The following is a 48,464-nucleotide window of genomic DNA, read 5'->3' on the forward strand; positions in this document are numbered from 1 at the left end:
CCTCTGTTATTCACCGGAGCGCAGGCTTTCGGCGTTCTGGACCTGACTTTTGTTGAGGGCGTAGCGAGGGCGAGCGTCTTCCCCGGCGCTTTTCACCGGTTCAGGATCGATGGGCTTTTCAAGGTTGACGGACGGGGCTCAGGCTTTGGGCGGCATTGCCGCGCTGGTTATGTCGGCGCTGGGCGGAAGCCGGTCGCGATAGCTTTGAAGACGCCGGCATCGGGGCATGCCGACGCGAAGGCGAGACGGATGCGCGAAGCGGTTTCGATGACGCGGGCAGCCACCTTGATGAGCCGCAGACGCAATGTCGTGAACTCAGCGGTGGCGAGCACGGTTGCCTTGGGGATGGCCTGCTGGATGCGCCACAGCAGCCAGTAAGCGGCGGTGTGGAGGATGAGGCGCATCTGGTTGGCGTTTGCCGAGCGGCACGAGGTGCGATCGCTGGCGAGTTGGGATTTGTGGCGCTTGATCAAGTTCTCGGCCTGGCCGCGCGCGCAGTAGAGCGTATCGTAGATGTGCTCGGCCGAACCCTGGGCCAGAGAGGTGACGACGTAGCGGATGTCCATACCCAGGATACTGGCCTCGATCCGGGCGACGACGCGGCGCTTGCAGTTCCAGCTCTTGGCGCCGTAGCGGGTCTCGGCATAGGCGCGCAGCACCGGATACTGGGTCTTGGCCCGCTTGACCGCGCAGGCATCGGCGGCAGCGACGATTTCGGGATCAGCACGCAGCGCAGCGTTAGTGGGCAGGCCGAACACGTAATCGACCCCGGCTGCTTCGCAAAAGCCCATGACTTCGGGGCGGCCATAGTGCCCGTCGCCGCGGATGGTGATGTGCGTTTCGGGCCAGTGCCGGCGGATGTGCCGGATCAGGCGCCGGATGTGGCCGGCCACTTCGGCGCCTGAGGGTGTCTTGCCGGTGCGCAGCAGCATGGCCACCGGCCGGCCAGTGGCGGTATCGTAAACATGGATCGGCAGGAAACAGCGCTCTCCATGATGACCATTCCAGAACGAGAGCTGCTGATAGCCGTGCACGACATCGCAGGTGTCATCGATATCCAGCGTTACCGCTGCCGGCGGGGCTGGATAACTGCCGCAGTAGATGTCGACCATTACCGCCAGCATCTTCGCCAGCTCACGCGTGGTCGGCGCATTCTCCCAGCGGCTCATGGTCGGTTGGCTGGCCAGTCCTGCGCCTGATCCTGGCAACTTGCCCAGCGCCAGGCGGAACCCCGGATCATCACGCAGAGCATCGAGATCGTCGGCATCCTCATAACCGCAGGCGATAGCGAAAACGCGGGCGCGCAGAATGTCATCGAGGCGATGGATCACCCGCGTCGGGTCCCGCGGATCGGCGATGCAAGCCGCAAGCCGTCGGCAGATCCCTATCATGCGCTCGGCCTGGGCCAGCAGCAGCACGCCGCCGTCAGAGGTCAGCCGCCCACCGTCGAACGCGGCGGTGAGCTTTTTGCCGCCAACCGCTGGAAACGAAAATCCCGGTGCGCTATCGTTGCTCTTGGCGGGTGTGGTCCGTGGCATAAATTGCCTCGCTGCAGGACTGGTCTAGACACCCATTTTCCTACCGCAAAGCAATCGCTTAAGCCACTCCCGCCAACCCGCTAAAAGCCGCCCGGTGAATATGATGGGTTAAAATCCTTGGTCTATCAAGTATTTTCACAGACAAAACGCGCAAAGAGTGGAGAGGGAGAGAGGGAGTGGACCGAGAAGATCGGCCAAAGCCCTTCAACCTACCGTTGGTGCCTTCCGGCATCTGCAACATGGAGGTAACTCCCCATGCAACGCTTTGTTCTCTTCATCAGCGAACCCGGCTCAGCGGACATCGTCGATATTCACCCCAGCAAGCCCGCGGCCGAAAGTGCGCTGGTCGACTATGTTCGAGCCCGCACGGCTATCAATGGCCAGGATGCCCATCCTGACGACGATCAGGCAGTGGCCTCCTATTTCGCGGACAGCGAGGCCATATACGCCATCGCGCGTGTCATGCCGCTGGCACAACCGGGTAACGACCAATGACCATCGTTGCGCGACGCCCCTCGCAAAAGCTGATCGACATCGTCGGCACCCTGCGCGGCACCTGGCATGGAAACCGGGCGATGTGCCGTTGCCCGTGCCATGAGGACCACGAACCGAGCCTGTCCCTCCGGCAAGGTGATCGCGGCATTCTCGTAACCTGCTTTGCAGGTTGCGATTCCATCGACGTCCTGCGCGAACTCGATCGCATCGCCATCACGCGCCATTACGAGCCGCCGCCAGGCAATGTCCGAGCCGGCACCGCGAACATCGAGCGGCTCTGGTCGCAGGCGCAATCCGTGCCGGGTACGCTCGGCGAACGCTATCTCGGCTCGCGCTTTCTCCTGCCTGTTCCCGGTGACGTGCGCTTTCACCCGCGTTGCCCCCATGGCGCGAAGCCCAACACCGTCTTCAAGCCCGCCTTGCTGGTGGCGGTGCGCGAAGGCCAGCGCCTTGTCGCCCTGCAGCGGATCTTCCTCGATCCTGAAACCGCGCGCTACACCGCCAAGGCGACCATCGGTTCGCTCGGCATGGGCGCATGGCGCGGCGGCGGTATCGGTCCAACCATCGGCCTTGCCGAAGGCTTCGAGACCGCTCGTGCCTGGAGCCGCATCAACAATCTTCCATGCTGGGCCACGCTTGGCTCTCGCCGGTTCGGCCTGGTGGCGATCCCCGACAGCGTCACCGAAGTCATCCTTGCGGGCGATTACGACACGGCGGGACGCCGGGCCGTGAACCGGGCATCCCACCGCTACGCCAGCGATAACCGCGTGATCCGCGTCGATTTTCCCAAGGGCTACAAGGATTGGGCCGAGGTGCTCGAAGCCCTCGAGGCGCGGAAGAGAGGAGGGGGAGGGGAAGGGTGATCTGCCGTTCGGCAGAGAGCCCAAGGAGACCCCCATGCGCGACCTTCTCGATCTCACGCACGTCAATGATGCGCCGGCAGCGCGCACGATCGCCACCCTTCTCGCCACCGATGCCGCAATCACCCGCCGCCAATTGAACGATGCCATGGTGCAGGCGTTCGGCGGCAGCGATGCCGACGGGCGCTGGACGCAGCGCGACAGCTTCGAGATGCTCGAGCACGCCCTTGCCCTTCACCTTGCCGGTGATGGGCATCGCATCAACACCCTGGCGGACATCGCCACCTCCTGCGCACTTATGCAGCGCCTGCCGACCCAGACCGTGCGCAGCGAGGAACAGATCGAGCTGCAGCAGTTCTCGACTCCCGCCGACATTGCGGCATTGGCCATGCTGTTCGCCGCAATCGGCGCCGAGGACGTGGTACTCGAACCGAGCGCCGGCAACGGCCTCCTGATCGCCCAGGCCCCACGCGGCCGCGCGCTCCAGCTTAACGAAATCGACCCGCGCCGCCGCGAACGGCTCACTCACATCTTCCCCGATGCCACGATCACAGGCCATGATGGCGCTGCGCTGGTCGCGCTTCACGCGGATCTCCCGCGCCCGAGCGTCGTCCTCATGAACCCGCCATTCTCGCGCAGTATCGGCCGTGGCGCTGATGACCTGGCCGCGCTGCGCCATCTTCAGGCCGCGATCAAGCGGGTCAGCCCTGGCGGCCGCGTCGTCGCCATCATGCCCGACTGGTTCGCACCCTGCCCGCGCCTGCGCACCGCTTATGAGACGATCATGGCCGGCTGCACCGTGCGCGCCTCGCTGCGGCTCGAACACTGCTACCGCAAACACGGCACCGACATTGCCGTTCGCCTCTACGTGATCGACAAGATCGCTGGCGACCTCACGCCTGCGGTTATCGAGCACGCGGCCGTCCTCGACTTCCTCGATGCCATCGACATCCCCGCCCGCATCAAGCTGGAACCCACCTCCAATCTTCCGGTTCGCCCTGCGCCTGCGAAGCCGACTTCGCTGTTCGGCGCCGCGCGCAAGACCAAGGTGGCCGCACCGCGCCCCTATCACGCGCCCAAGGCGAATGCCGTCCTGCCCGTCGGCTATAGCAAGCTGGAAGAACCGGCACCGCTGGCCGAACAGGTCGGTGTCTACCTGCCGTACCGGCCAAGCCGCATCGTCTTCGATGCAGCGGGCGAACACCCGACAGCGCTGGTTGAATCAGTCGCCATGGGCTCGATCCCAGCGCCGATCCCGAAGCACATCCCCCATCTGCCCGAACGCACCGTCAGCGAGCGGCTCCTGTCCTCCTCCCAGCTCGAAACCGTCGTCTATGCGGGCCATGCCTGGAACCAGACGCTTCCCGGCACCTTCAAGCCCGCCAAGGAAGGCGTTGGCCTCGACATCGACCCTGAAGGTCGTAAGTACCGCAAGGGCTTCTTCCTTGGCGACGGCACTGGCGCTGGCAAGGGCCGCCAGATCGCTGCCTGCATCCTCGACAACAAGCTGCAGGGCCGCCGCCGCCACATCTTCGTCACCAAGAACGAGCCACTGCTCGAGGACATCCGCCGCGACGTCACCGCACTTGGCGGCCTTTCGGCCGACGTGCAGCCGCTCTCGAACTGGAAGGTCGGCCAGCCCATCACGATGGACGAAGGCACCCTGTTCGTTACATATCCGGGGCTGCGTTCGGGCCGCTCGGATGCAACCCGCCTTCAGCAGATCCTCGATTGGGCAGGGCCCGACTTCGATGGCGTGATCGCTTTCGACGAGGCCCACGAAATGGGCGGTGTCGCGGGCGGCGAAGGCGCGCTGGGCAAAACGGAAGGCTCCCAGCAGGGCATCTGCGGCGTCCTCCTTCAGAACCACCTTCCCGATGCCCGCGTGCTCTATGCGTCCGCCACTGGCGCCTCTGACGTCAACAACCTGGCCTACGCCGTGCGCCTTGGCCTTTGGGGGCCGGAAACCTCCTTCCCTGACCGGGAATCCTTCATCTCCAACATCCGTCAGGGGGGGATCGCGGCGATGGAACTGGTGGCCCGCGACCTCAAGGCCCTCGGCCTCTACACGGCGCGAGCGCTCAGTTTCGCGGGCGTCGAATACGAAGTGCTTCGCCATGAGCTGACGCCTGCCCAAATCGAGATCTACGATACCTATTGCCGCGCCTGGCAGGTCATCAACACGAATCTTGCCGCCGCGCTCGAGGCAACGAATGTGGTCGACAGCCTTGAGGGCAAGACGCTCAACTCCGGCGCGAAGGCGGCAGCACGCTCGCGTCTGGAAGGCACACGCCAGCGCTTCTTCGGTCAGGTGCTGCTTTCGATGAAGCTCCCCACCGTGATTGCGGCGATCGAGGGGCACCTGAAGCAGGAGCATTCGGTGGTCGTGCAGCTGGTGACGACGGCCGAGGCCATCCTCGACAGGCGCCTGTCCGAGATGACGGCCGAGGAGCGGGCAGAGCCGCAGATCGAGTTGTCGCCCACCGACCAGATCGTAGATTACCTCAAGCGTGCCTTCCCGACGCACCAGATGGAGGTGTTCAAGGACGACACCGGCGCCCTGCATTCGAGGCCCATGCGCGATGAGGCCGGCAACCCGGTCCACAACCCCGAAGCCATGACCGCGCGCGACAACCTGATCGAGCATTTATGCGCGCTTCCGCCGATCAAGTCTGGCCTCGACGCGCTGATCGAGCATTTCGGGCCGGATCGCATCGCCGAAGTCACCGGGCGCTCCAAGCGCCTCATCACCGGTCCGGACGGCCGCCAGAAACTCGAGACACGCACGCCCCGTACCAGTCAGGCCGAGGCCAGCGCCTTCATGAATGACCAGAAGAAGGTGCTCGTCTTCTCCGATGCCGGCGGAACGGGCCGCTCCTACCATGCCAGCCTTGATGCGGTGAACCAGGACCGGCGCGCCCATTTCCTGCTCGAACCGGGTTGGCGTGCTGACCGGGCGATTCAGGGGCTCGGCCGCACGCACCGCACCCATCAGGCATCGACCCCGCTGTTCCGTCCCGTCACCACCGACTGCAAGGGCGAGCTGCGCTTTACCTCGACGATCGCTCGCCGCCTCGACAGCCTTGGCGCCCTCACGCGCGGCCAGCGCCAGACCGGAGGGCAGGGCCTGTTCGATCCGGCAGACAACCTCGAAAGCGATTACGCTCGCGACGCCCTCGTTACGTGGTTCCACCTTCTCTATCACGGCAAGCTCAAGAGCACGAACATGACCGAGTTCGTCGACCTGAGCGGGCTCGAGATTACCGAAGGTGACGGCGTCCTGAAGGAAGACCTGCCGCCAATCCAGCGCTGGCTCAATCGCCTTCTGGCCCTGCCGATCGCGCTGCAGAACAAGATCTTCGAGGAATATCTCACCCTCGTTGAAACTCGCGTGGCCGCCGCGCGCGAGGCCGGCACCCTCGATGTGGGCGTCGAGACGATCACGGCCGACAGCGCCCGCGTCATCAGCGATACGATCCTGCGGACCGATCCCGGCACCGGCGCTACCACCCACCTTCTCACGATCGAGATCGCACGGCGCAAGAATCCGATTTCGCTCGAGCGCATCCTCGATATGGTCCGCTGGCGCGAGAACCCGGCATTCGTCATGAACGCCAAGTCGGGCCGCGTCGCGCTGCGCAGCAAGGCAAACGCTTGGATGGACGATGAGGGCGAGCCGATCCTTCGCATCGAGCTGCAGCGCCCCTGCAGCCGCAAGTCCATGCGCGAGGCGGAGTTGTTCGAGACGGCCTGGGAAGAAATCGACGAAGACACCTTCCGCGCCAAGTGGCAGGCCGAAGTCGAAGAAGCCGCCGAGCAGCTGGACACCGAGACGGTGCGCCTTGCAACCGGCCTCCTGCTGCCGATCTGGTCGGCGCTGCCGTCCGATCACCTCGCGGTCAACCGGATCGTCGACAAGAATGGCAACAGCTGGCTTGGCCGTATCGTCTTCGAGCACAGCATCGTCGACCTGTTCACCAAGCTGGGCCTTGCGAGCAGCGAAGAGATGCCCGTCGAAGCCATCACCAATGCCGTCCTCGCAGGGCGCAGCGTCAACGTGACACGCCCGTTCGCGATGGCGTTCAAGCGCTCGCATGTGAACGGCAACCCGCGTGTCGAGATCGTCGATGCTCCGGCAACGCAGCTTGCATGGCTCAAGTCGCTCGGCGCGTTCACCGAGATCATCCAGTATCGCACCCGCGTCTTCATTCCCGTCGCGCAGGCCGAGGCCATCATCGCCGAAATCCTCAAGCCCTCCTGAACCCTGCACCTGTCCTCCCTGGTCGACCAAGAGCCCCAAAGCAGCCGGGTCGGTCAGGAGAGGGGAGGGGGAAGGGAAGGGATGTCCGTGAATTGGCCGGACGATGAGAAGAAGGTGTTGTTCCCATGATCCAGACCGTCAAGCTGGCAAAGCTGGTCCTCTCCGACATCAACGTGCGCACCCGCGGCGAAGACCTGATCGAACAGTTCGCCGCCGATATTTTCGCGCGCGGCATCCTGCAGAACCTGGTCGTAACTTCCGTAAAGAAGCCGCGCGGCTCCTATGGCGTCATTGCCGGCAGCCGCCGCTTTCGTGCCCTCACGCTGCTTGCCGAGCGCGGCGACATCAACGCGGCCGAGTACGACGTGCCCGTGCTGATCCTGAGCGGCGGCAACGACGAGCTTTCCGAAGCCTCGCTCGCTGAAAACTTCCATCACCTCAATATGTCGCCCGCCGACGAATGCCGCGCCTTCCAGTATTGCCTCGGGCAGGGCGGCGACATCGATGCAATCGCCAAGCGTTTCGGCATCACCCGCCGTTTCGTCGAAGGGCGCCTCCGCCTCGCGAACCTTGCCGAACCGATCTTCGACGCCCTGAAGTCGGGCGAGATGACGCTCGACATGGCCAAGGCATATGCCTCCACCGAAAGCCATGAGCGCCAGCTAATGGTCTGGAGGAGCTACGGCGCCAACAGCTACCATGCCAGCGCCGACACCATCCGCCGTGTGATCGCGAACGAATCCATGAAGTCGAGCGATCCGATCGCGCGCCTCGTCGGCGAGGAAGCCTATGTTGCAGCGGGCGGCGTCGTCGATCGCGACCTGTTCAGCGACAACGGCGATCGCTGGACCAACCCCGAGATCGCCCAGACGCTCGCGGCCGCCAAGATGGAAGCCGAAGCCCAGCGCATCGGTGAAGAACGTGGCCTCGCCTGGATTCGCCCCGTCGCCTCGAACTCGACCTGGGAAGTCGCGCGCGGCCTATTCCACGTCAGCCTGCCGAGCCTTCCGCTGAGCGAAGCACAGCTGACCCGCATCGAAGAAATCGAAGCACTTCTCAGCATCGTGAGCCTCGAAATGGAAAACGAGGAACTCGAGGAAGAAGCCTGGCAGGCCCTCGATGCCGAACACGACGCTCTCAGCGACGAACTGCGCGATGCCGGTCGCCGCGAGAAGATCCTTCCTCCCGAACTCGCCCCGCGTGTCGGGCTGTTCCTGACGCTCTCGCAGGACGGCAGCATGGAACTCGACGACACCTATTACAGCGAGACGCCGCTCAGCGTCACCATGGTCGAACCCGACGAAGACGACGAGGCCACCGCCGAAACGGGTGAAGAGGGCATCGAAGGCGAAACTGCCGGCGATGCTACGCCGCGCGTGCCGACCTTCCGCATCGAGGAAGGCGAGACCGCCACCGTCACCGGCAACACCAAGGATGTGTCTCCCGAAGAGGCCGCACCGGGCGGCAAGGCGCTCAGCCAGGTTCTCCTCGACCAGCTTGCGGTCCAGCGCCGCGACGTTCTTGGCGCTTCCATGATCGCCAATCCGGCGCTCGCGCTCGACTACATGCTGTTCGCCATGGTCGACAAGACCGACGCCTACAAGGAAAGCTGCGGCACCAGCATCCATGCTCCGCATCCCGAAGATCCGGTTCGCTTCGATGCCTATCCGCAGTCGATCGCGCACGACTATCTGTCCGAAGTGCGCGACGGTCTCGACGCTTCCTGGAAGGAGCATAAGAACATCATCGAGCGTTTCGACGCCTTCCGCGCGCTCGGCGACGAGGCCAAGACCGCATGGCTGGCATGGACGGTCGCAAAGTCCTTCAAGTCGAAGGAAACCTACAGCAATCGGCAGAACGCCCTCCAGAACCACCTTGCCGGCCTGCTGGAGGTCGATGTCGCAAAGTGGTGGCGCCCGACTTCTGCTAACTTCTTCGACCGCGTATCGAAGGGCGCGCTGCTCTCGCTCCTCGACGAGGTGGGCGGCCCTGCACTCTCGAGCCGTCATGCGAGCCAGAAGAAGGGCGAAATCTCGACGTCCTGCGAGAAGCTGTTCGCCGGCGACGCGGTGATCGAGGCCGACGTCAAGGAAAGGGCTCTCGCATGGGTGCCCGCAGCGATGCGCTTCACCCCCGCCGAGACGACGACCGATCAAGACGACGACACGCCCGAAGAAACCGGCGAAGCCGAAGATGAACTGGCCAGCCTGATCGACGCAGCCCTTGCCGGGCCCGACGATGGCGATGACGGCGAAGGCGTCTCGATCGACGATGCGGGGACGGCCGAAGGCGACGACGATCAGCAGGTCGATGACGGCTCGCCCGCTGTCTACGGCGACGACGATGCCGTCAGCCAGTGGGCCGAAGCGGCGGAATAACCCGCGTCCCCAACCTGACCGACGAACCGCCGGTGGGCTTTGCGGCTCACCGGCGGCTTTTCTCGCCACACCGGACGAGGGACATACCCATGAAGACGCCCCGCAATTCGCGTGAGATCGCGCGCGAAGTCACCAACGCCATCGTCTCCCGGCTCGAGGCCGGAACCACGCCCTGGACCCGCTCCTGGTCGCTGACCGGGGAGGGCGGCCGTCCGCTGCGTCATGAAGGCACCCCATACAACGGCATCAACTGCCTCTGGCTCTGGACGATTGCCGACGGGCGTGGATACCGCAGTCGCTACTGGATGACCGCCCGCCAGGCCGATGAACTCGGTGCGCGTGTTCGCCGCAAGGCCGATCCCTCCATGTCGATCTATGCCTCCAGCTTCCGCAAGGCCGGGCAACCGGGATTGATGGGCGAGGCCACCGGCCAACTCATCCGCTTCCTGCGCCACTACATCGTCTACAACGCGGACGAGATCGAGGGCCTGCCGGATTACTACTACGCCCGCGACGTGCCGCCGACACCGACCCTGCTTTCGCAGCGCCAGGACGCGATCGATGCCTTCTTCGCGGCAATTCCTGCGCGGGTACGCCATGGCGGCGACGAAGCCTATTACAGCCCGATCGGCGATTACATCCAGCTACCGCGCCCCGGCAGCTTTAAGTCGGGCGACGCTTACGCCTCTACCAGAGGGCATGAAAGCGCCCATTGGAGCGGGAGCAAGGACCGGCTCAACCGGACATTCGGCAAGCGTTTCGGTGACGATGCTTACTGCGTCGAAGAACTTTGCGCCGAACTTACAGCAAGTTATATTTGCGCCGAACTCGGCCTGCCGACCGAACTCCACGACAGTCACGCCAGCTACCTCGCGCATTGGGTCAGGGTACTTCGCGCCGATCACAGCGCCATCTTCACCGCTTCGGCCAAAGCCGAACAAGCCTTCAACTATCTGCGCGCCTTCAGCCTTGCCGAGGCGGCTGCGCCTGCCGGCGATGCCCTGAAGGCAGCGGCATGACCCTACACATCAGGAGACATCACCATGGGCTGGCTCTTCATGAACAGGCACCACATGGGCGGACACGCTACACCCAAGTCCTACCTCGACGCCCAATTCACCTTCACCAATGCGCCGGACGACAAAGGAATCGCGCGCGGCGCTCGCGTCCTTGCATCGTCCTGCCCCGGCAACCGGGTCTGGTACGCAGCGGTGCAATACTCCGAAAACGGCGCACCGACCGACGTGATCGCCATGGTCTGCCTCGTAAAGTGGAACCCGAGGGACAAGGAGGCCATGCACTTCGGGTACAAGGACATGAGCGAAATGATGGGGCCTTGCGAGGCCGAGGCCCCGGAGAACATCCTTCGTCTGCTCACGCCCACCACCAACGAGTATTCACTCGATTGGCGCCGGCGGTGCCTCGCCCGCCTGCAGAAGCGTTCCCGAAAGATCGTCGATGGCATGCGCGTCAAATTCCCGCAGGCGATCACCTTCACCGATGGCTTCACGGGTGACGAGTTCACCGTCGTCAAGCGCGGCGCGACCATTACCTTCCGTCCCGCCGGGAAATTCGGGCACTACCGCATTCGCAATTTCCGTGACCTGGAATGGTCGATTGTCCCGGAAACCAAGGTCCATCGAACGATCTTCGCACCCCGACCCTCTGCAGCGATGCCCCCGCCATGAGCGGGGCATCCAACCTCTCGCCGCTGCGGGCACGCCTCTGCAGACGCGAGAATGCTAACGACCTGTTGCTTGCTTCGACATTACTTCCTACAAGTAGGAAATGTCTGGGGGGACCGATCTGCTGCGCATGACTGGCGAGGCGCTATACGGCGCGCGCTGGCAAACGCCCATTGCCCACGATCTTGGCGTCACGCCGCGGTCGGTGAGGCACTGGTGCGCCATGAAGCACGACTGTCCAGACGATATTGCTGAGCGGCTTCTGCCGCTCGTCGTGAAACGGGGCGAGGCTCTGCGCCAGCTGGCGGAAGCCTTAAAGGTAAACGGGGACGAGTAAGACGCATGCTTCAGACGGTCACAGACGCCTGCCAATTCAAGCAGGAGGCGCTCGACTACGCGCTGTCCAAGCAGGTCGAGGATCTCGGCGATCTCGTTCACAACGACGAGGCCGACGCACGCGAGTTCTTCGAGCGCACCTACGTCACCGACGGCATGACTCAGCTCTTGCGCCAAGGCCTCCAGCGGCTCGCGGGCTTCAACGACCAGGCGGTATTCGAGCTTCGGCAGGCGATGGGCGGCGGCAAGACGCACTCCATGCTCGCCCTCGGCTACCTCGCCGCGCATCCCAAGGTCGCAGGCGCCGTATCAGCGCGAGTGACTGAAGGCTTCACGCCGCAGCCCGCGAAGGTCGTGATCGTGAGCGGCCGCAATATCGACCATGACCGCTTCCTCTGGGGCACCATCGCGGAGCAACTGGGCAAGGGAGACGAGTTCTCGCGCTTCTGGAGCAACGGAGCGCGTGCCCCGAATGAAGACGACTGGGTTAAGCTGATCGGGAATGATCCCGTCCTCATGCTTTTCGACGAGCTGCCGCCCTACCTCGACAACGCCGTCACGGTGACCGTCGGGTCGGGAAACCTCGGGGACGTCACGTCGGCCGCGCTTTCCAATCTCTTCTCTGCCGCAATTAAGCTCCCGCAGCTCTGCATTGTGCTGTCAACCCTCTCGGGCCAATACAAGGCGAGCACCGAACTCTCGCGCATTGTGTCGCAGATCACCAACGAGGCCCGGCGTCAGGCGAAGCCAATCACACCGGTCGAGCTGGGATCCGACGAGATCTATCACATCTTGCGCAAGCGCCTTCTGGCACGCGAGCCTGCACAAGCCGTCATCGAGAGCGTATCCGAGGAGTTCGGCCGCGTCCTGTCCGACGCAGTGAAATCGAAGACGCTCGAGCGCTCGGCCGAGAAGATCGCCGACGAGGTGGCGGCTACCTACCCCTTTCACCCAAGCCTCAAGACGGTCGTCGCGACATTTAAGGACAACGAGGGCTTTCGTCAGACCCGCGGTCTGATGACGATCGCCGCGTTGATGATCAAGTCGGTGCAGAAGCGGAAGACGAACGACGTCTACCTGATCGGTCCCCAGCATCTCGATCTGTCGGATCGAACCATCCGAGACTGGATCAACGGCATCTATGATCTCGACGCTGCGATCAGCGTCGACATCGTGGACACCGGCAGCAGCGACGCTCACGCGGAGCTGATCGACGCTGATGCTGGGAATGATGCGGCCGGGCAGGTCTCCCGCCTCCTCCTGATGTCGTCGCTAGCAGAATCGTCGGATGCGGTGAAAGGCCTCCAGTCCACAGACGTCCTGTCCTTCCTCGTCGCGCCGCTGCGTTCGGAAAGCGACTATGTCGCCGCCATCGAGGCGCTGACCGCGCGCTGCTGGTATCTGCACAAGCGCGACAACGGCGCTTGGTATTTCTCCAAGAACGAGAATCTCACCAAGAAGATCGAGAATCTCGCCAAGAATGCTCCGGCCCATAAGATCGACCAGGATCTGGCGCGCCGCATCGACGACATCTTCACGACGCGGCGCCGCGCCGCGTACGGTCGCGTGCTAGCTCTGCCGAAGGTCGAAGACGTCAACATCCGCGGCGACAGGGCCCTCATCGTCCTGTCGCCGGACGCAAAGATCCCGCCCGAGAAGGCGCAACAGCTCTTCGCCGCGACCGCGGAGCGCAACAACTTCGCGATTGTGAGCGGCGAAGGAATCGACCTGGCGTCCGTGGAGGAGCGCCTTCGCATGGCCTACGCCATCGCCAAGGTTCTCGATCAGGAGGGCCCCGCGAGCCAGAACCGTCCGGATCTCGAAGCGCGACAGGCCGACGCCGAACTAGACGTCTACCAGACCATCGCCTCGACACTGAACAAGATTTGGTATCCGGGCCGCGACAGCTCCGGCGAGCGTCTGCTGGGCGCGACGCTCAAGCTCGACAATTTCCGCCGTGAAGGCTCGGCAGGATACGATGGCGAAACCGCCGTCGAAAACGCACTTTCCGCGACCGGCACCCGCAAGCTGATCCTAGACGTCGAGAAGAATTTCGAGATGCTCGCCGATCGGGCCGAGGCCGAACTCTGGCCGTCCGGGCGCTCCTCCACCACGTGGGCCGACCTCTGCGATCGCGCTATGGCCAACGTGAGGTGGCTTTGGCTTCCTCGCAATGGTCTCGACGAACTCCGACGCATCGCCATCTCGAGGCAGAAATGGCGCGAGAACGGGGCGGGCGGGATCGAGAAGGGGCCGTTCGAGAAGGAGAAGACCAGCGTTGGCGTCACGGAGACGACCTACGACGAGCAGACCGGCACCGCCACGCTCAACGTGCTCCCGCGCAACGCAGGACGTCGTGGACGGATCTACTGGTCCAAGACCGCCGACGTGTCGCCATCGTCCAACAGGCTCGAGGGCACTCGGCTCGACACCAGCGAGATGCGTCTACACTTTGTCGCGATCGATCCGGACGCCGAGCACGAGACCGGGGAGGTGTTCGTGTGGACGAACCGCCTTAACCTCACCCACGATCCACGCCCGGCCGGAACCGGTTACGAAGTCCACCTTTCCGTCGTGCCCTCCGGACAGATCCGCTGGAACACTGACGCTATCGCTCCGCGAGACGGTGCGCTCTACGGCGGCCCTATCCGCCTTGAGGGCGACAAGGACGTCACCATCTATGCCTATGCTGAGGCGGACGGTGTCACGACGACGCGTGAGTTCCGCATTGCGCGGCGCGAGGGCGATGGCGCGAAGATCGACTTGAGCCGTCCCGGACGGGTCCGGCGGCAGATCAACATCAACACGACCGATAAGGTTTTCGCCGCCGTCGCCGCCGCAAAGGAGAGTCGTGCCCGCTTCAGAAATGTCATGGTCACCGTCGGGACCGGTGGGAGGGCCGTCAGCACCCATTTCGGCCCTGACTTCGACGTTAGCGCCGAGACCATCTAGCGTCTGGCGAAGTATGCGCGCCAAGAGCTCGTCGACGACAACGCCGACGTCACAGTGACTTGGCGAGTGTTGGAGGTCGACCGGGCCGCCGACCTCGACGCCATCATGACGGCGGTCGGCGAAAGCCTCAACACCGGTGAAATTGAACAGAGCTGAAGGGCGTGCGCCCGGCGACAGCGTCGGCGCGAGGAAATGACATGGCAACCAGACCGCAGGCCGGATTCGGCGTTCCCGAGAGCGAGATTGACCCTCAGCACTTCATCGTGCGCATCAGCGAGAATGCGCGCGTGAACGTGGCGGTGATCGAAGACTTCGGCATCTCGGGTCCAAAGCTGGATGTCCAGGATAACGCGTATATCGACCAAATCGAGCGCTGCTCTATCCATCCAAGGCGGTGGAGAATGGTCGCGACGCCTCTTAAAAACACGTTCAACGAGCGATTGAAGAGCCGAAAGTATCGTCCAGGTCGGTGGGCCACGGGCGACAACCGCGTCCATCGATTGCTCGGGCGCGAGATGAGCGTACTCCTCTGGGCCGTCGAGCAATGCGACGAATCGCTCGTCCCCGCCGCCATCAACGCCTGGCTGGGATTAAGGCCGGAGGAGCGCTGGTGGCTCTACGCCATGGCGGCGCACAGCTCAGGCAAATCCGGCGACCACGACCGGGGCTGGCGCAAGGCGATCCGCTTTGGCCTCACGGAGGGCGCGCCACTTCCGGATTCCTACCGTTCCAACTTTTTGGATCAATTATGACCGACAACGTCCGGAAGCCGACGCCACTACCGTTCTCGCTGGCCAACGCCCCGACGCTCATCGAGACAATCTGGCCCAGCACACAGATATCCATCGAGGCGGAGCAGGAGCGCGACGCCAAGCAGTCCCAGACGCTAACGCCGCTCGGCGCTTACTGGAAGGGGCGCAAGCCCCTAGTCCTCGTGCGAGCGTGCGTCCTCGGATGTTTGCTTCCCGCCACGGACGACCCGCAAAAAGATCTCGCGATCTTCGACGCCCTCATGGGATTCGATGAGCGCGGTTTCGGTCACCGAGCGAGCGATATGTCCGCTGCGGACATCGCCGAGATCGCCGTGGAAGGCGACGTCAACGCCGACGATCTCGCGGCCGTGTTCGTCAACCGACTCTCCAGCGACGAAGCCGACCTCGAATCCTGGAGGACGGCAGTCGCCGGTCGAAAGATCAGCTGGCGGCGCGAGGTCGACCAGGGCGATCGGCGATCCTTCATCGCCAAAGCCTTGGCCAACATTCCTTACAAGAGGAGGGTCGATCTTTCTTCCCGCGCCGAACACCTTGACGATAGTGCCTTCGCCGACATCTGGCCCAAGGTGAACGATCACCTCGGTACGGCCGCCGGATCGCTGGCCGAGCTCGTCCATCAGCTAGGGATCATGCGCTACGGCGAGATCCCACACGTGGTCGACACCTTCTCCGGCGGGGGATCCATCCCATTCGAGGCGGCGAGGATCGGATGCCGATCCACCGGCCTCGATCTGAATCCGATCGCCTGCATGCTCAGCTGGGGCGGCGGTCATGTCATTGGTGCAGACCGGCAAATGGAGCTCGCCTGGAAGCGAACCCAGGAAACGGTCGCGACGCGCGTGGCGGATCGCATTGCCGATCTCGGCTTCGAGCATGATGGCAAGGGCAATCAGGCCAAAGCCTTCCTCTACTGCTTGGAGACCAGATGCCCGCAGACCGGATGGATGGTTCCAATGCTGCCTACCCTCGTGATCTCAAAGGCCCAGGGGGTTGTGGCAAGGCTCGTGCCTGATACGGCCTCCAGACGCTACGACATCGAAATCCGTTCGGGCGTCGGCGCCGAAGAGATCAAGCATGCCGCTGTCGGCACCATTCAGGGCCCCCATCTCGTCCACGCAGTCGATGGAGAAAGCTATCGCTCCTCGCTGAAGGCGCTTCGCGGCGCGGACGCCGGGAGCGCTTCGAAGCTCCGCCTCTGGGAAAAGGCCGACGTCTCCCCGCGGCCGGACGACCTCTTCCAGGAACGTCTCTACGCCATCCTCTGGATGACGAAGGACACGGTCGGGAAGTCTCGACCGACCACTTTCTTCTCCAGCGTCACGCAGGACGATCTTCGTCGAGAAGCGGAAATCCTCGAACTCGTCCAATCGAAGCTCGCCGATTGGCAGGCGGCCGGTATCGTGCCCGACATGGTGATCGAGACCGGCAAAGAAACCACAAGGCTTCAAAGGGAACGCGGTTGGACCCACTGGCACCATCTTTTCACGCCAAGGCAGTTGCACTTCTTTGCGACCTGTCGTGAATTTGATCAGTCCCCTGTCGGCGCTATCGCACTCGCCCGCGTTCTAGACAGATCGTCCAAGCTTAACCGCTGGAGCAACAACAACGGCTCGACCGGGCAGCCGACCAACGTGTTCAGCAATCAGGCCCTCAACACGATGCTGAACTACGGCTCCTACGGAAGCCGCGACTATCTCCGCCTAATGGAGATGTCCGCCGGGCAGACTCCGCTGCGCGAACCACCGATGATCGTCAATCAGCCGGCGTCGGCGCTGGCGATTCGTCATCATCTCGGCATTACGGATCCGCCCTACGCCGACGCGGTCAACTACCACGAGATAACCGAATTCTTCATCGCCTGGCTGCGTAGTAACCCTCCTGCCCCGTTCGACCAGTGGGTCTGGGATTCCCGCCGCCCGCTAGCCATCAAGGGCGAGGGCGAGGACTTCCGCAGGGAGATGGTCGCTGCCTACAAGGCGCTGGCGGACCACATGCCGGATAATGGTCTTCAAATCGTCATGTTTACCCATCAGTCGGGATCGGTCTGGGCGGACATGGCGCAGATCTTCTGGGGCGCGGGGCTCCAAGTTCGCGCCGCATGGTATATCGCAACCGAGACCTCCACCGAGATTCGTAAGGGTGGCTATGTCCAAGGCACCGTCATCCTCGTCCTTCGCAAGCGTCTCGGCACCGAGAGCGGCTACGAGGACGAAATCGTCCAGGACGTTCGCACCGAGGTCGCCCATCAGATCGACACGATGGTCGGGCTCAACCAGTCTCTGAAGGGGGCCGGTCGCGTCGAAAACATTTTCGAAGACGCCGACATGCAGATGGCAGGCTATGCCGCCGCCCTAAGGGTGCTGACCGGCTACACAAAAATCGACGGTCGCGACATGACCGTCGAGGCCCTGCGGCCTCGCCGCAAGGGCGACGACTCGTTCGTAGACAGGATGATCGAATACGCGGTCGGCGTTGCCAACGAGCACATGGTGCCGGACGGCCTAAGATCGTCTCTCTGGCAACAGATGACGGGAAGCGAGCGCTTCTTTCTTAAGATGGTCGACCTCGAAACCGAGGGCCTCACCAAGCTCGACAACTACCAGAACTTCGCGCGGGCCTTCAGAGTTGCCGATTACACCGAGCTCATGGGATCGATGACCCCGAACGCCGCTCGGCTAAAAAGCGCGGCCGAGTTCGGACCGCGCTCGGGCTTCGATATTCCCAACTTCGGTTCCGGGCTCGTCCGCGCGACGCTCTACGGCCTGTATCAGCTTGAGCGTGAAACGGACCCGGACGTTGTGTTCCAGCAGCTACGCGACATCGTGCCGACCTACTTTAAGCAGCGTCCGGACATGATCGAGATCGCTGACTACATCGGCCGACGGCGTGGCGGAAGTTCGGAGGGACGGCATGCGACCATTCTCGCGAACCTCCTTCGCAATGAGCGCGTATAGATGGGGCCTACCGACACGGCGACAAACGTGACGGCCTTCGCCGATGGCGGTCGGCTGTCCAGATTCTCATCTCGCAAGGGCCGGCTTTCGCACGCCTATCTCGCCGAACGCCTTCGCGTAGCCACTAGCTACGACCGAATTGCCGGCTATTTCCGCTCTTCAATCTTCGAGCTGGTCGGCGAGGAGATCGGTGCGATCGGCAAGGTTCGGATCGTCGCAAACGCGGATCTTGATCCTGAGGACGTCGAAGCTGCCCAGCGGGTGCGCGACGCACTGCTGTTTCAGCGCTTCGTCGAGGGCGACGTCGTCGTCGACGCTGCCATCCACCGCGACCGCTACTTCAGGCTGCACGAGTTGCTCATCTCCGGTCGGGTCGAGATTCGGATCGTGCCTCGAACCGTCGCTCCGTTCCTTCATGGTAAGGCCGGCGTGTTACGCGGCCCTGAGGGGGCGGTTGCGTTCATGGGTTCGATCAACGAGACCCGTGCCGCTTGGGCTCACAACTACGAACTGGTCTGGGAGGACAGCTCAGCTGAGGGCGTTGCCTGGGTCCAGGAGGAGTTCGACGAGCTGTGGGCTCTGGGCAAGCCGCTTCCAGACGCGATAATCAGTGAAGTGGGCCGTCTGGCGCATCGGCGCGAAGTCGAAATAGTGGGCTTCCACGACCGTCCCGAAGAAATTCCAGCGGCGGCGCTTGCAGAGACGCCGATCTACCGGGACGGGGAGTCGCTACAGCCATGGCAGCGCGCCTTCGTCGTCGAGTTCCTTCGTCACCGCGAAACCTATAAGAAGACCCGCATGCTGCTCGCCGACGAAGTCGGCGTCGGTAAGACTCTTTCGCTGGCCGCGTCGGCCCTGATCTCGGTGCTGCTGGGCGATGGACCGGTCCTGATCCTCGTTCCCTCCTCTCTGCTGGAGCAATGGCAGATTGAGTTACTCGATCGCCTGGCGATGCCGGTCGCCCGATGGCACAGCACACGCAAGGTATGGATCGACCCTGCGGGACGAACGATCAAAGGTGCCGGCGTCGCCGATGTGGGCCGATGCCCCTACGCTATTGGCCTCGTCTCGACCGGTCTCATCGTGCACGGCGTAGATCGCCACGGTGAGCCGAAGGCTGGGACCGAGGCCGAGCACCTGTTGCGGCGCAAGTTCGGCCTCGTCATCCTGGACGAGGCGCACAAGGCGCGCGGATCCGAACGCATCGGCTCTGACGATCGCACGCCAAACAACCTCCTCAAGTTCGTAGAGCGCATCGCGACACGGACGAAGCACCTCCTTCTGTCGACGGCGACGCCGATTCAGACGAGCGAGCGGGACCTGTGGGACCTGCTTCTAGCGTTAAACCGCGACGCCGATTTTGTGCTCGGCTCGGCCTTCTCTCAATGGCAGCGTCCGGATCGTGTGCTACCGTATCTGAAGGGCGACACACAGGTAACCAGTCTCCGCGAAGGGTGGCAGCTTCTCACTAACCCGCTTCCGCCGACCGGCGACGACGATCTGCTCGCCGACATCCGCGGCTCGCTCGATCTCGAGGAACGAGACTGGATTACCAATAGGTTCCCGTCGGACATGGGTAACCTGGTTGTCGAGACCAAAGCGGAGATGGAGCTTACGGCCATCCGCGACGGGCTCGGCTACTTCCAGCGCGACAACCCGCTTCTGCGGCACATCGTGCTCCGCAAGCGTCGCGACCTAGAGCGTCTGGGCCTCATCCCGAGCCTGCCCGTCGACGTCCATCCAAGCGCCGACCTGCCCGGACCGGGACACCTATTCAATCCGCTTAGCCTCTACACGTCGGACGCCTTCGCGAGCGCGCTCGAAGCGGTCAACGCCTTCACGAAGGCATATGGACGACGGGACAAGCCAGCAGGCTTCATGAAGACGCTCCTCCTGCAACGGCTCTGCTCGAGCCATGTAGCGGCGATCGCGACCGCCCGGGCTCTTCTCGGCGAGGACGAACTTGACGAGGAGCTCCAAGAGGAGCTCGAGATCAACAGTTTCGACGCCCAAGAAAACGAGAAGCTGCATCTGCGCATCCTCATTGAGGCTCTCACCGGCGCGATCGATCCCAAGCTGAAGGCAGTGGAATACTTCCTTGACGAGCACCGAAGCGGCGATCGCTCATGGCGCGAAATGGGATGCATCGTCTTCAGTCAATATTTCGACACCGCCGCGTGGATGGCCGAAGCGCTCAGCCTCGCCGCGCCGGGCCAAGTGGTCGCACTTTATGCCGGGATGGGGAAGTCTCGCATCATCGTCGATGGCCAGGCTACGACGGCTGAACGCGTCCAGATCAAGCGCCACGTCGCCAATCGTGAGATCAAACTTGTCGTCGCGACCGACGCCGCCTGCGAAGGACTCAACCTCCAAACGCTCGGCACGCTGATCAACGTGGATCTGCCTTGGAATCCCTCGCGGCTCGAACAGCGGATCGGCCGTATCAAGCGCTTCGGCCAGACCCGCCTCCGTGTCGATATGGCGAATCTCACATACGCAGGGACCATCGACGAGAAGGTCTATCGAGTTCTGTCCGACCGGCTTCGGATATCGAGCGATATCCTCGGAACGCTGCCCGAGACGATCGACGCCGACTGGATCGACGACATCGAAACACTCGAAGAGCGACTTCGCGCCTACACGGTCCCACGGAAGCGCTGGGACCCTTTCGAGGCGAGATACGGCGGCGATCTCTCGTCGGAAGACTCGTGGGCGGTCGCCAGCGAAGTGTTGGCACGCTCCGATATCGAGACGCTGCTAAGTGTTGGATGGGGACGATGACGATACCAACCTGATGCTGGAGGCGCCCCCATCAATAGTGATGGAGCAAACCGCTTAGCGGCCAACGACTTCAGCGTCGTGCATGGTCGAACGATCATCGTATGCGGCGTAGCTTCAAAGCTAGCCCTTGTGTCGAAGCTCCATCGGCCTTGACGCTCGCGATGGTTTGATCATAGGGGGCTGCTGGAGCAGTTCGGGCATCATTAGTGCATCGCCAACCCGGCTTCCGGTCAGTTCGATAGCGCGGATCACCAACGAACCGGCGTCCACTCACGGTGGACGTTTCACCACTGACGCCGCTTGCACGGACCATGCTTGCGCCTGCACCATTCCCCCCCCATAGCCTTGACGCCCGTGCTGTCGATCAGCCGATGCAATGGCCCGGAACTGGTCCGGCAGGGGAGCTTGACAAGAAAGGACTTCTGCCTCCCATCCTGATGGCTTAAAACGCCGAAATACGGGCCTCGCGCTTATTGCATTCCGAACACTTAAACTGACTCGTCAGGGCTTCCAATGTCATTCCCGCTGCGACGTGCCGCTCAAGATCGGTTTTGCTCAGGATAGCGGAATGCCAGCAGTTTCTCGACCCACACCTTACAATCATCTCTAGGTCGGCCTGTATCCAACCAGTCAAGGTGTCGGCTGATCTTGAAAGGCGCACCACGTCCGCTTGCCATTGACGGCATTCGTCCCCATTCCAGTCGACTTCCATATAAGCCCGCCAAGCCTTGAACCGATGTTTCCCCCTGTTTACAGTTGGCTCATAGTCTTTTCGTTGATCGGTAATTAGATCAGCTTCATATAGGAATTCGTCATCCTTGCCGTAAGAAGGCTGGAACACGACAGAAATTAAGTAATCAGAGGAGAATTCGTCATCTGCTCTATTAATATATATACCTTGAGTTCCGCTACCGTTCAAATCTCGCGAGAATCTAGTCTTCACGCCTCTGCGCAGGGAGAAGAAATAGCTGTGTTCGTCCATCGCTAAAGCTAATCGTGCAATCTCATTGCGTCTCAGAGGGTTAACCACTTCCGCCGCCATGAATGCCCTCCTCGTACAGAACTTAACCGAGCCTGCTTAGCATTCGCCAAACCTCCCTTGGTTCCTAATTCGGCAATGTAAAAGCTCAACGGGCAAATCGTACATGCAATTACCTTCAGACCTACGAAAACTGCGTCGCCTCGCTCGATTCGCAGATATAGCAGCACTGCTGCTGATGCGATGCCAGGAGCCAATAAGTGTCGAAGACCGATATTCTCGCTGCCGACCATATGGAGCGTTGAACCATCGCCCAGTTCGATCGACTGCGCGAACCCCGTAGCTCGACTGTCATCACCCTGGAACCTGCGTTTTCTCAGATACTATCCGATCCATGGGATAGCAGCCATCCAGCAAGCTCAGGCCCAGATTCGCGCGCTTATTGAAAGCGTTAACCTGGTGCACGACTGAGTGACCGCCAGATGGATCGAGACATGGGCGGCCGACTTCTACTGTAAACACCCGAGGGCCCGAGGCCCCAAAGGGGAGGGGGAAAGGAAAGATCGAGCGCGGGAATGCGCTCGGTCTGACCCGGAGCCCTACCATGACCTACGACGTCCCGTTTCGTCACATGCAGGCGATCGACCCCAGCAGTCTCACCACCATCACCGCAACGCTTCACGCCCTCAACCGGGCCATGGAAGATTGCCGCATTGCAGGCGTTGATCCCGATCACGACCCGGCGATCGCGCTGCTCGCGCGCCACTTCGCGACTGTCACCGCTGACCGCGCCGATGATGACAGTCTGCGCTTCGCCTGCAGCCGCCGCGTCACCGAACTCGAACGCTTCCCCGCGCTTCTCACCCTCGCGGTTCGCGGCGTTGCCCATGACCGGGTTGCCAAGGAGCGCTTCCACGCCGACGGGTGCAAGGCCATGAAGGCGCTCGCGCTGGAAATCGGCCTCGCCCCCGGCAGCTTCACCATCAGCTCCACGCCCAGCGATCCCGCGATCGCAGGATATGTCGCGCTGTCGAGCGATGACATTTCGATCATGCTCAGCGTCGGCCCGCTCCATGAGGGCAACGAGGTACAATACTTCGCGAAGCGCGGTCCTGCAGCCGGTCAGAAACTGCGCTTTGCCCCCATGCGCGATTTCGTCCGGCGTGCCCGCTTTGCCGCCCGCATCCGTCGCGATCTGCACCTCGATGCCATCGTTCCGTCGCCCGCGCCCGTCGAGACCGCGGCGCCGATCAGCCGCGAACCCATCGCCGCTTAGGGAGACATCCCATGCTCACCACCCAACAGGTTGTAGATCAGGTCCGCAGCGATGCCGCACGGATCGAACGCTTCGTGCAGCGCCGGGAGACTTTCCTCGATGCGCTGGACTGGACAATGCTCACTTGTGATCAGGTCCATGATGCTGCCATGCTGGACTTCATGCTGGACTTCATGCTGGAAGATGACCTTGCCGAAGCCCTCCAGCGGGTTTCCATGGCGGAAAGCCTTGCCGCAATGGGCATGCCCCTTGTCCCTACCTTCATCCGCTACAACCCGTTCCCACGCCCCTGGCACGCGGAATGGCTGGCACTGGTGAACTGACCGGAGATCCATCCTCATGAGCCGATACGATTTCGCCGGGAAGGGTGTCGCGAGCAGCGTCGCCATCGGATACGACCGGCCCCTGTCGACATTTTTCGTGCAGGTCATGCAGCCGCATCCCCGCATCGAGGGCGAGGAAGCAACCTACATCTGGAAGGGAAGCGCCCCCGGAGAGCTTCCAACCGCTGCAGACGCAATCGCCGTTGCCTCCGAATATGCCGATCTGCCCAAGGATCTTGGCGCGAAGCTGGAAACCGATCGCCTGAAGACGCTCGGCACCTTCGACGGTCCCGCCCAGCTGGCCGCCAAGCCATTCATCCGGTCATCACCGCCGCCGATCCACACCGAGGCCGAAGCCCGCGAAGCCGGCTATACGCGCGCGGTGGTCGCAGACAGCACGCATCACACGCTCGAATTGCTGATCGAACCCGGCGCCGACCTCGATTCCATCTTCTTCGCTTTCGATCGGGGCGGGAACGAAATGCTCCATATCCATGGCTGGAATTTCACGTTCGAGCCGGAGTGACGTGGCCGCAATCTTGTGATAATGTGAATACACGTATTCAACCGGAGACAATGCCATGGCGACGTCAGTACGCCTCGCCCCTGAAGTAGAGCAGCGCCTCGATCATCTCGCGAGCGCCACCGGGCGCACCAAGGCATATTACTTGCGCGAAATCATCGAGCGCGGCCTTGAGGACATGGAAGACATCTACCTCTCCGACAAGGTGCTCGAGGACATTCGTGCTGGCCGCGAAACCGCAAGTTCCCTTGACGACGTGGAGAAGCGCCTTGGCCTGGCGGATTGAACTGTCAACCAGCGCCGAAAAGTCCCTCTCCAAACTCGATCGCCAGACCGCAAAGCGGATCATAACGTTCCTGCGCGAGCGGGTTGCAGCCGGTGAAGATCCCCGCGCGTCAGGAAAGGCACTGTCCGGGCCCTTGGCAGGGCGCTGGCGCTACCGCGTTGGCGACTACAGGATTGTCTGCGAGATCGAGGATGGCAGGCTTGTCGTGCTTGTGCTGACCGTTGGCCACCGAAGCGCCATTTACCGCTGACCTCCCAGACCATCCATAACCCATAGAGAGAAGGGGGAAGGGGACGGGCGATCCATGGAGGATCGACGGAGGTTCCCTTGTCCTACACCATCGACATTGGCGCAGCGCCCGCCAACGCTCATTGCGCCCAGCTCGGCCAGACTCCTGATTTCGAGCGGGTCAATCGCTTCGAGATCGACGCCTACCGCATCGGCATCATTGCGATCCATGGCCTTCCCCCTGAAGGCTGCAGCCTCACCAGCAAGCCCAATCGCCACGATTTTGGCACCTACCGCACTCTCGTCCTGCATATCGACGACGAGAACGACCCTGCGGTCGCCGCCTATGCCGAGGCCGTAGAAGACGGGCTTGGCTCCTGGATCGAGGCCGCGATCGCATGCCCCGTCGAATATGACGGCAATGTCGCCACCATTCCGAAGCCCGAACTCGACGAGGTGACGATCGGCGCGCTGCTGACCACCCGCCCCGGTGCCAACGGCCGCTTCGCGATCCCTGCGTTCGAGACCATCCACACCAACCTTTCGGCAGCATTTCCCAAACTCGCCGAGGCTGCCCGCGCGCGCCTTGCCAGCGATGCTGCCTGAACGCGCAGGAGATCCATCATGGCGAACAACTACCTCACCAGTTCCTTCATCCTCGAGATGGCGGCCGACGATGCCGAAATGGTCAGGCTGGCGCAACGCGCAAGCGAGATCGTCGAAGACCCTTGCATAAGCGATACCGGGCGCGACCTCGCATACGCCGACCTTGGCCCGCGCTTCGCCGCACTCTTCCCGCCCAAAGACGATGACGATTTCGGGAGCTTTCTCGACCTGTTCGACGATCCCGACTTCCCGACGTTCGACTGCAGCATCGTCATCAGCGAACCCGATGCCGAAGGGCAGTGCCAGGTCAGCTTCAGCGGCAACCAGTTTGGCGTCGATCAGGTGGCGAACCTGATCTTCGCCGCGTGCAAGTCCGCACTCCCTTGCGCCTTCTCGTGGGCACACACCTGCGATGCGTTGCGGCCCGACGAATTTGGTGGCGGCTGCGTCATCATCTCGGATGCCGGAATCGATTTTCACAGCACGACCGGGATTATCGGTCGGGTGCTCGGCACCGGCGCCGGTCCATCCGAGACCCCCAAGCCGGTCTTCGACCCGGCGCTCGTCTCCATCGAGCAGAAGCGCTTCAGCCATACCCAATGGGAAATCCTGGTCTGCTACAACGGTCAGCGCATCGAGCAGTATGGCGACAAGATCGAGCTGGCCGGAAAGGAGTATCGAGGATACCCGCGCGAGGTGTGGATGGCTGTCGCCTATCGCGAAGCGATCGCGCGTGACATGGCCAGCAGGCTTCCCGTCGTCGAGGAAGCCGCGATCACCGCCCATCTGAACACGCACTGATCCCATGCTGCACCAGCATCTGCAGCCTGCCGGCGCCGCGCCGGCAGGATTGCCTTCGCTCGCCCTGCCTGCCGAGATCCGCGCCGCGATCAAGGCCGGGGCCTGGATCGTCTTCAACGTCTCGGGCGGCAAGGATTCCTCTGCCGCCATGTTCGCCGTCTCGATCGTGCTCGATCAGCTCGGCCATCCCCGAAACCGCCGCCTGGTCATCCATGCTGACCTCGGCCGCGCCGAATGGGATAGCACGCCCGCCATGGTCGAACGGCTTGCAACACTTGCGGATTTACCACTCTGCGTCGTGCGCCGCAATGCCGGAGACCTCTTCGACCGCTGGGCGCAGCGCTTCGAGAACGGCAAGCGCCGCTACGAAGCCCTTGAAACCTACAACCTGATCGGGCCGTGGTCTTCGGCCTCGCTGCGCTTCTGTACCTCCGAGGCCAAGGCTCATGTGATCGGCCCGCACCTGGCGCGCACCCTGCGCGGCGAAACGATCATCAACGTGCTCGGCATCCGCCGCGATGAAAGCACCGCACGATCGAAGTCGCCGGAATGGAAAGCCGATACGCGCTACGCCGGTGCCGACAATTCCCATGGCACGCGCATGATGCTCTGGCATCCCATCGTCGAATGGACGACGGCCGAAGTCTTCGCGGCCCATGCCCATCTCGGCATCCCGCTCCACGAAGCCTATACCTGCTACTCCAGTTCGCGGCTTTCCTGCCGTTTCTGCGTCCTGCAGTCGATCGCCGATGCCCGCGCTTCAGCCAGCGCTCCTGCGAACCGCGATGCGCTGATCCACCTATGCGGTCTTGAGGCGCAATCGACCTTCTCGTTTCAGCCTGCACGCTGGCTTGCGGACACGGCTCCCGATCTTCTCCCACGCGACCTGCAGATCCGCATCGCGGCCGCCAAGATCGACGCCCAGCATCGGCGCGAGGCCGAGGGCGCGATGCCCAAGGGCCTGCGCTACGTGAAAGGCTGGCCACCGCGCTTGCCGACCCTGTCCGAGGCCGCGGCCATTGCCAAGGCCCGCGCGCCGATCCTCGCGCGCCACCACCTCGCCAACCGCTTCCCGACAGCCCGCGCCGTGCGGGACCGCTTTGCCGACCTCATCGACCAGCGCCGCAGCGCCTGACCCAACGCGAAAGGATACTGCCATGACTGCTTTCAACGAACATCCCACCATGTCCCAGGCCGAGGCCGTTGCGCTCGGCTTCGCCGGCTTCAACGACGTGCCGCACAAGCCGATCGACGTCCCCGATGGCGAATACACCATCACCGCACGTACCAGCGACGGCCGCCGCGTCACCTTCTGTTTCCTGCCCGATCGCGAGCGCAGCCCTGCCGGGTTCGTTGACATTCAGTACCACGACGTTATCTGGACAGTCTGCGCCGACCGCAAATTTGTAGTAGGGTCGGTGATGGACGCCCACGGTAGGCAGTAATCAGGCTGGCCGTAGCGCTGACCCAAGAGCTGGCGAAGGCCAGCCTTATTACTGCCGGGCCATCGGGTGCATCGGTGTGAAGGTCAGCTTCCGGGTGGGGGGTCCGGGGGGAGGGTTTCGCGCCGGTGTCGACCATCATTGTTTGCGAGCGCCGCGCGGCCAAGGGTCTCGACGCGCATGTGCCACTGATCCTGTGTGGTGACGCGCTCTATGATCGCGATCTGGATCGCTTCTTTCTCGACCTACCGCTGTCGGGGGTCCGTTCGCGTCATTCGCTTCGCGCCTATGCTTATGATGTCGCGGTCTGGCTTCGCTTTCTCGATGCCTGTGGGAAGACGGTGTGGGAAGCAACCCGCGATGATGTATCCGCCTATCATCGTGAGCGACGACTCGATGAGGCTGATCACCGGATCATGGCGGCAAGTTGGAACCGGGCTGTGGCTAGCCTCGATCGCCTTTACCGCTGGGGCGAGGAACATGGTCTGATCGCCGAGGTGCCGTTCAGCCGGCGCGCCGTGTGGCGACCGGCCCAGGGAGGCCGGCGCGGCATGATCGCGGCGCGCAACGACGCCTATGAACGTGTTGCCAAGCGATCGGACGTGCGGTTCGTCACGATGGAAGACTACCGCGTCTTCCGCGAGATCGGCCTGCGCGGCCTTACCTCTGACGGCACGGAGCGCCCCGGTGCTCGCGATCGTAACGGGCTGCGCAACGCGCTGTTTGCTGATCTTCTCGTCACCACCGGCCTGCGCCTCGAAGAGGCGTCGTGCCTGCTCGCTGCCGAGCTTCCTTCGATCGACCGCGACGGCAACCGGGCCCAGCAGCTCTGGCTGCCTCTCCCGCCGCCGCTCACCAAGGGCGACCGAGGACGCAGCGTTCTGGTTCCGCGCCGGCTGCTGCGTCAGATCGCAGCCTATGTCGCCATCGAGCGTGCCTCGGGATTGGCCAAGTTCGCCGCGCGCGACGGTGTCACCAAGTTCGCCCGACCGATCCCTGTCACCCGCGCCGGTCTCGACCGCATGCGCGATGTCTGCACACCGGAGGAACGATGCCGCCTAATCCTGTGCGACGAGGATGGAACGCCCTGCGAGCCAGCGGCGCTATGGCTGACCGAGGTCGGGCAGCCTGTCCGCCCTAACTCGTGGGAGGTGATTTTCACCCGCGCCTGCAAGCGGTGCGCGGAGAATGGCTTCCCGCTGTCGATCAGTCCGCACCAGCTTCGCCACGCCTTCGCCGTCCATATGCTCGCATTGCTGATCCAGCAGCGGCTGCGCGAAGCGGCATTGCCAGCGGGACCAATGGAGAGCTATCGGCTGATTTTGGGCGATCCGCTGCAACAGGTACAACGCCTGCTCGGCCACGCGAGCCTCACCACCACCTATATCTACCTCGACCATATAGCGACCCGCGCCGATACGGTGGATGCTGCCGTCGAGGAGTTGCTCGCGCTGCTGCCGGGACAGCAGGGCGCATGAGCGGGCGTCCCCGAAAGGGCCGTCCTGTGATCTTCGCGTCGATCACGCCGGAGCCACAGAAGCCCGATCCGGTACTCGGCCTTAAGTTCACCATCGAGGCGCGATATGGCGGCACGGTCCTGGTCGATATGACAAGGTTCAATCCTCGCCCGCTAGCGATCGCCTTTGCCGGCGCACTGCGACGATTGGCCGCGCTCGGCGGCCCCTTGGGAGCCGCCACGACTGTCAGACAGTATGGGTATGGCTATCGGCGGTTTTTCGCCTGGCTGGGTGACCAAGCTCCCGAGGTGGTCGGTCCCGGTGATCTGCGTGCGATCCACATCGATGGCTTCGCGGAAGCGCTCGAACGGAGCGGGATACGCGCGGGAACTTGTCACGGAACGGTCAGCATGATCGTCAACACGCTACGCGTAATCGAAGCCGACGGGCGCGACTGGATCGCGCCCGATCTGCAAAAGCGGCTACGCTATATTCTGGCCACCTCGGTCGGCTGTTCGACCCCGCGCGATGCGTACAGCCCATTCGTAGCGCGAGCACTGCGCGACGCAGCCCGGATTGACGTCGAAGCAATGTTTCGTCGTCTCCGCGTTGAGGATCGCACCGACGACGACAAGCCAGCAATCGTGAGTGCGCGAGCCAACGTTGAAGCGATCATCGCTCGCGATGGCTCTATCCTGACCGACCAGCGCGACATGGTAAACCTATATGCCTTGCACAGACGACACGGTTTGCCATCCGACGGGTTCAGCGCTTACATTCATGGCCGGCATCATTTACTTGGCTCCGATCTACCGTCTTTGCTCGTCATGCTCACGCTCGACACCGGTTTAGAGCCCGAGTGCCTAACGGCGCTGACCGTGGACTGTCTCGCCAATGCACGTGCCGGCACTGTGGAACTGCGCTACCTGAAGCGCCGCGCGGGCGGCGCTGCGCACAAGAGTATGCGCGTCCGCGACGGCGGTAGCGGAACGCCCGGCGGGCTGATCCGCCGCCTGATCGACATCACCTCCGCCGCTCGTAAGCACCTGCCCGGCGATTGTCTCTGGACCTATCATCAAAAGGGAGGCCTTCGGACAGGTATCTCTCTTGGGAACATGCGCGTCACGGCCTGGGCCGCGCGGCACAATATTGTCGATGACGACGGCAAACCGCTCCACCTATTGCTTTCCCGGCTCCGCAAGACCCACAAGGCGCTGTGGTACACCAAAACTGAAGGCCACATGGCTCGCTTCGCTGTCGGACACTCCCGTGAGGTCGCCGCGCGGCACTATGCCGATCTCCCATCGCTCCGGCCCCTGCATGAGGCGACCGTCGCTGATGCGTTCCGCGAAGCGCTGGCTACGGCGATGCCGATCGTCCTTGCGCCTTCAGCCGAACAGGCGCTGCGCGAAGCGCCCGCACAGGCCTTGCCGCTGACGCCGGCGGGTACAGTGGGTTCGTTACTCGACGGCGAGCAGGATGTCTGGCTCGCAGCTTGCGCAGGCTTCTATAGTAGCCCCTTCACCGAAGCCGGATCGCCGTGCGTGCAGCCCTTCTGGGGTTGCCTCGATTGTCCCAACGCCGTCATCACCGCGCGCAAGCTTCCCGCCATTCTCGCCTTCCTCGCGTTCGTCGAAGAGCAGCGACGGGGCCTGCTGGCGAGCGACTGGGCGGTCAAGTTCGGTCATGTCCATGCCCGCATTACCCGCCAGATCCTGCCGGCCTTCTCCGATATCGTAATCACCGATGCACGCCAGCAGATGAAGAACGAGCGGCTCTATTTGCCGCCGGAGGCACAAGGATGACCGCGCCCGCTCATGTCCGCGCGCTGGCATTCGACGATCGCCCAGTGCTGGCGAGCGCGCCGCTGAAGCCGGGCTATACCCGCGAGGAGCTATCGCGCGTCGGCGATCCAAGCTGGGATCTCGGTCCCGCTATCTTTCGTGAGAACACCCAGCGCACCCAGATGATGGTGCATTTCGACTTGCTCGAACATGCCGATATGCAGGCCGCCATGCGCGCCTATCTCTATGCGCGCCTCAACGTCGATCTTCCCGGCTACGCCCCAAAGTTGCCGCCAACGTGTATCCGTCACGCGTTCGACCGCGCACGCCGTTTCTTCGCCTTCGTTCGCCTGAAGCTCAAACGGCTTGATCTTGCACGCATCGATCCGGCGTTAGTCGATGCTTACGCCCGTCATCTTCGTGACGATCTCGCCCTCCTACCCGAAGTAGTCGGCCAACACCTGCAATCAGTCTCCCATCTCTATCACTATCGCGACCACTTGCCCAACGGTGGTCTCGCTTTCGAACCTTGGGCCGGACAGGCACCCGCTCGCGTCGCAGGCCACCGGTACGTCGTTGAGAACCGCACGCCGCGATTTCCCGAGAATGTTATCGCCGCGCTGCTCGCCTGGTCATTGCGCTACGTCAGCATCTTCGCCTACGACATCCTGGCGGCTCGAGAGGCGCTCGATCGTCTCGAGGCGCGCCGCACCCGGCTGCTCGCCATCGAGCGTCGACTGCCGAACTCGGAGCGGCGACGGCGACAACATGCTCGCCTCGAGCGCCATCTCGCCCGCCGAGCGCGGCAAGGCCGTGGCGTGCCGATTTGGGGTATGCAAATCTGGGCCGCAAAGAACAGCAACGTCGGCGCGCAGAAAGCAACGCCGACGATTAACTACCATCTTCTCGAGCTTCACGCCTGTGTCGATGCTGCGGCGGAGCCGGCCATGAGCTTCCGAATCGACAGGCGTTCGCGCGCCATTATCGCGGCTGCCGTCGCCAACCTCGGTGTCGAAACAGGCGGAATGGACACGCCGATCTCAATTGATCCCGACAGTGGTCAGCCCTGGTGCGCGCGCTTCGACGTGAAGACTCTCGCACGTGAAGAGCAGATGCTTCAGGTCGCTGCCTATATAGTGTGCGCCTATCTCACCGGCATGCGCGACTCCGAGGTCCAGGCGATGCGGCTCGGTTGCCTCTCGATTGAGCGCAGCGAGGACGGCCTGCTCGAGCGATTCCGTATTCGATCGACCATCTATAAGCGTCGCGCAACCACAGGTGAGGCGGCAAGCTGGGTAACGATAGAGCCGGTAGCAGACGCCATAGCGGTGCTCGAACGCCTGGCGTCGGCAAGGTCGACACGCTCCGGTGGCAGCGATACGCTTTGGCCAGCATTACGCTCCAGTTCCGGCAGGACGCATCTGTCAGTTGATGTGATACGCCATCTCAACGCGTTTCGCGATCACGTCACCACCGCCTTCGGCAGCGCCGACATGCCGATCGTCCCGGCCGGACCCGATGGCAAGCCATGGCACATCACACCGCGCCAGTTTCGTCGCACCATCGCGTGGCATATCGCTAACCGTCCTTTCGGCACCATCGCCGGCATGATCCAGTATAAACACGCCTCGGTTGCCGCTTTCGATGGCTATTCCGGAACCAGCAGATCCGGGTTTCGCGCCGAAGTCGAGGCAGAGCGCCAGCTTGGGCAGCTTGATGACCTGTTGGATTATTTCGACCGACGGCGAGGCGGCGCATCGCTTGGCGGTCCGGCAGGACCGCGCATCGCGCGGACTCTCGACGAGGCCGCGGACGCACTCGGTCCTTTGCCTGCCATGATCGCCGACCGAGCAAGGTTACGTGTGATGCTCGCCAGCGTCGCGCGTACCCTCCATGTTGGGCAGCTCGCCGATTGCTTCTTCGATCCTGCGACGGCGCTCTGTCTTAAGCGCGTGACGACCCGCGATCCCTCGCAGCCGCTTACCGCGCTATGCGAGCCGACCCGCTGCCCCAATGCCTGCATCACCGCGCGCCATAGGCCGGCATGGGAACGCGCGGCTGTCGATGCCAAGTCGCACTTACGCGAGCGACGCATATCCGATCTCCAGCGTCAGGCCCTCCGGAACGAACTTGACCGTCTGAATGCGGTAATTGCCGGGATCGATCCTCGCGAGCCGTAGGCCCGGCAGCATCGCTAACCTCTTCACCAAAACTACGCCTTCCCGACTCATCCTGTTCCCGGTTTCTCATTTACCGCCATCCCCGCGCCCGTGCCGAAAGAGTACCCTTCAGCCGACCCCGGGGGTTCTGAAAGTCAGCGAGAAAATGACCGAAATAAGAATGGCTGGCCGATCTCGAAATGGTGGTTTACTGGCGAATGTTGACAGATTACTGCACGTTGCCTTCGATGTGGCGCATCGCCGACAACGAAGTTTTTCTACCGGTCTGCAAGCGCCCCGTTGCGGACATTAAGCAAGGCGGCTCAGATCAGTGCCGCATCACATCATTTGAGGCGAGGGAACTTCAGAAATGGGCTCACTCGCTGCATGGTAGCGTCTACCTCAAGCGTCATACAAAGTTCCCGTCTCTCGGCCAGACAGTTTTCGGGGGCAGAAGGTTCGTTAACCGCTATAATCTGCAGTTCTGCATCCCCTCCAGCGCTATGTTTGGAAGACGCTCCGCCAAGGCTTACATATGACTGCTTACCTTTCTGATTAATGATCTGGAAATACTTGAACCCTGCCACCTTGCTGAGTTCTGCTGCCCGATAGAGTGCAATATTAAAAGCGCTGCCTTCCGGAGCCCTTCCGTTGACACCGGCTATTACTTTCCATGAATTTTGACCTATCAATTTGTCTTTATATCCACCAAACATACCCCATCGTTGATACTTCACTTGGCGAATATCTTGCGCTGGCAAGGTGGACGGAACAGTAATTAAACCCATCACTGCAGCCGCTATCAAATATCGCATGATGCCCCCGATTTTTCAGCTATTTGGCCGTCACGATTGGCCAACCCCTCTCGTCAAATATCATCGGTAATTCTGGATTGCGACCCTTATCCAGCGACCCTAAGCTCACGGTCCGCTCACCACCCCTTTCGGCCTTTCCCGGCGCGGCCATGGGCATCGGTCAGCGGAAGGGCGGCTTACCGCAGCGCGGCAAGAAAAGCGGTCTGGCGGCTCGCGCCCCGTTGCGGGCATTCCAAATCACGGTATGTGAATGCAATGATCGAGCGCGTATTCGTTCCTGCCGCCGCCACAATCTTGAGCCTCGGCTTTTTTCTGGCGGGCTTGATCGCGGTCGCTCTCATTTTTTTCAATACCGCGATGCCATGCAGGCCGGAAAGCGTATTCTACACAATCACGCGGATCGGGGCGGTGATAGCTCTGTTCGCAGGCGCGGTTCTGATGGAGAGATTGAAACTCGCGCCCTCCACCCGGAAGTTTATGGTCGGCCTTGCTATACCTCTGCTCGCAGTTGGACTCCACGCCGTTGCGATGAAGCAGGATGCAAATGCCCAAAGGTCATGCCTCGCGCAGAGGAATGGCAACTGACCACCCAACACGGCCGTAATATGGCTCAATTCGAAACGCCAAATCTTGCCATCTGTTGAAGGGCTCAGACGAGTGCCGGTAGGCATGAGCAAATGACACGCCGAGCACGATGAACTCCGCCTTCGGCGGTTGCGCTTGGCACAGTGACAAAGTGCAGTAGCGCTTTGCCACTGTGCCAAGCGCCCAAGTTGGCTTGACTGTCAGGATATACGACGCAGGGACATCGATCCCGAACGCAAATGGCGGGCATTCGCCGACCTTTAACGCCTTCGGCATCGGACGGGGGGGACGCCATATCCTTGACTCCCGCCCGCTGGATGAAGCCGATCGCCCTTCCATCCTCGTGCTGATGCTCGACAAGGCCGGGGCCGAGGCAAAGATCCCGCCCCGCGTGAATGCACGCGACGCAAGCGGACGCCGTGAAGTCTCTTGGTCGTTCGGCGAGGGCACGATCTTTCCCGGCTACACCGACGACAGCGAGTGGAATGGCTTCCTCAATATCCGCGTGGACGAAGCCACCTGGCCGCATGTGCGGGCAGAACTTCTTTCCAGCGCCGATGGCGATCGCCAGCTGATCGCATCTGTGAACGCTCTGAAGGCCGTGACCGGTTTCGTATCGCTCGCCTTCGGCTACACCACGCAGGAAGTCGAAACACGGTGGGCGTTGCAATTCCCCGACTATCCGATAGCCTGCATGCCGCCCATTCCGGGGGATTGGACGGACAAAAGCTGGCGCAACGACACCAAGCCCAGCTTCGAAGTCTGCACCGGGCCGATGGGTGAGCCCGTCGAAATGTGGATCGATTATCCCGAAGCCGCGCTGCGCGAGATCGCAGGCGAGCCACGCTTTGGCCTCTATCGCCGCAATGCCGAAGACGAGCTTGAGGCCATTTACACCGGCGAGGATTACGCCGAGGCCATGGAACATGCCAACCGCGAAGCCCTTGCCTGCGCCTTCGCTAAGGCGCTCGCCCAGGAAATGACGCCTGACGAATGGCAGACCATGCGGCTCACCAACCAGACGATCACATCCGGTTGCTGCGCGTCGCATAACCACCTCGATGCCAACATGGTCATGCTGGCCGTATGGCTGACCTATCGCGGCGACCAGCTGATCGCCCGAGGCGCGATCAACGACATCGGCGATGACCTCGATCACGTCAACGCGGCATGGACGATCGCCAGGGAACGCTACATGACGGCCAGCGCCGAAGGCGATCGCTTCGACCTCTGGCGCTGTACCGGGCTCACCGTGCCCGACCTTTCGGCCGCAGGCTGCGAAATGGGCGACAATGACCCCTGCATCCGGCCTGGCCGCGTCTACGAGCCCGGCCATATCGAACTGGATGAGGAAAAGGGCCTCATCGTCACCATCGGCAATTCGATCCGCACCTTCGAAAACCAGATCGAGGCCGAAGGCCACCTCTGGCGGGCCTATGCTGCCTCCGAGTTCAGCCAACAGCCCGAGGCCGCAGGCTGATCGGGACGCCAGTGCCGAGTTGAGGGGAGGGGGAGGGGACAGGCGAGCAACCCGAAAGGAGCCGCCCCATGTCCAACGTCGTCAAACTGCCCGGACCGCCAGCGCCACCACGCTGCGCGGTTCCCATCGGCCAAACGTCCTACGGTGCCCTCGAACTTGACCTCGACCGCGTCCTTGCCGGACGCATGCTGGTCCAGGGCGGGTCCGGTGCCGGCAAGAGCCAGACCATGCGCCGCATCGTCGAAGAAGCCTTCGACTATGTGCAGACCATGATCGTCGATCCCGAAGGCGAGTTCGGCAACCTTGCCGCGCACATCGGCGCCACCACGATCAAGGCCGCCGAAATCGCCGCCGATGGCCTGACCGCCGCAGCGACCCGCGCGCGGCACCACCGCATCGCACTCCATCTGGATCTCACCGACCTCGATCCCGAACAGCGCATCATCAAGGCATCGGCCTTCTTCGCCGGCCTTGTCGGCGCGCCGCGTGAGGACTGGAAACACACCGTTCTCGTCGCGATCGATGAAGGACACCTGCTCGCCCCCCATCAGGCCGGTTCCGCGCAGGACGCGGAAACCCGCCGCCTTGGCGTCGCCACGCTCACCGACTTGTGCGCCCGAGGCCGCAAACGCGGGATCGCACCCATCATCGCGACCCAGCGCCTCGCCAAGCTCTCCAGCTCCGTCGTCTCCGAGCTTCAGAACTTCCTCATCGGCATCAACGTCTTCGACCGCGACATCCTTCGCGCCGCCGACATTCTGGGATTCAGCCGCAGCGAGGCCGAGAAGCTGCGCACCCTTCGCGCCGGCGAGTTCTACGCCTTCGGCCCCGCGCTCACTCGCACCCCGCTGCTCGCCAAGATCGACCAGACCATCACCGAACATCTCGGCGCGACCCCGGACCTGCACGGCGCTGCCGACCTCGACCATGCCGAGGCTCAGAAGCTGCTCGACCTCGAGCATCTTCGTGAAACCTCGAACCAGCGTGACGACAGCCTGAAGACGCGCGGAAGCCGCGCTCTCGATGCCTTCCTGCTCGATCCCATCGCGCCGACCGCAACAGCGATCTGCCTGGCCTTGAAGGGGATCTCGCCGAACGCCACCACCGCCAGCGAACTGGCCAAGCACCTTTGCATCACGCGCGAGGCCGTGGACCAGGCACTGGACGTCCTCTCGGCGCTATCGGCCGTCGATACCATGCCACGGGCCGATGACCGCATGGCGCGCCTCCACACACGGCTGCGCGCCCGGCTCAGCGATGTCCATGTGGTGGGCTTGTCATGAACGACGACACCGCACCCATCATCGTCGAACTTGTTCCGCTCGCAGCGCCGGTGCCCACGCCATCGGCGCCGCTTGGCGAAATGCCGTATCGCTCCGACAGCTGGACCCCGGACGAAGTTCGCACCCTGCGCCAGCTATTCAACGATGACACTCCGCTACCGGAAATCTCCGAGGCTCTGGGCCGGGGTTTGCAAGGTGTCAGGGACAAGGTTTGCACCCTTGGCCTGCGCCGCCATTCAACGCGGCCGTGGGGTGAGCTTGAAGATCACGAACTGATCCAGACTTACGGAAAGGAGTCGGCTGCCACCATCGCTGCGCGCCTCGGCCGCTCATGTGGCGCAGTCTATACCCGTGCCGCGATCCTTGGCATCAGCGAAGCGGCGGCACCGCCATGGACACCATGGGAAGATGCACAGCTGCGCGCCGGCTTTGCGGCCGACATTCCAACGGCTCAGGTCGCCCTCATCATCGGCAGACCCCATCCCGGCGTTTACAGCCGCGCAACGAAGCTGGGCATCAAGCACGCGAGCACGCCCAAGGGCTGGACCAATGCCGAGATCGAGCGCGCCATTGAACTTGCTGAAGCCGGACATTCCTACACCCAGATCGGCGTGATCCTTGGCACGGAAGGCTTCTCGACCCGCACCAAGTCGTCGCTTCAGGCGCTTATGCGGCGAACCGGGCAGGGGAAGGGCTGGGGCCGCGTCTGGATGCCCGAGGAAGATGAGTTGCTCATCAAAGCCTACCGCGACAACGCCAGCCTTACCCCTTTGCGCAACCGGCTCGGCCGATCGGTCTTCTCGATCCGCTGGCGCGCGGAATATCTGAATCTTCGCGGCACTCATGCACGGTCCAAAGGCTGGCGCCTTGGTCCTGACTGGTCTGAGGCCGACGAAGCATGGCTTCGGCGGGACTACGGCAAGATCCCGACGCCCGAACTGGCCCGGCAAATGGGCCGCACACGCGCAGCCATCTTCACGCGCGCGAATGTCCTGGGCCTTGTCCATGAAGGCCGCCAGCGCTGGACCCCCGATCATCTGGCCGCGCTGCGCATCGCGCATGAGCATGGCATCAGCCTCACAGATCTTGCCGCAGCGCTCGGCCGAGAAGTCGGCGCCCTTCACAAATATGCCGGCAAGCAGGGCCTCGTCTTCGGCCGTCGCCCGCGCAGGCCACAACCTCCGACCCTCGCTGACATACTGAATCTGTCCGAGGCCGCGAAAGGAGAGGGGGAGGGGTGAAGGCGAAGGCAAGGATTTTCCGCGCCAGCAGGAGATGCAGCATGTGCCCTAACACCACACAGATTGCCGCCCCGAACCCGAACGCCGGCCATGAAATCGTCCTCTGGCCCGACGGAACCTGGTGCTGGAACGACGAGTTCGATCCCGCCGAATGGTCGTTCATGTCGGACGATTACGAAGTGATCGACATGGGCGACATGCCCCGCGTCGAACGGCTTACCCGCGAGGATGCGCAGCTTTGCGCCGATGTCCTCGAAGAACTGCGCTGAGGGCCGCCACATGGTAGACCGTGTTTCCGCGTCGATCACGATCGGCGGCACCATCAGTCACGCCCTCTGGAAGAGCCTCACGGTCGCGATCGCGGCCGAGGCTCTGTCCACCGATTGGGACGGCGAGCCTTTCAACGACAGCGACCTGACCGAAGGCCAGCCCTTGCGCCTCTATGCGCACGAAGTCGCCAATGGCACCTTCAAGGAACTGGAGCCCATCTGCGAGGCGCATGGCGTGCCGTTCGTGCGGTCCTCCTACGGTTTTACCGGGCAGTGGGGCCCGGAGAAGGTCGTCTTCACCGGAACGGGCGATCCGGTCATTTATCCCTGCAGCGAAGACGGCACCCCATACGTCGATCGCGCGAAGATCGAGGCGCTCGGCAGTCTCGCTGCGGTGAACGCTTATCTGGACGAGGCCGATTTCGCTGTTCCCCCGATCGTCATCACCAACGAAGCTGGGGAGGGGGCCTCGATCGTTACTCCTGTCGCTCTCGCCCAGGCCGTCCACGTCCCGCCTCCGCTCGAGATCGCCAGAATGCTCGCCCTCAGCACGAGGCATATGAGCCCCGCGACGGCTGCAAACTGGATGCCGCACTGTCCCTGGACCTGCTTCGACAAGGACGACTATGGCTGGTTCATGCACGTCTGCGATGACGTCGGCATAACCGAGGCCAAGGGCGTCCCCGCCGAGATCCGTTCGGCCATCCACGTCGCCAAGCGCGAAAACTGCGCATGGATCATGTGGGACTGCGATGGCCCGCAGGTCGACGAACTGCCGGAATACGAGTGGTGACACGCTCCCGGCACCTCCCCGCGAAGCAGCTGCAGAGCGCTGCCAAGGCCGTGGACGCGGAAACCCGCGTCCCGGACTACCTCTTACCGCCCCGCGCGCCCATCCATGCGCAGCTGAATCGAACGCTTCAACGCTGCAGTGCCCGCATCGCAGCGCCCCCGTCTCGCCGCCTGACCCGCAGGAGAATTGCCATGTCCCTCGCAACCGTCGCAGCCGGTATGTCCGAACGCGAAATCATTGCCCGCCTCAACGATCGCTGCCGGCACGGTCTCGACCGCACCGGGCGCATCGTCATCACCCGCACCTGCCTCGGCACCTTTGCCGACAGCACGATGGCAGAGATTGTTGCCCAGGCCCAGATCCTCGCAGAGGTGCGCAAGTTCACCTATCCCGGTGACGACAGGACCGAGCGCGATCGGGGCCAGATCGAATACCGGGGCACGACCGTCTATTTCCAGATCGACGCCTATGACGCCGACTTGAAATGGGGTTCGCCCGATCCCACTGACGCCAGCGTTACGCGCCGCGTCATGACGATCATGGTTCGCGAGGATCTCTGACGTGCGCACAAATGTTCCGATTGCCAACCATGGTTGACAGTCGGAAGTCTGTCAACTAGGGTTATCACATGATCGAGATGATCCAGTCTAACGCCTTCAATCAATGGTTGGCTGGTTTGCGCGATTCAAATGCGAAAGCCCGGATACAGATCCGCCTGCGTCGTTTGAGCCTTGGAAATCCAGGCGACGTAAAGCCCGTAGGAGATGGAATATCCGAGCTTCGCATTGATTATGGGCCGGGATACCGCGTTTATTACATGAAGCGCGGCCCCATCGTGATTGTCCTGCTTTGTGGCGGTGACAAGAGCACCCAGGGACGAGACATCGCGCAGGCAAAGTCAATCGCGAACGCATGGAAGGAATGAAATCATGGACGTGACTTTTAGCCGTTACGATCCCGCCGACTTCCTCAAGAGCGAAGCGGACATTGCGGCATATCTGGACGCCGCTGCTGAGGATGGTGATACCGCCGTAATCGCCGCGGCTCTGGGCGATGTGGTGCGCGCTCGCAACCTCAGCAAGCTCTCACGCGATACCGGCCTTAGCCGTGAGGGCATTTACAAAGCCCTGTCCGGTGAAGGGAATCCGAGCTTCGCGACGATCGGCAAAATTGCCGATGCCCTTGGGTTGCGTATCAGCTTCCAGCCAAATCACCAGGCAATCACACCGGCGCCATAACAGCCGCTGCCTCAATTGCAGGAGATCAGGCCGTGAGCTTGTCTATCGAAACCTTCCGCTCGAGCGAAGTCTCGAAGCGCTTCGGTTTCTACTACGATAAAGCTATGGCCCACCCGATCGCGGTCGAGCGCGATGGCGCCGTGCTTGTCGTCATGTTGTCGGCTGCGGAATACGAGCGCCTAGCGCGTCTCGATCACATCGCGCTTGCTCCTGAAGAACTGAGCGAAGCGGCATTCAATGCCATTGCTAATGCCCAGCCTGTCGCCGAGCCTGACTGAGCCGCGCCCTAATGAGTGCTCGAGCATCAACGCCTCGATCCGCGAAGCCGCATCAGACCGAGCTAACCCAACGCGCCTTGCCCAAGGCCGAATGTAATGATGGCGGTGCCGGGCGGTCGCGTTTACCCGGCACCTGTCGCGCCCATTAGCATTCTGGTGTTCATGTTCAAGATGCCGGCGGGGCACATGGACAAATCGTCATAAATCTAACGGCGTTCTACAAGTCGATGTTGCGCCGCTCAATTTCGTCGATCACCGCCTGTTCAAAATCAGACAGGTTTTCGCCGTCTTCGACTTTATCCCATGCATCGACCAACTGTTCGTCGGTCATCTGTTTCGGGTCCATCATCCATGTTCCTCTGCCATCGCAGGGCGATCATCCCATGCGCGCGGGCGACGATCAACGTCCATCTCGCCCGGTGCGATAATAGCAATTATGTTAAATATCAGTCACTTAGAACAGTGTTTGTTCTAGGCCGTCATCCGCTGCCGGTCAACACTGACGATGCATGCGGCAATCCCACCAGCCCCGAGGAGAAGCCAATGCGTGAGCAATCCCGCAACGAAGGAGATTTGGGCATCCGGTATCTGCGGATGGCCCTTGAGTACGGCCGCGCAACGCGCGCATTGGTCGATGCAAGCCAGTGTGAAGCGCCCTTCTGGCACTCTGTAGGCCACGCCCTCGAGCTATCGTTGAAGTCACTGCTGAAAAAGCACGGCTTCGACGAGATGGACCTGATGCAGTTCATCAACCATGACCTTTACAGGGCCGAGCGATCCTTTCTCCGGCAGTGTCCCGATTCCAAGCTAATCTCGCCCGACGCATCACGACTAATTCGCCAGGTGTCGGATTACCATGCGCGCCTCGACTTCAGGTATCCATGCTTGTTCCCTATCGGCTCTCTGCCCGACCCGGCTGATGCTGAAAGGGTACTCGATGCTCACCTCACGGCGATCAGCAGCCATTTCGGGATCATTTCCCATGCGTAAGGATAGCAAAACCCTTCGCATTGATGCCGTGCGATACGATCGCAAGATCGCCACCGAAGCTTGAGCCGATTTACGCCTAGGAATACCCGCGAGCGTGATACAAGCAAACAAAGTCCTTAGCGGGAGTCCACCCAAACGGACTTTTGATGACCTTCACCAAGTAGCCATCACCGAAGGGTTTCATGATCGTTTCAAGCTCATGCTGGTAACGCCGACGAAAATCTTGCAATTCGCCGTATGATGAAAGCTCAATCATGACCCTGGAGTCAGATCGTCCAAAGTAGGTCGATGGATCGTGCCACTTGGGGTCGTCGCGACGTATCCTTTCCGAGGGAGACGTTGGTACTTGTTCGTCCTGACCGTTTGGATGCGCAAAGTCAGCTAGACTTAACGGAATTCCATCATCAGGGGGAGGGAAGGCGGGAAATTCAGACCCGACTGGCTTTCTGGGGCGACTCACACTTGTTTTTTTGCGACTGTTCTCACGCTGTTCAGCCTTCCAACTGCTGTTGATCGATTCGATGACGCTCTCCGCAGATACGTCACACCCAAACATTCTGTCCCAATCGCCCACAGTTCACCTCTACAAGCACGAGATGATGTTACCTCACGCTGGTTAACAAGTCACGGTTGGGGCCAAGTCGAGACAGAAGCGCCGCGCTTCTTGCATTTCGTGCAGCGCAGGGGCTTCTGGATCGCTTCCAAGTCCCGCTGCCGAGGCACGTCGTTGACCTTCATCACTAGCTTGTTTGCAGGCAGGACGGTAACATACCCGATGACGCGCTTCTGCGACTGATCCAGAGCCATTCGGACCCATGCGTCGTCTATTCATTGCGAGCCGAACGCCAAAGGCGCCTGCAAACAATAACGGGGCCGAAACCGTAGCAGCGGCTTCGACCCCGTCGATTGAATGAGACCCATGCATTACCGTGGATCGACCAGAGCAACGCCTGAACGTCGACTCCGGCTCCATCCCTAATAGATCGCAATGGGTCAATTTAACATGAACGAACCTGCATGGCTCGTTCCCGCGCATTTGCGCACATCACCCCGAAGGACATCACCCGAAGGACAAACCTATGACTATCTCGTCTCTTTCAGCCCGCCGCCGCCATCTCACCTCGTTCGAAAAGTGCTATGCCGTCGCCTGCCAGCTTCGCGACACCACCGGCGCCGACCAGTTCGTCGTGCGCACCGACAACCCCTTGCAACCCTTCCGCGTCTCGCGGCATCAGCCGACCGAGCCGGAAACCATCCTTGCGCTCGTAGCCTGAGCGCTTAATTCCAGACCTTCTGATCCGCCACCAGTTCGGCGGGTGTTTGCCGGCGACCAGATTGCGTGCCGAGACATGCAGCACTTCCGCCCCCGATTCACGGACGGCCCGGGCCATGTAGGCGCGGCGGTTCGCCAAGATCGCCAGCCAGCGCATATCCTTCACGGTCTCTTTCAGATCCCGTTCGCAGGTCAGATACCACAGCTTAATCTGCAGCGGGTTCTTGTCCTTGAGGATTTCCTCAAAGGCCACATAACCCTCGCCATAGCGCACGCCCTTGCGGACGTCGTTCCACAGGTCGAAATAGGCATCGGCCATTTCGCGGGTCGCAAAATACCCGGCATCCAGGCTCTCACCCATAAGGGCTCCCGCCAGCAGCTGCCGAACAGGTCGAAGTTCGACATCGTTCATCGCGTCTATCAAGGGCAGATCGTAATTGTACCCCTCCAATACGTCCTTCATCTTCATAGGTTGTCCTCCTTCGGTGAGACCTATGCGCCGTTTAGAACATTAAGTGAACGTCTTGGTCAAGGCCCTCGCGGTCATCCAAATGATCGGGCATTTCATTTTCGGAAACTTAGGTCTCCGATAAAATTTACCGTTCGTTAGGAATTGTAACTCAAAAGTTATCACCGAGAGCGAGAAGCAGTCTTGTTCCATGCCGGTCTGGCAATCCCAAACACCCCCTGTTCACAAATATTTGCCAGACCGGCAACCCGGCTCGCGAGCGGTATCCATTCCAGAGTAATCCCCTGGACCTTGAGGAAAGAGGGGCGTGGAGGTTAGGTTGTTCGCGACATGACCGGAGATCTTGTATGAAAGCCGCCCTCCCCTTGGCCATCCTGTTCACCGTCGTCCCTATGGCCCTGGCGGTGGCCACCACTCGCGCCTCAGGTGTCTTCCAGCTTCGTCCAGCTGGCGCACCGCCGCTCACACGTTATGAACGCTGGCGGCGTTTTGCACTTCTCAACTGGATCTGGCTGCCTCTCGCCGTAGCCGTGCCCTACGTAGTCTACAACTACCTCACTGGCCGAAATCCCTGGATGCTTTTGATGGTGCTTTCCATCAGTGGCTTGTGCCTCAGCATGGTCGGACCCGCGCGCATTGCATGGCTGATTGCAGGGCTACTTGCAGCTTGCCTGATCTATTCGTCGATCAAGCACACATGACCCGACTATATCTCTCCGAGACGGACCTTACCTCGTCTCTCCACCAGGCGCTGGCCGTGAACCTTGGTACTGCCTGCGCTTCGCGCAAATTGACCCAAGGCGAACTCTGAGCGATCCGGTGTCGCCGCCTCGCACATCTCCCATATCATGCACGCAAGAGCGAACCCCACCCTCTCTACCCTGCAGAAAATGGCGGATGTGCTTGAAGTTAACGTGATCGATCTTCTCACGCCAATCTCTGAAAAGCCACGCCATCCTGAATGAAGCGTGCGGCTAAACGTCGCCAGCGATCGATCCCCGATCCATCATTTCGAAAGGAGCTGTGACATGGAACCACTGCGCCATCTCGATCGTGACACGCGCCGCGCGCGCCTGCTGGCAGCACGGACCCGCCCTGTCGGCGGCATCAATCGGCGAGGCATCTTCACCGGCCATTGGGATCGCGGTGACGTCGTCCGTCAGTTCCGTGGTGGGAACGGGTCGTGGCTTGGCCTTGCTGCCTACGGAATAACGGATCGGGGTAAGAAATAGACAGCGAGACCTCTCGATCGACACTTCAAAAAAATTCTCCTCCCGCTACTGGTCGCTAAAGCAGCAACATGGGGGCTAGAACAAAATGCTACATACTCGCTTGATTTTGGCGAGCGCAGCCATTCTGCTTGCATGTCGCGCGGCGATCTGGATGAGAAAGCGCGACAATCAAGATGAGAATCCGGTGTGTCGGGATTGGCGTAGGGCGTAGCCCGTAGCCGGTCCCGACACACCGGAGGCACTCTTTGCCGGGTGCCTGTGATGGTCGTGGTGGCCGCTATGCATCGGGTTTTCCGGGGAGGAGGACTTGGCGTGTGGCCGGCCGACACATCAACGATCATCAAGTGAGACTTTTCATGACCAACAGACGTTATGACCCCGTCGCCCTGGCGGCGGCGAAGGCCGGGTTCAGTCCGGCGACGGGCTATCGGGTTCTGCAGGACGCCCGGCTGCCATCACAGCGGCCAACACCGCGCAGCCGACGCCGACCCGACCCCCTTGCCGGTATTTTCGATGAAGTTGTCGTGCCGATGTTAGAGGCTGCCCCGGGCCTTCGGCCCATAGCGATCTTCGAGGAACTGCGACGCCGATATCCCGAGACGGAGTTTGGCTCCCGGCGAACCCTGGAGAGGCGCATTCGCGACTGGCGCGCCATGAACGGGCAAGATCGCGAAGTCATTTTCCGGCAAGTGCATGAGGCCGGGCGGCTCGGCCTGTCCGATTTTACGTGCATGGACGATCTGGAAGTTTCCATCGCCGGACAGCCCTTGGACCACCTGCTCTATCACTTCCGGCTTCCGTGTGGCGGCTTCGAACACGGGCACATCATCCTGGGCGGCGAGAGCTTCGTCGCCTTGGCTGAAGGGCTGCAGAACGCGCTCTGGTCCGCAGGCGGCGCGCCGAAGCTTCATCGTACCGACAGCCTCTCGGCCGCCTTCCGCAATCTGGACGCGGATGCCAGGGTCGACCTGACCAGGCGTTATGACGCGCTCTGTGACCATTATGGAATGGAGCCCACGAGGAACAACCGGGGCGTTGCCCATGAGAACGGCGCCATCGAGAGTGCCCATGGCCATATCAAGGCTGCCATAAGGGATGCGCTGCTGCTGCGCGGGAGCGCCGACTTCTCCGACCTTGCCGACTATCGCCGCTTCATCGACGAGGTTGTGAATGCGCGCAACCGGCGGCACGGCCCCGGGATCGATGCCGAACGCAAGTTCCTGCGGGCGCTGCCGGACGTGCGCACCACCGATTACGAGGAGATCCTCGTGACGGTCACATCCTCGGGCGGCTTCACGTTGCGCAAGGTGTTCTACACGGTCCCATCCCGCCTGATCGGGCACCGTTTGCGGGTTCGCCTTTATGATGACCGCCTCGACCTCTTCATCGGCGGCACGAGGCTCATGACTCTGCCGCGCGGCCGCGCGGGCATGAACGGGAAGCACGGCCACGTTGTCGATTACCGTCACGTGATCCATTCTCTGCGCCGTAAGCCCATGGCACTGCTAGGGCTGGTCTATCGCGATAGCCTGTTCCCGCGAGAGGCCTATCGCCTGATGTTCGACCACCTGCTGGAAGTTCAGGGCGAGCGGGAAGCCTGCCGCACCACCGTCGAACTTCTGGCTATGGCTCACGAGCGTGCATGCGAGGCCGAACTCGCGGGGCTCTTGACCGAGGACCTGGCGGCGCGCCGAACGCCCTGCCTGACAACCTTGCGGGCCCAGTTCTGTCCGGACCCTGCCGATCTGCCCGAAGTCGTGGTCAAACTGGTACCGCTCTCGATCTACGACGGACTTATCGAACAGGGAGAAGCCGCATGAACGCAACTCCCATGATTGATGCGCAGCGTCTCAGCCTCATGCTCAACGAACTGCGCTTGCCCACCATCAAGCACATCTGGGGGGACTTCGCCGCCCAGGCAGACAAGGAAGGATGGCCCGCCAGCAGATTCCTCGCCGCGCTGGCCGAGCACGAACTTGCCGAACGCGATCGGCGTCGGATCGAACGCCACCTGGCAGAGGCACATCTACCCGCAGGCAAGACCCTCGACTGCTTCGCCTTCGATGCCGTGCCGATGATCTCCAAGGCCCAGGTCATGGCCCTGTGCGCTGGTGATGGTTGGCTCGAGCAAGGTGCCAACCTCATCCTGTTCGGTCCGCCCGGCGGCGGAAAAACCCATCTCGCCGCAGCAATCGGCCTGGCGCTGGTAGAGCGGGGCTGGAGAGTTTTGTTCACCCGGACCTCCGACCTCGTGCAACGCCTGCAGGTCGCGCGGCGCGAACTCGCGCTCGAATCCGCGATGGCCAAGCTCGACAAATACCACCTGCTGGTTCTCGACGACTTCGCCTACATCTCGCGCGACCAAGCCGAGACATCGGTGCTCTTCGAGTTGATCAGCGCGCGCTACGAGCGACGGTCGTTGCTGATCACCGCCAACCAGCCCTTCGGCGAGTGGAACAGGGTCTTCCCCGACCCCGCGATGACGCTCGCCGCTGTCGACAGGCTCGTCCACCACGCCACCATCTTCGAGATGAACGTCGAAAGTTACAGACGGCGCACCGCTCAGGCCAGACGCGCCGGTGCCGGGCGGCCCGCCGCATACACCACGCCAAAGGTTCTCGAGACCATCCGCGACAATCAGGATGAGAACGACGAACTTGCCAGCGACAATCTAAACAGGCACTGATCGACGCGCCGCGACAATCACATTCTCATCCTGATTGACGCGCAATCATCATCCAGTTTGTCGCGCTACAGCTTGCAGGTTGCAACTCCAACGCACCATCAAATATAGATAGCCCCTCAACGGATAAAACTGACCGCACCGCAGGAGTTTTCGTTCCGTGACCTGGTGCCGGGAAAAACAAGCTATAATCAGGCGTTGAAGATAAAGGCTGTTGATGCCTGCTCGGACGGAATCGATGGCGGCCACAGCTGCATGTTCGCCAAAAACGAAGTGGCCGGTATAACGGCAAGGGGTAGCGACGTCATCTTTCGCAAGGATGGAAAGCTCGACTGGTTTTCAATCAAGATAGACCCGTCTGACTATGACGAAATTCTTCGCGTTATTCGTCCAATTTACGGCGATCCGTGTCTGGAAGAACACAAGACGCTACAGAATGCTTTCGGGGCAACCTTTGCCGGCGATGAAATGCGATGGTGCTTTTCACAAGGTAATCTCTCATTCCGACGACATGCTAAAGACAATGCGACACGAGGCGAGTTCGAGTTTTTTGTGCGTGACGATAGCCCTCCATCACCGGTTCCTACCACAGCTTCAGAACTGTAACGGTTAGCAGTAGGGGGCATCTCGCCTGCGGCGAGACCGGGCTCTAGTCGCCTGCGGCTCCCGGAGCCCCTGCGGGTCTCCGCCCTTCGGGTGACGATCCCTTGCCCGGGGGCCCTGTCTTCGCCGTCAGCGGGCCTGCAACGGGCCTCAAAGGCCCTGCGTCGCGATGTGGCCCCCTTCCCTTACCTTCAGTCCTCCACCGCACTCCTGGTCCACGCACAGCGTCAATAGCCTGCGGCTGTTGTCGTCCTCTTCGGGGCCGGTTTTCTTGTCTATGCCGTGAACCGGCGAGGACGCCGGCTCCCGGCACCAACCTCGCGCCAGGTCATTCACCACACACTGCGCCACCCCC

General features: G+C 62.1%; 43 protein-coding genes and 2 pseudogenes. 39 read left to right on the top strand and 6 right to left on the bottom strand.

Features of this window, described 5'->3' with window-relative positions; all coding sequences use genetic code 11:
- Nucleotides 1–167: 167 nt before the first annotated feature.
- On the bottom strand, nt 168–1,538 hold the full coding sequence (locus L284_RS41420; RefSeq protein ID WP_021235234.1) for an IS1380 family transposase: 1,371 nt from the start codon (nt 1,536–1,538) through the stop codon (nt 168–170).
- Nucleotides 1,539–1,793: 255 nt separating this feature from the next.
- Here L284_RS41420 and L284_RS41425 point away from each other — a divergent pair, with 255 nt between their 5' ends.
- The 10 genes from L284_RS41425 to L284_RS41475 all read left to right on the top strand — a co-directional run bounded on the left by L284_RS41425 (nt 1,794) and on the right by L284_RS41475 (nt 21,013).
- Nucleotides 1,794–2,033 carry a hypothetical protein gene (locus L284_RS41425; protein WP_021235292.1) on the top strand — a complete coding sequence of 80 codons (240 nt, stop codon included), beginning with the start codon at nt 1,794–1,796 and terminating at the stop codon, nt 2,031–2,033.
- On the top strand, nt 2,030–2,896 hold the full coding sequence (locus L284_RS41430) for a DUF7146 domain-containing protein (RefSeq protein WP_021235293.1): 867 nt from the start codon (nt 2,030–2,032) through the stop codon (nt 2,894–2,896). Before L284_RS41425 ends, L284_RS41430 begins: the two co-directional genes overlap by 4 nt.
- A gap of 34 nt (nt 2,897–2,930) precedes the next feature.
- Nucleotides 2,931–7,154, top strand: coding sequence for a strawberry notch-like NTP hydrolase domain-containing protein (locus L284_RS41435; RefSeq protein ID WP_021235294.1), 4,224 nt, complete (start codon nt 2,931–2,933; stop codon nt 7,152–7,154).
- Between the two features lie 125 nt (nt 7,155–7,279).
- Nucleotides 7,280–9,532 (top strand): ParB/RepB/Spo0J family partition protein, encoded by a 2,253-nt coding sequence (locus L284_RS41440; RefSeq protein WP_021235295.1) that lies wholly within the window; start codon nt 7,280–7,282, stop codon nt 9,530–9,532.
- An 89-nt stretch (nt 9,533–9,621) separates the two neighbouring features.
- Complete coding sequence (locus L284_RS41445; protein WP_021235296.1) at nt 9,622–10,551, top strand: ArdC family protein; 930 nt, start codon at nt 9,622–9,624, stop codon at nt 10,549–10,551.
- Nucleotides 10,552–10,575: 24 nt separating this feature from the next.
- Nucleotides 10,576–11,220: a DUF6927 domain-containing protein gene (locus L284_RS41450; protein WP_021235297.1), complete on the top strand. Its 645-nt coding sequence runs from the start codon at nt 10,576–10,578 to the stop codon at nt 11,218–11,220.
- 339 nt (nt 11,221–11,559) lie between these two features.
- The gene (locus L284_RS41460; protein ID WP_021235299.1) at nt 11,560–14,505 is read left to right on the top strand and encodes an anti-phage-associated DUF499 domain-containing protein; all 2,946 of its coding nucleotides are present in this window, start codon (nt 11,560–11,562) and stop codon (nt 14,503–14,505) included.
- Between the two features lie 197 nt (nt 14,506–14,702).
- Nucleotides 14,703–15,257 (top strand): DUF3780 domain-containing protein, encoded by a 555-nt coding sequence (locus L284_RS41465; RefSeq protein ID WP_021235300.1) that lies wholly within the window; start codon nt 14,703–14,705, stop codon nt 15,255–15,257.
- Complete coding sequence (locus L284_RS41470) at nt 15,254–18,232, top strand: anti-phage-associated DUF1156 domain-containing protein (protein WP_021235301.1); 2,979 nt, start codon at nt 15,254–15,256, stop codon at nt 18,230–18,232. Before L284_RS41465 ends, L284_RS41470 begins: the two co-directional genes overlap by 4 nt.
- A 27-nt stretch (nt 18,233–18,259) precedes the next feature.
- Nucleotides 18,260–21,013 carry a phospholipase D-like domain-containing anti-phage protein gene (locus L284_RS41475; RefSeq protein ID WP_031342822.1) on the top strand — a complete coding sequence of 918 codons (2,754 nt, stop codon included), beginning with the start codon at nt 18,260–18,262 and terminating at the stop codon, nt 21,011–21,013.
- A 136-nt stretch (nt 21,014–21,149) separates the two neighbouring features.
- On the opposite strand, the pseudogene L284_RS47590 reads toward L284_RS41475, so the two are convergent.
- Together L284_RS47590 and L284_RS47595 are read right to left on the bottom strand one after the other, a co-directional pair.
- Nucleotides 21,150–21,474, bottom strand: a pseudogene (locus tag L284_RS47590) (transposase); the annotation flags it as partial.
- Nucleotides 21,456–22,055, bottom strand: coding sequence for a hypothetical protein (locus L284_RS47595; RefSeq protein WP_081674096.1), 600 nt, complete (start codon nt 22,053–22,055; stop codon nt 21,456–21,458). The pseudogene L284_RS47590 and the gene L284_RS47595, both read right to left, overlap by 19 nt.
- Before the next feature lie 541 nt (nt 22,056–22,596).
- On the opposite strand from L284_RS47595, the gene L284_RS41480 reads away from it, so the two are divergent.
- The 12 genes from L284_RS41480 to L284_RS41525 all read left to right on the top strand — a co-directional run bounded on the left by L284_RS41480 (nt 22,597) and on the right by L284_RS41525 (nt 32,898).
- Nucleotides 22,597–23,268: a hypothetical protein gene (locus L284_RS41480; RefSeq protein WP_040713965.1), complete on the top strand. Its 672-nt coding sequence runs from the start codon at nt 22,597–22,599 to the stop codon at nt 23,266–23,268.
- 11 nt (nt 23,269–23,279) lie between these two features.
- The gene (locus L284_RS41485) at nt 23,280–23,591 is read left to right on the top strand and encodes a hypothetical protein (RefSeq protein ID WP_021235304.1); all 312 of its coding nucleotides are present in this window, start codon (nt 23,280–23,282) and stop codon (nt 23,589–23,591) included.
- A gap of 16 nt (nt 23,592–23,607) precedes the next feature.
- Nucleotides 23,608–24,117, top strand: coding sequence for a hypothetical protein (locus tag L284_RS48525; protein ID WP_021235305.1), 510 nt, complete (start codon nt 23,608–23,610; stop codon nt 24,115–24,117).
- 55 nt (nt 24,118–24,172) lie between these two features.
- Complete coding sequence (relB, locus tag L284_RS41490; RefSeq protein ID WP_021235306.1) at nt 24,173–24,400, top strand: type II toxin-antitoxin system RelB family antitoxin; 228 nt, start codon at nt 24,173–24,175, stop codon at nt 24,398–24,400.
- A complete protein-coding gene (locus L284_RS41495) occupies nt 24,384–24,650 on the top strand; it encodes a type II toxin-antitoxin system RelE family toxin (protein ID WP_021235307.1) in 267 nt (88 codons plus the stop codon). The genes relB and L284_RS41495 overlap by 17 nt, the downstream gene beginning before the upstream one ends.
- Before the next feature lie 77 nt (nt 24,651–24,727).
- Nucleotides 24,728–25,234: a hypothetical protein gene (locus tag L284_RS41500; RefSeq protein WP_021235308.1), complete on the top strand. Its 507-nt coding sequence runs from the start codon at nt 24,728–24,730 to the stop codon at nt 25,232–25,234.
- Nucleotides 25,235–25,291: 57 nt separating this feature from the next.
- Nucleotides 25,292–26,035, top strand: coding sequence for a hypothetical protein (locus L284_RS46985; protein ID WP_200861675.1), 744 nt, complete (start codon nt 25,292–25,294; stop codon nt 26,033–26,035).
- 4 nt (nt 26,036–26,039) lie between these two features.
- Complete coding sequence (locus tag L284_RS41505; protein WP_021235310.1) at nt 26,040–27,170, top strand: phosphoadenosine phosphosulfate reductase domain-containing protein; 1,131 nt, start codon at nt 26,040–26,042, stop codon at nt 27,168–27,170.
- 22 nt (nt 27,171–27,192) lie between these two features.
- The gene (locus L284_RS41510; RefSeq protein WP_021235311.1) at nt 27,193–27,480 is read left to right on the top strand and encodes a hypothetical protein; all 288 of its coding nucleotides are present in this window, start codon (nt 27,193–27,195) and stop codon (nt 27,478–27,480) included.
- A gap of 125 nt (nt 27,481–27,605) precedes the next feature.
- The gene (locus L284_RS41515) at nt 27,606–28,955 is read left to right on the top strand and encodes a tyrosine-type recombinase/integrase (protein WP_021235312.1); all 1,350 of its coding nucleotides are present in this window, start codon (nt 27,606–27,608) and stop codon (nt 28,953–28,955) included.
- Nucleotides 28,952–30,739, top strand: coding sequence for a hypothetical protein (locus L284_RS41520; protein WP_031342828.1), 1,788 nt, complete (start codon nt 28,952–28,954; stop codon nt 30,737–30,739). The genes L284_RS41515 and L284_RS41520 overlap by 4 nt, the downstream gene beginning before the upstream one ends.
- Nucleotides 30,740–30,783: 44 nt before the next feature.
- Nucleotides 30,784–32,898, top strand: coding sequence for an integrase (locus L284_RS41525; protein ID WP_456152322.1), 2,115 nt, complete (start codon nt 30,784–30,786; stop codon nt 32,896–32,898).
- Nucleotides 32,899–33,221: 323 nt separating this feature from the next.
- Here the strand turns inward: L284_RS41525 and L284_RS48055 are convergent, their stop codons facing one another.
- Nucleotides 33,222–33,665 carry a hypothetical protein gene (locus tag L284_RS48055; protein WP_152524728.1) on the bottom strand — a complete coding sequence of 148 codons (444 nt, stop codon included), beginning with the start codon at nt 33,663–33,665 and terminating at the stop codon, nt 33,222–33,224.
- A gap of 282 nt (nt 33,666–33,947) precedes the next feature.
- Between L284_RS48055 and L284_RS41535 the strand changes: the two genes are divergently transcribed.
- From L284_RS41535 to L284_RS41580, 11 genes are all read left to right on the top strand, one after another.
- Nucleotides 33,948–34,277 carry a hypothetical protein gene (locus tag L284_RS41535; RefSeq protein ID WP_021235316.1) on the top strand — a complete coding sequence of 110 codons (330 nt, stop codon included), beginning with the start codon at nt 33,948–33,950 and terminating at the stop codon, nt 34,275–34,277.
- Nucleotides 34,278–34,668: 391 nt separating this feature from the next.
- Nucleotides 34,669–35,757: a hypothetical protein gene (locus L284_RS41540; protein WP_152524729.1), complete on the top strand. Its 1,089-nt coding sequence runs from the start codon at nt 34,669–34,671 to the stop codon at nt 35,755–35,757.
- A gap of 68 nt (nt 35,758–35,825) precedes the next feature.
- A complete protein-coding gene (locus L284_RS41545) occupies nt 35,826–37,040 on the top strand; it encodes a type IV secretory system conjugative DNA transfer family protein (RefSeq protein ID WP_031342831.1) in 1,215 nt (404 codons plus the stop codon).
- Nucleotides 37,037–38,281: a hypothetical protein gene (locus L284_RS41550; RefSeq protein WP_021235319.1), complete on the top strand. Its 1,245-nt coding sequence runs from the start codon at nt 37,037–37,039 to the stop codon at nt 38,279–38,281. The genes L284_RS41545 and L284_RS41550 overlap by 4 nt, the downstream gene beginning before the upstream one ends.
- A gap of 41 nt (nt 38,282–38,322) precedes the next feature.
- A complete protein-coding gene (locus tag L284_RS41555; RefSeq protein ID WP_021235320.1) occupies nt 38,323–38,550 on the top strand; it encodes a hypothetical protein in 228 nt (75 codons plus the stop codon).
- 10 nt (nt 38,551–38,560) lie between these two features.
- Nucleotides 38,561–39,343, top strand: a complete 783-nt coding sequence (locus L284_RS48530; protein WP_021235321.1) for a DUF5983 family protein — start codon at nt 38,561–38,563, stop codon at nt 39,341–39,343.
- Between the two features lie 191 nt (nt 39,344–39,534).
- Entirely contained in the window at nt 39,535–39,903 is a 369-nt protein-coding gene (locus L284_RS41560) for a DUF3768 domain-containing protein (protein ID WP_081674097.1), read from the top strand.
- 68 nt (nt 39,904–39,971) lie between these two features.
- On the top strand, nt 39,972–40,268 hold the full coding sequence (locus L284_RS41565; RefSeq protein WP_021235323.1) for a type II toxin-antitoxin system RelE/ParE family toxin: 297 nt from the start codon (nt 39,972–39,974) through the stop codon (nt 40,266–40,268).
- A 4-nt stretch (nt 40,269–40,272) separates the two neighbouring features.
- Entirely contained in the window at nt 40,273–40,581 is a 309-nt protein-coding gene (locus L284_RS41570; protein ID WP_008832815.1) for an addiction module antidote protein, read from the top strand.
- Nucleotides 40,582–40,613: 32 nt separating this feature from the next.
- The gene (locus L284_RS41575) at nt 40,614–40,859 is read left to right on the top strand and encodes a prevent-host-death protein (RefSeq protein ID WP_031342835.1); all 246 of its coding nucleotides are present in this window, start codon (nt 40,614–40,616) and stop codon (nt 40,857–40,859) included.
- Nucleotides 40,860–41,402: 543 nt separating this feature from the next.
- Entirely contained in the window at nt 41,403–41,849 is a 447-nt protein-coding gene (locus L284_RS41580; protein WP_021235327.1) for a hypothetical protein, read from the top strand.
- Nucleotides 41,850–42,946: 1,097 nt separating this feature from the next.
- Here the strand turns inward: L284_RS41580 and L284_RS48535 are convergent.
- Nucleotides 42,947–43,591, bottom strand: a complete 645-nt coding sequence (locus tag L284_RS48535; RefSeq protein WP_021235329.1) for a hypothetical protein — start codon at nt 43,589–43,591, stop codon at nt 42,947–42,949.
- Between the two features lie 347 nt (nt 43,592–43,938).
- On the opposite strand from L284_RS48535, the gene L284_RS41595 reads away from it, so the two are divergent.
- The 6 genes and pseudogenes from L284_RS41595 to L284_RS48065 all read left to right on the top strand — a co-directional run bounded on the left by L284_RS41595 (nt 43,939) and on the right by L284_RS48065 (nt 48,112).
- Nucleotides 43,939–44,292 carry a hypothetical protein gene (locus L284_RS41595; RefSeq protein ID WP_021235331.1) on the top strand — a complete coding sequence of 118 codons (354 nt, stop codon included), beginning with the start codon at nt 43,939–43,941 and terminating at the stop codon, nt 44,290–44,292.
- 120 nt (nt 44,293–44,412) lie between these two features.
- A pseudogene (locus tag L284_RS48830) lies at nt 44,413–44,556 on the top strand (helix-turn-helix domain-containing protein); the annotation flags it as partial.
- A gap of 63 nt (nt 44,557–44,619) precedes the next feature.
- Nucleotides 44,620–44,823: a hypothetical protein gene (locus tag L284_RS47615; RefSeq protein WP_081674099.1), complete on the top strand. Its 204-nt coding sequence runs from the start codon at nt 44,620–44,622 to the stop codon at nt 44,821–44,823.
- Between the two features lie 314 nt (nt 44,824–45,137).
- Nucleotides 45,138–46,643 carry an IS21 family transposase gene (gene istA / locus L284_RS0124685; protein WP_031342839.1) on the top strand — a complete coding sequence of 502 codons (1,506 nt, stop codon included), beginning with the start codon at nt 45,138–45,140 and terminating at the stop codon, nt 46,641–46,643.
- On the top strand, nt 46,640–47,509 hold the full coding sequence (gene istB / locus L284_RS41600; RefSeq protein WP_021235334.1) for an IS21-like element helper ATPase IstB: 870 nt from the start codon (nt 46,640–46,642) through the stop codon (nt 47,507–47,509). Before istA ends, istB begins: the two co-directional genes overlap by 4 nt.
- A 252-nt stretch (nt 47,510–47,761) precedes the next feature.
- Nucleotides 47,762–48,112 carry a hypothetical protein gene (locus L284_RS48065; protein ID WP_152524730.1) on the top strand — a complete coding sequence of 117 codons (351 nt, stop codon included), beginning with the start codon at nt 47,762–47,764 and terminating at the stop codon, nt 48,110–48,112.
- Nucleotides 48,113–48,259: 147 nt separating this feature from the next.
- On the opposite strand, the gene L284_RS48835 is transcribed toward L284_RS48065, so the two are convergent.
- Nucleotides 48,260–48,464 (bottom strand): hypothetical protein (locus L284_RS48835; protein WP_235054502.1); only part of this gene is annotated, 205 nt, incomplete at its 5' end.

Origin of the sequence: Novosphingobium lindaniclasticum LE124, from assembly GCF_000445125.1 — a bacterium.
GTDB classification, from domain to species: domain Bacteria; phylum Pseudomonadota; class Alphaproteobacteria; order Sphingomonadales; family Sphingomonadaceae; genus Novosphingobium; species Novosphingobium lindaniclasticum.

Excerpts from the sequence above, each read along its gene's own strand:
- relB (WP_021235306.1), top strand. The coding sequence starts at position 24,173 with ATGGCGACGTCAGTACGCCTCGCCCCTGAAGTAGAGCAGCGCCTCGAT.
- L284_RS41520 (WP_031342828.1), top strand. The coding sequence starts at position 28,952 with ATGAGCGGGCGTCCCCGAAAGGGCCGTCCTGTGATCTTCGCGTCGATC.
- istB (WP_021235334.1), top strand. The coding sequence starts at position 46,640 with ATGAACGCAACTCCCATGATTGATGCGCAGCGTCTCAGCCTCATGCTC.
- L284_RS41430 (WP_021235293.1), top strand. The coding sequence starts at position 2,030 with ATGACCATCGTTGCGCGACGCCCCTCGCAAAAGCTGATCGACATCGTC.
- L284_RS41460 (WP_021235299.1), top strand. The coding sequence starts at position 11,560 with ATGCTTCAGACGGTCACAGACGCCTGCCAATTCAAGCAGGAGGCGCTC.
- L284_RS48065 (WP_152524730.1), top strand. The coding sequence starts at position 47,762 with ATGTTCGCCAAAAACGAAGTGGCCGGTATAACGGCAAGGGGTAGCGAC.
- L284_RS48530 (WP_021235321.1), top strand. The coding sequence starts at position 38,561 with ATGGTAGACCGTGTTTCCGCGTCGATCACGATCGGCGGCACCATCAGT.
- L284_RS41435 (WP_021235294.1), top strand. The coding sequence starts at position 2,931 with ATGCGCGACCTTCTCGATCTCACGCACGTCAATGATGCGCCGGCAGCG.
- L284_RS41560 (WP_081674097.1), top strand. The coding sequence starts at position 39,535 with ATGTCCCTCGCAACCGTCGCAGCCGGTATGTCCGAACGCGAAATCATT.
- L284_RS48535 (WP_021235329.1), bottom strand. The coding sequence starts at position 43,591 with ATGAAGATGAAGGACGTATTGGAGGGGTACAATTACGATCTGCCCTTG.
- L284_RS48525 (WP_021235305.1), top strand. The coding sequence starts at position 23,608 with ATGAGCCGATACGATTTCGCCGGGAAGGGTGTCGCGAGCAGCGTCGCC.
- L284_RS47595 (WP_081674096.1), bottom strand. The coding sequence starts at position 22,055 with ATGGCGGCGGAAGTGGTTAACCCTCTGAGACGCAATGAGATTGCACGA.
- L284_RS41505 (WP_021235310.1), top strand. The coding sequence starts at position 26,040 with ATGCTGCACCAGCATCTGCAGCCTGCCGGCGCCGCGCCGGCAGGATTG.
- L284_RS41465 (WP_021235300.1), top strand. The coding sequence starts at position 14,703 with ATGGCAACCAGACCGCAGGCCGGATTCGGCGTTCCCGAGAGCGAGATT.
- L284_RS46985 (WP_200861675.1), top strand. The coding sequence starts at position 25,292 with ATGGCGGCCGACGATGCCGAAATGGTCAGGCTGGCGCAACGCGCAAGC.
- L284_RS41580 (WP_021235327.1), top strand. The coding sequence starts at position 41,403 with ATGCGTGAGCAATCCCGCAACGAAGGAGATTTGGGCATCCGGTATCTG.
- L284_RS41545 (WP_031342831.1), top strand. The coding sequence starts at position 35,826 with ATGTCCAACGTCGTCAAACTGCCCGGACCGCCAGCGCCACCACGCTGC.
- L284_RS41570 (WP_008832815.1), top strand. The coding sequence starts at position 40,273 with ATGGACGTGACTTTTAGCCGTTACGATCCCGCCGACTTCCTCAAGAGC.
- L284_RS47615 (WP_081674099.1), top strand. The coding sequence starts at position 44,620 with ATGGAACCACTGCGCCATCTCGATCGTGACACGCGCCGCGCGCGCCTG.
- L284_RS41470 (WP_021235301.1), top strand. The coding sequence starts at position 15,254 with ATGACCGACAACGTCCGGAAGCCGACGCCACTACCGTTCTCGCTGGCC.
- L284_RS41440 (WP_021235295.1), top strand. The coding sequence starts at position 7,280 with ATGATCCAGACCGTCAAGCTGGCAAAGCTGGTCCTCTCCGACATCAAC.
- L284_RS41565 (WP_021235323.1), top strand. The coding sequence starts at position 39,972 with ATGATCGAGATGATCCAGTCTAACGCCTTCAATCAATGGTTGGCTGGT.
- L284_RS41480 (WP_040713965.1), top strand. The coding sequence starts at position 22,597 with ATGACCTACGACGTCCCGTTTCGTCACATGCAGGCGATCGACCCCAGC.
- L284_RS41420 (WP_021235234.1), bottom strand. The coding sequence starts at position 1,538 with ATGCCACGGACCACACCCGCCAAGAGCAACGATAGCGCACCGGGATTT.
- L284_RS48055 (WP_152524728.1), bottom strand. The coding sequence starts at position 33,665 with ATGGGTTTAATTACTGTTCCGTCCACCTTGCCAGCGCAAGATATTCGC.
- L284_RS41595 (WP_021235331.1), top strand. The coding sequence starts at position 43,939 with ATGAAAGCCGCCCTCCCCTTGGCCATCCTGTTCACCGTCGTCCCTATG.
- L284_RS41535 (WP_021235316.1), top strand. The coding sequence starts at position 33,948 with ATGATCGAGCGCGTATTCGTTCCTGCCGCCGCCACAATCTTGAGCCTC.
- L284_RS41445 (WP_021235296.1), top strand. The coding sequence starts at position 9,622 with ATGAAGACGCCCCGCAATTCGCGTGAGATCGCGCGCGAAGTCACCAAC.
- L284_RS41555 (WP_021235320.1), top strand. The coding sequence starts at position 38,323 with ATGTGCCCTAACACCACACAGATTGCCGCCCCGAACCCGAACGCCGGC.
- L284_RS41550 (WP_021235319.1), top strand. The coding sequence starts at position 37,037 with ATGAACGACGACACCGCACCCATCATCGTCGAACTTGTTCCGCTCGCA.
- L284_RS41485 (WP_021235304.1), top strand. The coding sequence starts at position 23,280 with ATGCTCACCACCCAACAGGTTGTAGATCAGGTCCGCAGCGATGCCGCA.
- L284_RS41450 (WP_021235297.1), top strand. The coding sequence starts at position 10,576 with ATGGGCTGGCTCTTCATGAACAGGCACCACATGGGCGGACACGCTACA.
- L284_RS41510 (WP_021235311.1), top strand. The coding sequence starts at position 27,193 with ATGACTGCTTTCAACGAACATCCCACCATGTCCCAGGCCGAGGCCGTT.
- L284_RS41425 (WP_021235292.1), top strand. The coding sequence starts at position 1,794 with ATGCAACGCTTTGTTCTCTTCATCAGCGAACCCGGCTCAGCGGACATC.